Here is a 57,671-nt window from a genome sequence, read left to right as displayed (position 1 = left end):
AAGAGGCACTGAACGGTACGACAGTACTGCATACCATTGCCCTGATGAAGGGAGCCAACATATTGCGTGTACACGATGTGAAAGAAGCGGTAGAGGCAGTACGGCTTACCACTGCCATGAGAGAACAATCATCTGCAAGTTTATAAAAACACGATTCATCTTATGCCTTTCGATATTAATATAATAAGTGTAAAAGATATCATCGACATCTTACTGGTGGCTTTCCTGCTGTATAAGACTTACAAACTGATGAAATCTTCCGGTTCCATCAATGTCTTTATCGGGATTCTGGTATTCATCGTCATTTGGGTCATCGTATCGCAAGTCTTGCAGATGCGTCTGTTAGGGTCTATCTTCGACAAGTTGGTCAGCGTAGGAGTCATTGCACTGATTGTCCTGTTTCAAGACGAGTTGCGTCACTTCCTTCTGACATTAGGTTCACGTCACCGCACCAGCAGCTTTCTTCGCTTCCTGAAAGGCAACCGCAAGGAAAATACACAAAAAGAAGATATCATGCCGATTGTAATGGCATGTCTGAATATGAGCAAAGGAAAAGTAGGTGCTCTGATTGTGATAGAAAAGGAATTTCCACTGGACGACATTGTACGGACAGGAGACCTCATCGATGCCAATATCAACCAACGCCTGATAGAAAATATCTTTTTCAAAAACAGTCCGTTGCATGATGGAGCGATGGTTATCAGCAACAAGCGGATTAAAGCGGCCGGGTGCATTCTTCCCGTATCGCACAATCTGAATATTCCGAAAGAACTGGGATTGCGCCACCGGGCAGCATTAGGTGTCTCTCAGGAGACAGATGCCATGGCTATTATTGTGTCCGAAGAAACCGGAGGTATCTCAATCGCCTACAAAGGAGAATTTTATCTGAAACTGAATGCAGAAGAACTGGAACGCATGCTTACTAATACCGACGAAACATCTGCTTCTTAATTCAGCATCAGACTCATATAAGGAGACTCATTCTTCAGAAGAAAACTTGTCAATTCTGCAATGGTATAGACTGTACAGATTTGAGGAATCTCTGACAAGCGTCGGCATGTTCCTCCTTCAAGCAAATAATACCCTTTGTTCTCCGGAATAGCCTCATCGTTCTCTACATATATACAATGTACTTCATCAGGATGTATTTGTGCATATCGCCTAAGACAAGTTTCAACATGAATCACCCGCGCCATTCCCAAATCCAGTAAAGAAGACGAGGAGGGTTTCACAATTTCGATTGTCTCTTTACCGTATTGCATAGCCAATAAAGCAAGGACTTCATCGGAAGAAACACCGGAATCCAACAGTATTTCTTTTACTTCAAGACTGTGAGAATGGGGTACACAGCAAACCATCCCTACCCATCTGTCTGCATCACGAACCGCCCAGCAGCCTCCTCCGGAAAGGTGTAAATCGGCTAATACTACTTTGAAATCATCTAATGTATGCTGTATACAGCACGAACGCGAAAGCATTCGTTCATTAAAGAATTTATAAACTTCTGCAAAAGAAGAAGATGCAGGGTCTGCCTCACAGACATTCCACAAGGATTTTCCGTTATCAACAGGTTGCATAGACCTGTTAATAACTTTTTTTTCTACTCCGTAACGAAAGCAAACTGCATATCCGGAACGAGCATAATAAGCTTTCAGCCATTCTTCTGCTGGAATCAAAGTACTGAAGCAAATCCCTTCATCGAACATACGACGATGTACCTGCTGCAACAACTTTCGCATACTTCCTTGATTGCGATAATCGGGGTGTGTACAGGCTCCCGAGATATAAGAAACCGGAAGCAATTCTCCACCATATGTCATTGGATAAGGTATTGTCTGCAAGGCAGCTATTACCTTCCCCCCCTCTTCTATCACATGATTGATACGGTCTGTATAACGCATACGGAAATAAAGATCCACAAACTCTTCCGTATCCTCGAAGCAGAGTTTCCAAAGTGCCTTGACTTGTTCCTTGATGCTCATTTTAATTCGGCTATATACTTTTCAAGAAGCGTATCGGGCTGATAAGACAGTTTAGCTTTCCGAAGCCCTTCCAGTCCCAAGTCTTCTTCACGGTTAATATAAATATACTGTTCCGGCAGCCTGCTCACAAACTCATTATTAATCATGGTATACGAACCTTCAATATCAGTATTGGCTTTTTCTACACATACATCGAAGGTTTCATCATTAATTGGAGCTCCGAAGGTAAATGCCACAATATTCCCGTTCACATGTAGTACACCACCGGTCAACTGCAATTCTTCCATAGCAGCCAAAGCAGCCGTCATCGACTTCCTCTCTGCTTGCAGCGCTTCATTCTCTGCACAGTCGTTTGCCTTACACCATTGATTTTCCAGTCGCAGACACTCTGCAACCAACTCAGGAGTCAACGACTTATATTCATAATCCGGATAAGCACTTTTGAATCGGTTGATATGATTACGTTTAGGCTGATATTTTTTCCCTCGCAATGTAGCAAGGTCCGAACGCAGATAAATATAATCAAAATAATCCCGATCGGCAGTAAAGACAAACTTTCCCGGAAAAGCATCTTCCAATTCCGAGCGCATATCAGCACATACCCCTGCCAGCAGGAACCGTTTACCACCGGTCTGCGCATCTTCCATCAAAGCCTCAATAACCGGACGAACATCTCCTTCACCCACCGGCATCATATAAGCACGCTCGTCTTCCATATAAAAACGGAACAGCAGGAAGCCATTCATTTCGGCTATCTGTGTACAATACAGAAAACGCCAGCTATATAAATTGGCAAACGAAAGATCACAGTTCCGGCGCTTGCTTTTCAGTGTATAACGTTGTACTCTTTCTCTGTCTTCGACTTCTATCGGTCTGAACGCAATCATAAAATCTGTTTTAATATAAACCTAACAAATGCAAGATAGTAGGAGTAAGCAAAGCTGTAAGAATTCCGTTCAAGGTCAGTCCCAGACTGGCATAGGCTCCATACTTTCCGCTGACTTCCATGGCACGCGATGTACCCACTGCATGCGAAGCGGTTCCCATCGACAAACCTTGTGCAATAGGACTTCCTACCCGGCCTACCTGTAATACCTTAAATCCGCAAATAGCTCCAAACAGTCCTACTACAATCACCACCGCAGCAGTCAAAGAAGGAATTCCTCCTACTGCATTCGATACCTCCATGGCAATCGGAGTAGTAACCGATTTTGGTGCCAATGACATGATAACCTCAGGCGAAGCTCCCATCACCTTAGCAATGATGGTTACACTAACCAGTCCCACCACACATCCCGCTAATTGAGAAACAATAATCGGGAGCAATTGTTTTTTAATCATACGCAATTGTAAATACAAAGGAACTCCCAATGCCACCACAGCAGGCTTCAGCCAAAACTCAATCAGACCGCCGGCTTCATGATATTTTTCATACGATATATTGCTTACCTTCAAAAAACAAATCAACAAAGCTATCGCTATCAGAATAGGATTCAACAACACCCATCCTGTTTTTTTCTGCAACAATTTGGAAAAGAAGAAGGCTCCAAATGTGATAGCCAGCAGAAAAAACTCATTTTCTAAAAAATCCATACTTACGCACTAACTGATGAACCCAACCTGTAACTACCAACACTAATACGGTACTGACAAAAGTCGCAATGACGATGGGCCAGAACTGTGCTGCAATAATATCGAAATACAACATCAGCGCCACACCGGAAGGAACAAAGAAAAATCCAAGATTAGCGACCAGAAAATCAGACAATCCCTGCACCCAGTGCAGCTTTACCCAGCCCAGTTTGAGGAAAAGAGTCAACAGCAGCATGCCGATAATACTGGACGGCAACTTCACTCCTGTCAGATAAACAATCAATTCGCCCAATGCCAGACATCCGAAAAGAATAAAACATTGACGTATCATACCTTAAAAACTTTATTGAAAACTGATGCAAAGTTATACTTTCATCTACAACCTATTCATAAATGCCCTCATTTTTCCTTTCCAAGTTTTTAAAGAAAGAGATTTAGCATACTTTAATCTCAAATATTTCAGATTTTGCAAACTACATATTGCAAAAATACCTACCTTTGCAAAGTGAAACAAAACTTCATAACGATTTATTCAATAAGCAATAATCTATTTAAAATAAATATTTATGGACTTAATTAGTCAAATCGTAGAACGCGCTAAAGCAAACAAACAGCGCATTGTGCTTCCGGAAGGAACTGAAGAACGTACTTTAAAGGCTGCTAATCAGATTCTGACAGATGGTGTAGCCGACTTGATTCTCTTGGGTAATCCTGATGAAATTATGAACTTGGCCAAAGAATGGGGCTTGGGTAACATTCATAAGGCTACCATTATCGATCCGGAAAATCATCCGAAACAAGAAGAATATGCACAACTGTTGTGCGAGCTTCGCAAGAAAAAAGGAATGACTATCGAAGAAGCACGTAAACTGGTGCTGAACCCATTGTTCCTTGGCTGTTTGATTATCAAAGCAGGCGATGCAGACGGACAGTTGGCCGGTGCACGCAACACTACAGGCGACGTATTACGTCCGGCATTGCAGATTATCAAAACAGCTCCGGGTATCACTTGCGTATCAGGTGCAATGCTGATGCTGACTCACGCTCCTGAATGTGGTGACAACGGTGTATTGGTAATGGGTGACGTAGCCGTGACTCCGGTTCCAGATGCAAGCCAGTTGGCACAGATTGCTGTTTGTACAGCACGTACAGCACAGGCGGTAGCAGGAATTGATCCGCGCGTTGCAATGTTGAGCTTCTCTACAAAAGGTTCTGCAAAACACGAAGTAGTAGACAAAGTAGTGGAAGCATTGAAATTGGCTAAAGAATTAGATCCGGAACTGAAGATCGACGGTGAATTGCAGGCTGATGCTGCTCTCGTTCCAAGAGTTGGCGAAAGCAAAGCACCGGGTTCTCCTATTGCAGGTAAGGCAAACGTATTGGTTGTTCCTTGTCTGGAAGTAGGTAACATCTCTTATAAGCTGGTAGAACGTCTGGGACATGCAACTGCTATCGGTCCTATCTTGCAGGGTATTGCACGTCCGGTAAACGATTTGTCTCGCGGTTGCTCTATCGACGATGTTTACAAAATGATTGCCATTACAGCAAACCAGGCTATCGCTGCCAAAGCTCAGTAACTTATCAATTTTAAAAACCCGTAAAAAACAAATATGAAAGTATTAGTACTCAACTGTGGTAGTTCTTCAATCAAGTACAAACTGTTTGAAATGACCAACAAGGAAGTTCTCGCTCAAGGAGGACTTGAAAAAATCAATCTTCCAGGCTCATTCCTGAAAATTACATTGCCTAACGGAGAGAAGAAAATTCTCGAAAGAGACATCAAGGAACATACAGCCGGTGTACAGTTTATTTTCGAAACACTGACTCACCCTGAATTCGGAGCTGTAAAATCGTTGGAAGAAATTGATGCTGTAGGTCATCGCGTACTGCACGGAGGAACAAAATTCAGTGGTTCCGTACTGATTGATGACGCTGTAATCGCAGCTGTTGAAGAATGCTGTGACCTGGGTCCGCTTCACAACCCAGCCAACTTGAAAGGTATTTATGCTGTAAAAGAGCTGTTGCCTAACATTCCTCAGATTGCCGTATTCGATACTGCATTCCATCAGACTATGCCGGAACATGCTTACATGTACCCGATTCCTTACGAATATTACGAAAAGTACGGTATCCGCCGTTACGGTTTCCACGGAACTTCACACCGCTACGTTGCAAAACGTGTGTGCGAATTCCTGAATATTCCGGTAGAAGGTTCTAAAATCATCACTTGCCACATCGGTAACGGTGGTTCTATCGCAGCTGTAAAAGACGGTAAATGTATTGATACAAGTATGGGACTTACTCCGCTGGAAGGTCTGATGATGGGTACCCGTTGTGGTGACATCGATGGCGGTGCTATCTTATATTTAATGAAAAAAGAAGGTCTGACTCCTGACCAGATGTCTGACATCCTGAACAAGAAAAGTGGTGTATTGGGTATTTTCCGCCGCTCAAGCGACATGCGCGAACTGGAAGATGCTTCAGCAAGAGGTGAAGAACTGGCTAAACGTACAGAAGCAATGTACTTCTACCGCATCACAAAATACATCGGTGCCTATGCAGCAGCAATGGGTGGTGTAGATGTAATTCTGTTCACTGGTGGTGTGGGTGAAAACCAGGCTACTGCCCGCTGGGGAGCTTGCGAAACATTAGGCTTCCTGGGTGTAAAACTGGATCCGGAACGCAACAAAGTACGTAGCAAAGAAGCAATCATTTCTACAGACGACTCTAAGGTAAAAGTTGTAGTTATCCCTACAGACGAAGAGTTGATGATTGCTACAGATACAATGGACATCTTAAACAATCTTAACAAATAAGTAATCTTTTAAGAAAGATTCTTCCTACAAAAATCCGGCTACCCCGTAAGGTATAGCCGGATTTTTTATTTACACTGTGTCTCATCCCTCATTTTCTTTCCCCTGCAAAATAATCAATTAAAATAACTGCATTTGTACTGCCCGCAACAATAAAAATACGTACTTTGCATTATGTTTTAATTTTACTCCAACAACCATCTGTTATGCAAAAACATTTCATTGCCCAATGGGCACTCGGCACAGCCTTACTGTGCAGCCTCATGTCTTGCTCACAAAAAGACATCAGTACCGGAAATCTGAATGTAATTCCTCTCCCACAAGAAGTAACGGAATATACTCAGGATTCTCCTTTCGTCATCGACTCTTCCACCAAAATCTGTTACCCGGCCGATAATGAAAAGCTGCAACGTACAGCACACTTCCTGGCCTCTTACATCAAAGAAATAACCGGAACAGAAGTCGGTCTTACCACACAGAGCGGAAAGAATTGCATTATTTTGTCCGTAGACAGTACAATTCCTCACCAGGACGGATACGAACTTCTTATCAACTCCAGCCAGATACAGGTAAAAGGAGCAACCGAAGCCGGTGTTTTTTACGGCATCCAGACCATCCACAAAGCCCTTCCTATTACTCAGGGAAAAACCTTAGCCTCTCTGCCAGCCGGTATGATAAAAGATTATCCCAACCTGCCTTACCGAGGATTTATGGTAGATGTAGGCAGACATTTTTTCTCTGTCGACTACCTGAAAGAAATCATCGACATGCTGGCATTGCATAATATCAATTATTTTCACTGGCATCTGACCGAAGATCAGGGATGGCGTATTGAAATAAAGAAGTATCCCAAACTTACTGAAGTAGGTTCTGTTCGCAAGGAAACCATCGTAGCACGCAACTCCGACCAATACGACGGCACTCCGGTAAAAGGATTTTATACACAAGAACAGGCACGCGAAATAGTAGCTTACGCAGCCGAACGGTTTATTACCGTCATACCCGAAATTGATATGCCCGGCCATATGCTCGCCGCCCTTGCTTCTTACCCTGAACTGGGATGTACAGGAGGACCATACGAAGTTGCCACCCGCTTTGGAGTATTCGACAAAGTACTGTGCGGAGGAAATGAAAAGACCTTACAGTTTGCCAAAGATGTAATAAACGAAATAATGGATATTTTCCCCGGTCCTTATATCCACATAGGAGGAGATGAATGCCCCAAGAAAGAATGGAAGAAATGCCCGAAGTGCCAGGCAAAAATCAAAGAGTTAGGATTAAAAGACAGTCCCGAACGTACCAAGGAAAACCAGCTCCAGTCCTACTTCATGGCGGAAGTTGAGAAAGAGATCACCGCACGCGGACGTAAGGTACTGGCATGGGACGAAGTACTGGAAGGACACCCTACGGCAAGCACAACTGTCATGGCATGGACAGGAGTCAAAGCCGGCATCCGCTCTGCCCGCGAAGGTCACCAGACAATTGTCTGCCCCATCAGTCACCTCTATTTCAGCAATCCGGGATACAACCAGCTGAAAGGTGTGGAAAGTATCGGAAGAGTATACAACTTCAATCCGTTGTTCGAGGAACTGAATACGGAAGAAAAGGAACGTATTATCGGGGTACAGGCCTGTATCTGGACCGAATGGACCAAAGACAGCACCAAAATGGAATGGCAGATGATGCCGCGCATTGCCGCACTGAGCGAACTGCAATGGAGTAATCCGGACAAGAAGAATTTCGACTTCTTCCTGTCCCGCCTGCCGCATATGCTGGAACTATATACCGCAAAAGGATACCATTACAAAACGGATATTTACGACGTAACACTGGAGGCTTCATCGGCTCAGGAAAACGGAAAATCGACCGTTTCATTAGCCACCTTCGACAAAGTGCCGGTATATTATACAACCGATGGAACTGAGCCTGACAGCACTGCTACCCTGTATACCTCTCCGTTTACTTTAACAGACAGTACTACGGTAGTAAAGGCAAAAGCAATGCGTAAAGGGAAACTGAGTGAAACATTCTCTTTCGATGAAGAAATAAAAGCTGCTTTCAGACAATAAAATTTATTTTCTCAGAAAATCCGGAAAAGATTCTTACTATCTTTTCCGGATTTTTCTTTTTGCTATCATTTAAGACATTAATAATACATTTAGATAGAAATATCCTCTTTTCAATAACACACATTTACAACAAAAATGCTGCTCAAGGAAAATATAAGGTAGGAAAACAAGCCGAAAAACCGCTCTATACATGCTTTATAGCATAAAAACAGGACAAATTCCGGCAATATCTGTGACAAGGATTTTCCCTATACGATACAAGTATCGATAGCTTACGCGACTATTACCGTATGCAAACGCGACTATTCACGCAAGACAACGCTACTAATAATAAGTTTTTGCCCTGTTCGATATACCTATTTTTAGTAATAAATACATTTATTAACTATTTCAATAAATTTCCGAGAGATAAACATTAAAAAACACGTTCTATCATAAAACAACAAATACTATAGAAACGAAAGCATCACATGCATCATTATAACCATTCAGCATACAAAACGAAAGAAAAACAGCTTTACATGCAACATTTCAAGACATACCAACCTTCAATTTTGGCGATATTTCCAAAGACATTTTCCTTTGCTCCCTAAAAACACAGATTTTCCCAGCCTTGATTTGACATTTTGTCAATTTATCAAATGGATATTTTCCCGATTCCTCAAACAGATTCATCATTGAATTCACTACCTTTGTAAAAGAAAAACAGACTAAAGCCGATTCACTGAAAAATACACCTTTCTTATCTTTCAACCCATCCTGCATAATGGAAATAAACAACATCAAGAAGAGCATCAAACGCTATTACCCTGTAAGCGACGAATCCATAGACCTGCTTTGCAGACACTTCAAGCCTCAACATTTTCCTGCAAAACATCTGATTATACAAGGGGGAATCATCGACCGCAATGTATATTTCATAGAAAAAGGATTAACCCGCTCCTATTGTCTGATAGACGGACAGGAACATACTACATGGTTCTCTAAAGAAGGAGACATTACTTTCGGCCTGCTTTGTCTCTATCATAATAAAGCAGGATTCGAATATGTAGAAACCATAGAACCCACTCTCGCCTATTCCATTCCCATACAAGTCTTGAACAAACTGTATCAGACGAACATTGAAATTGCCAATTGGGGAAGAGTAATCCATCAGGAATGCCTGCTTACCATACAGTGCATTCGGATAGACAATCTTACCATGACGGCAAAAGAAAAATATGCTGCACTTCTCCAAACCTTTCCCGACATCTGTTCAAGAGTTAAATTGGGATACATTGCTTCTTTTCTCGGTATATCATTATCCACCTTAAGCAGAATCAGAGCGGAGAAATAAAGTTCTTTCGAATTTTGACTTATGTCAAAATGTATATCTCCCCTTGCTGTTATTTTTGCATCTAAAAAAATGATGAAGGAACAATTGACTACAAAAGACGAGAAGCGCATCATCTGGCTTGATCTCGTAAAATTTATTGCCATCTTTATGATGATAGCAGTCCACTGTACCGACAATGTAACTCCTGCCGAACGTTCGGAGCCTTGGTACAACCTTTGGGGAAGTTTCTACGGTTCATTCATGCGTCCGGCAATTCCTCTGTTTGTAATGGTCACCGGTGCCCTGCTCCTGCCTGTGAAGCAAAACAGCATTACCTTTTACAGCAAACGACTCACCCGAGTGGTGATACCCTTTTTAATCTGGTCAGTCCTTTACAATCTTTTCCCATGGTTTACAGGGCTGCTTGGACTCTCTCCTACTGTCATAAACGACTTCTTCGCTTGGGCAGAGCCGGATCAATCGTTCATGAGATCCCTATACCACATTTTGATGATTCCTTTCAACTTCTCTCCTTTTGCTATCCAGATGTGGTATGTATATCTTCTGATAGGCCTATACCTGTATATGCCTATTTTCTCCGCATGGGTGAAACAGGCGTCTGTAAAAGAGCAAAGATTTTTTCTGATAGTCTGGTTTGTTTCTCTATTTATTCCATATATAAGGGAATATCTCACCAAAGACCTATGGGGAACCTGCTCGTGGAATGAATTTGGACTGCTCTATTATTTTGCCGGTTTCAATGGTTACCTGCTTTTAGGATACTATATCATAAACCATCCGGCCGATTTAAGCTGGAAGAAATTAGCATTTACAGGGATTCCTTCGTTTATCTTAGGATATTGCATCACTTTCTTTGGTTTTAAATCGATAACCGCAACTCCCGGACAACCCGTCGAACTGGTTGAGCTGTTTTTTACATACTGTACCCCTAATGTACTGCTAATGACACTTCCTATCTTCCTGACCGCCAAAAAACTGACAGTCCGGTCACAAAAGGCCAAGCGTTTTTTAATAAACATCTCTACCTGTACATTTGGTATATGGATGTCGCATTATCTGTTTTTAGGTCCGTGCTATATGTTGATAGAATCACTTCCGATACATACCATGCTGAAAATGATTGTCTGTACAATACTGTTATTAACAGTAACATGGGCTTTTGTTCATATTGTCCGGAAATCGGGGAATATAGGAAAATGGATAATGGGATAGCGGAAAAAAAAGAATGGGAAGCAAAGTCGTAATCAGCAAACAAAAACAGGCAACCGGAAGATAAATTCCAATTGCCTGTTTTCGTTTGTTTATAAGAACCGGCTATCGGCGGGGAATATCCACCGATGTTTCTTTACGGCCTTTCAGATGTTCTGAGAAGAAGTCTACCATACGCCAGTAGAAATACTCGTCCATAGTGCCGAATCCATGACGCTGGCCAGGGAGCAGCAACATGTCGAAGCGCTTGTTGGCACGAATCAAGGCATCTACCACACGAATACTGTTGGCAGGGTGTACGTTGTTGTCGATATCACCATGTACCAGCATCAGATGTCCTTTCAACTGTTTTGCAATTTCCGGATTGGTTGCAATCTTATAGACAAAAGTAGTATCTCCTTTTTCACTCACTTGTTCCTTTACACCATGATGTGTTTCACTCCACCAGCGGTTGTAAATACGGTTGTCGTGGTTGCCGGCACACGAAACAGCTGCTTTATAGAAATCGGGATACTGGAAAATAGCTGCAGTAGACATGAATCCTCCTCCCGAATGTCCGTGAATACCTACACGATTAATGTCGATAAACTTATAGCGGGCAGCCAACTGTTCTACCGCAGCCTTGTGGTCTGCCAATGGATAATCGCGCATATTACCGTATCCGTAGTTGTGATACCATTTCGAACGGCTGGGGTGTCCACCACGCTGTCCGACTGAAATTACAATGAAGCCGGCCTGTGCCAGGCGGTCAGTACGTACACTCATACGAGTAAACGGATAGTATACAGCCTCTACCTGCGGCCCCGGATATACATAATCGATAATCGGGTATACCTTGGTAGAATCGAAGTTGAACGGCTTATACATCACTCCATACAAGTCGGTCACTCCATCAGCCGCCTTTACGGTAAACAGTTCGGGGAACTGATAACCTGCTGCTTTCAGTTGCGAGAAGTCGCTTTCCTGAATAGTCATCACCTTTCTTCCGTTACGATCCAGCAAGTCGGCACAAGGCACAGTGTTGACACGTGAATAATTGTCGACGATATAACGTGCTTCATCGTCTACTTCTACTTCATGGAAATAATCGCCTTTGGTAATCTGCTTCAAGCCGGTACCGTCTGCATTTACCCGATACAGATGTTCGTAGTATGGATTTTCCCCTTTCTCACGTCCGTTGGCCAGGAAGTATATTGTGCGCGCCTTTTCGTCTACTTTCACCACCTTTTCTACATGCCACGGACCTTTGGTAATGCGGTTCTTCAAGTTTCCTTTTTCATCGTACAGATACAAGTGCGCCCATCCGTCACGCTCACTCCACTGAATAAACTCTTTTCCCTCATCGAACACATGAATCGGTCGTGTTTCCTGATAGGTATTCATACGTTCCTTTACAATCGGTACAATAGAATCTTGTCCGATAGTATACGTACATACATCAATACGATGCAAATCACGGCTGCCCCGTACCAGATAGAAACGGTTGTTATCGCCCTGCCATACCAGCGATCTAAGCTCCTTGTCGCGCTGCTTCTGTTCGAAAGGTCTGTATTCCATTCCAATGGTCTGGTTCTTCCATGCCGAAACCTTTACCTCCTTACGGGTGTTGTTTGTCATATCGAACACATACAGATGATCTTCGGGAGCTGCCATTTCGCCCGGCATCTGATATTTATAAGTTTCCAGTGTAGGACGTGGAGTAGCAATGGAATTAATCACCCACAATTCTTTTACCGCACGTTCGTCGGTCAGTGTCACTGCAAAGTGTTTGGAATCGGGCGACCAATAGCCTCCCCATATCGCACGACGCTTACCATTGCATAGCGTATCGGTATTCAATGTACTATAGGGAATACCATATCCAAAGTCTTTGACACCGTCTGTAGTAAGCTGGATTTCTACAATGGTACTGTCTTTTTCGTTTTTCTGTGCCTTCCGGTAGTCGGCAATACTCATGCGGTACAAGTTATAGTCTTTGGCATATACCACAGTCTGACCATCAGGAGAAACAGAAGCCCAGTCTTTCTTTTCCGGTTCTTTTTCTTCATCTTTCAGATGTGTCAGCTTACGGGTAGGATAATCGTAAGAGAAATAGAATACCTTTTTCTCTTTCTTTTTATCCTTATTCGTTACCTCTCGGGTAGATACGACATTGAAAGTGAAGGTACGGCCATCTTCTTTAGCTTTCAGATTACGGATAGGAATATGACGTGCTTCAAACGGATCCTGTACGATTTCAGTCAGCTGTGCAGCCAGTTCATCACGGTCGAACAACAATTCTTTACGACCTGCAGCCGGATCTACTACATACCAGAATACACCATCGCTGGTTTTATACTCAAACCAGAAACAATTTCCCTGTTGAAACCAATGAGGATCTACTTTGGTAGAGAAAAGCATGGTTTCAAGTTTGGCTTTGGTAAACTTCTCAGCCTGCAAATATTCAGGAAGACGTTCCTCCCCTACTGCCCCGAATACATTCGGCAGGCAAAAGCCACTGCACAATACAGCAGCCAACAATAACTTCTTCATATTCTCTTATACTTTATTTATGTGATATCATGGCACAAACTTAGATAAAAATATCAGATTATCATGTCCGAAGAACAAGAAAAGCAGTGCAAAACAATACAAAGAAAGAAAAACAATCCCCTTGTGTTTCCCTGTCCGACGAATTCGGGAATACACAAGGGGATTGTCTCTTTTATCTTTCAGAACCAATTATCTTATTCAGAAAAGGAATCTCAATACATCATTGAAATTAGCCCAGATGAGCAAGGCAAACAACAGGAGCATACCTACCATCTGTGCCCGTTCGAGGAATTTATCACTAGGCTTACGACGAGCGATAATCTCGTAAAGCAGGAACAATACATGTCCACCGTCGAGAGCCGGAATAGGCAGAATATTCATAAACGCCAAAATAATGGAAAGGAATGCTGTCATTTCCCAGAAACGCTGCCAATCCCATACTTTCGGGAAGATACTTCCGATGGTTCCAAATCCTCCCACACTCTTTGCCCCTTCGGCTGTGAATACATACTTCATATCATTGACATAGCCTTTCAAAGTATTTACCCCCAAAGCTATACCTGCAGGGAATGAACCGAAGAAACTGTAAGAATGAGTTGTTACTTTATAATCGGCCAATCCGCCTATCGCATCGACCTTGAAATTCTCATTTGTCTGTACTGCAACTGTATCTCTTACACCGGCACGAGAATAAACTAATGAGAAAGAGGCTGTAGTCTGCTGAGCCAACTCTGCTTTCACACGTAAATCCGACATCTCGTTCATGAAATCATTCCAGGAATTCAAAGGAACATCGTTGAACGCAAGCAAAGAGTCTCCTTTCTGAATACCGGCTTTTGCAAAACTTCCTCCTGCAAGCACAGAGTCAACTACATTAGGATGAAGTGTACCCATGAAGAGAGGATCTTCTTTTGCAATATCCAGCAAACTCAGTTCCGGCATTAATATTTTCTTCTCCTGCCCATCGCGTAAAACGGTTACTTCACGTGCTTCTACAATATCACGCAACAAGTCCATGTTGAAACGCTCCAGTTCTTTACCATCGGCACTCTTCAGAATATCCCCATCACGGAAACCAATCTCCTGTGCGTGCTCGTTGAACTTCATTCCATATGTCATATCCTTCAGAGCCACATAAGAGTCTCCCCAAGTATACAAAATCATAGAATAAATGAACAGAGCCAAAAGGAAGTTCATCAACACTCCGCCAATCATCACCAGCAAACGTTGCCATGCCGGCTTAGAACGGAACTCCCACGGCTGGGCGGGTTGTTTCATCTGTTCGGTATCCATAGACTCGTCTATCATACCGGAAATCTTACAGTAACCACCCAAAGGAAGCCATCCTACTCCATATTCTGTATCACTGTTCTTTGGCTTGTACTTGAAAAGTGAAAACCAGGGATCGAAAAAGATATAAAACTTCTCTACCCGTATCTTAAACAGGCGGGCAAAGAAAAAGTGTCCTCCTTCGTGAATGATTACCAACAGCGAAAGGCTGAGAATCAACTGAAGGGCACGAATTAAAAATGTTTCCATTTACTGTTTACTTCTTTTATTTATTGTTATTACTTTATTTATTTCAATCCGTTTATAACCATTTCGGCTGCAATACGACGAGTTTCTGCATCTGTCGATACATAATCCTCATAAGTCGGCTTTTCAATGAATGCAACCTTCGACATGGTTTTTTCAATGACATCGCTCATACCCAGGAAAGAGATCTGGTCTTTCAGGAAAGAGGCTACTACAACTTCATTGGCAGCATTGACAATACAAGGCATGTTTCCTCCCTGATGCAAAGCTTCGTAAGCCAAGGCAAGGTTGCGGAAACGATGCGTATCGGGAGCTTCAAATGTCAATGTATTACATTTCATGAAATCGAGACGTTCGCCGGAAAGACTGACACGACGAGGATAAGAGAATGCATATTGGATAGGCAAACGCATATCGGGGACTCCCAGCTGGGCCTTGATAGCTCCGTCTTCAAACTCAACCATGGAGTGTACAACAGACTGAGGATGCACGACTACTTCAATCTGCTCCGGAGTAACTCCAAACAGCCATTTTGCCTCCATCACCTCAAAACCTTTGTTCATCATAGAAGCAGAGTCGATGGTAATCTTTGCTCCCATGCTCCAGTTAGGATGTTTAAGAGCCTGCTCTTTGGTTACGGTCTGCAACTGTTCCATTGTAAATGTACGGAACGGACCACCTGAAGCAGTCAGAATAATCTTCGATACCGGATTATTCATCTCCAGACACTGGAAGATAGCCGAATGTTCCGAATCGACCGGTAAGATAGGAGTACGATACTGACTGGCCAATGCATTTATTAACTCACCAGCCACTACCATAGTCTCTTTATTGGCTAAAGCAATTATCTTTCCTGCCTTAATGGCATTCATAGTAGGACGTAATCCGGCATATCCTACCATGGCCGTCAAGACAATATCAATCGGTTTCGATTCGACAATCTGACACAATGCATCTGCACCGGCATATACTTTAATAGGAAGGTCCGACAATGCTTCCTTCAATTGCAAATATTTATCCTCATTGGCAATAACTACCGCTTCGGGCTGAAACTTACGCGCCTGCTCAATAAGTAATTCTACTTTGTTATTGGCGGTCAACGCATAGGCCTCATACAAATCCGGATGTTCTTCGATTACTTGCAAAGCCTGAGTACCGATAGAACCGGTAGAACCTAATATAGCAATTTGTTTCTTCATATCTTCATTAAAAAACAACGTATTTCACTGGATTGATTGGATTTCCCTTATGCCATAACTCAAAATGCAACTGGGGATTCTCCTTTTTTTCATTCGCGTTACCCAACAGCGCAATGACTTCTCCACCTTTTACTTTATCTCCTGTTTTCTTCATCAAAGAAGCACAGTGCTTATATACGGTTATAAAGTTCTGTGCATGCTGGATTTGAATTACATAACCGGCATCGGCTGTATAAGTGGCAAGGATAACTGTCCCGTCGAGAGCAGCCAGAACTCCTTCTCTCGGATCGGCTGTTAAGTCAACTCCAAAATGGCCTTCGGAAGGATTAAAGTCTCTCGACATAATACCTCGTGTAGGACGATAGAAAATAAGGCCTGCAGCTTCACGAGTATAAGTCACTTCTGTCAGATTATAGCGTTCCTTCTCTTCGTATTTCTTACGAAACTCTTCTTCCTCTTTCGAACGTTCCATCAGTTGCTCTGCTCTCAGAGTAGTCAGCGAATCAATTGACTGTACTGTATCAGTCTTTACCTGGCCGCTCAGAATATCCTGGATATTCATTACATAACGGCTCTGGCGTTCCAGTACCTGTTCCAATGAATCGGCCCGCAACGCATTGGCTACAATTTGGGAACGAACTTCACTGTTCATATAACCAGGAAGATAGTTACGCAAAGGAGTGAAAGCAATAATCGCAGCAGCAACTAAAAAGATTACTGTACAGGTCGCAAGCAGCACCGACAAACCATTTAATTTAGAGACATGAATGGCTACTACCTCCTCCAAGGTATTTTCATTAAAAATCGTCAGTTTATACTTAAACTTGATATTATGCCAAAATACTTTACGACCTTTCTTTTTCATCTGCAATACTATTCTAATAAGCCTTCGGGAATCTGTGCATACACAATTTTCCCTTTGGCATCTATATTTTTCAGAAACTCTTCATGAGCAGGTAAAAGCACTTCTTCTCCATCTTTCTCGATGACAAACAGTACATTCATCGTACTATCATCGACAGCAACAATCTGTCCCAAATTGCCGTGTATTTCGTCGATTACTGTAAATCCGACAAAGAAATTCCACGACCCCATGGCATCTTCTTCGTCCATGTATTTTGAGGGGAAAAAGACTTCTACATTGGTAAACATACGTGCTTTCTCTGCAGTATCTATCCCCTCGAACTTAACCAATGCAGCATTGTCCGAGCGGAAACGGTATTCCTCAATAAAGAAAGGAACGAAAATTCCGTCCAGCAAAAGAATCAGATAATCACAATCCACACGGTCGAAAATATCGTCTGTAAATGTAAACGACACTTCTCCCTTCACTCCATGAGGTTTGTTTATTACACCTATTTTAAATACTTCCTCTCTTTTTATCATAGCTTTTATTCAATACGGGTAATACGAGCTCCCAACGCAGTCAAACGCTGTTCGATATTCTGATAACCTCTATCAATCTGTTCGATATTGTGAATACGGCTGATACCATCAGCACTCAGTGCTGCAATAAGCAAGGCAATACCGGCACGAATATCAGGAGAAGTCATATTACCTCCACGTAAACGGAAGTTACGGTCATGTCCAATCACTACTGCCCGATGCGGGTCGCACAATATAATCTGAGCTCCCATATCAATCAGTTTGTCGACAAAGAACAAACGGCTTTCGAACATTTTCTGATGAATCAGTACACTTCCTTTAGCTTGGGTAGCAACCACCAGAATCACACTCAGCAAGTCGGGAGTCAGCCCCGGCCAAGGTGCATCGGCAATGGTCATAATAGAACCATCAATAAACGACTCTATTTCATAATGATCCTGACGAGGTACAAAAATATCATCACCACGCTGTTCCAAACGGATACCTAACCGACGGAAGCTATCTGGTATAATACCTAAATTATCGTATGATACATTCTTAATTGTAATTTCACTTCCCGTCATAGCAGCCATACCGATAAAACTTCCCACCTCAATCATATCGGGAAGAATACGATGAGTACAGCCTTTCAGCTCCTTTACTCCTTCAATGGTAAGCAAGTTCGATGCAATCCCTGAAATACGGGCTCCCATACGGTTTAACATACGGCACAATTGCTGTATATAAGGTTCGCAAGCTGCATTATAAATCGTAGTAGTACCTTCGGCAAGTACTGCTGCCATAATGATATTGGCTGTACCTGTTACAGAAGCCTCATCCAACAACATGCTGGCTCCTTTCAAGTGAGTAGCTGAAATCTTAAAGATACTCTCTGCTGCATTATAATCGAAAGCTGCACCCAATTTTTGTAAGCCGAAAAAGTGCGTATCCAAACGACGACGACCAATTTTATCGCCTCCGGGTTTAGCAATCATTGCCTGACCGAAACGAGCTACCATAGGTCCCACAAGCATGACAGAGCCTCTCAGTTTGGAACAACGAGTCAGAAACTCTTCACTTTCCAAATAAGACAGATTCACTTCGTCGGCCTGAAAGGTATAAGTATCTACACCCTGTTTGGCAACTTTCACTCCCATATCTCTCAGCAATTGAATCAGATTGTTCACATCCAGAATATTGGGAATATTACTGATGGTTACTTCGCCATTCGTCAGTAACGTTGCACACAACACCTGAAGAACTTCATTCTTTGCTCCTTGCGGAACAATTTCTCCATGCAGTCTGTGTCCACCTTCGATTACAAATGATGCCATAATACCCGAATTTATAAATTAATACTTTTTCTTTCCCTGATTGTTGTTATTATTCATCTGACGACGCCGAGGAATAAAGGTGCGCTGTTCTGTCAGACGCAAATCTTCTGCAGACAATTTGATTTTACCCCCGGAGAGTTCACATAAATCATCCAAAATCTTCTGATCTTCCACTCCGTCTTTATTCCAATTCAGATAATCCCTTTTCATATGATTGGCAATCATCCGAATCAACTGGTTCCGTTCCTCTCCTTCCTGATAATCGACAGCCAACTTAATCATATCCTGTACAAAACGTCCGTAATGACGGAAACGAATATCATGCTGTGAATACGGTATACGCTGCGGCTTGATTTCAAGACTTTCTTTTTTTACGATTTCCACCGGATAATCGATATCCAATTTAAAATCAGCCATTATAGCCAGATGATCCCAAAGTTTTTGCTTAAAATCGGCTACATCGCGCAAATGTGGAAACATACCTCCCATGATATTCACTATCGTGTTTGCACAACGCTGACGTTCTGCTCTATCCTCAATAGTCAAGGCATGATCTACCATATTTTGTACACTTCGTCCGTATTCGGGAAGCGGTAATCTTCGTTGCTGGGTATTGTATTTCATATTTTACGACAGGTCTGAATTAAATTAACTTCTTTGGAGTAGATGCGACGAACTCTTTCAAATAGAAAGGCTCAAAATATGCCACATCTTTAAAATCCTGTTTTGCCATTGCCTTTTCTGCCAAAGGAAACATCCATTTAGCCAGCGGATGAATGTCTTCAATGAAATGTGCATTAGGATGAACCAATTTCTCACGACATTTTCCAGAGCCGTTGCCAAAGAAATAAACCGGATGCTTTTCCAAGAATTCAGCATACGAATGTTCATCGATGATATCAGCACCAATCGCACGTTTTACATTCAATGCTCTATCGTAAATGGCAGCATATACTTCCATACGACGTGCATCAATCATCGGACACAACAAGGCATCTTCCGGAAGTTCCTCCGACAACAAAACAGGTACCGACATTACTTCTAAGGTAGGAAGTCCTATCAAGGGAATATTACGTCCATAACAAATTCCTTTTGCCATAGATACACCGATACGCAAACCAGTATATGAACCCGGTCCACAACTCACAGCCACAGCATCCAGCGGAATAGCATGATTATCGGCAAACGACAAAGCCTCATCGACAAACACACCTAACGCCACAGCATGCGACGGTCCTTTATAATCTTCTTTAGAAAAAATAGAAGCCCCATCCTGACTGACAGAAACCGAACAAACCTCTGTAGAAGTTTCAATATGTAAAATGCACGACATAATTTATTTTTTATATTATAATGTGTGCAAATATACACTTTTATTTGCACTCGTTTTCCATTCCCATACGTTTTTTAGAAGCTCTTAATACAAATATTATTCCTTTCTGAAAAATTAAATACTCTTCTCTCTCGGCTATTTTTTTCTGCTTAATCGACCAAGGCGAAATATTTTCCACAAAATTCCCCATGAAACAAAATCCGATTTTACCAGTCAATTTTTCATCTCTTCATTCAAAGATTGTATCACCTTTAATCGGATAATACATAGCTACAAAAATTTGCTCCAAAGAAGGACAAACCTTAATAATCTTTCCGATAATTTTTTTTCACATCATTCTATTACGATACCAACTCTAATACGACTTTATCGGATAACTTTTTCATTTCTTCTTTTGAAAAGTCATTTTCCAAAGATAAATTATTATTTTTCACAAAAAGCAAGTTCTATTTATACCTATCTTCAAAAGACAATACATTTTATTTTTTTAGCAAAAACAGCGATTTAATTTCAAAATATTACACATTTTCATTATAATTTTTGTAAATTAAAATAAAATATATAAATTGCATCCATGTCAGTTGTGAAGGGAAACATGAAGCACACTGACAAATAACAGACTCTATGTTTAAGTTTAACAAATCTACGGTTTATGAAGAACAATAATTTTAAAGAGAGAAGAGTAAATCGGGAAACGCATCTTCAAAAAATGAGAAAAGGTCTGTGTCTGGTAGCCTTGGGCTGTGCGTTATGCACAGGAAGCTATGCACAAGAGCAAACGACCTCTCAAAATTCAACTCCCCGGAACTTTACAGGACAAGTATTCGACAGTAAAGACGGATCCTCATTGATTGGGTGCACCGTACGCGTAAAAGGCAAGCAAACAGCTACTATCACCGACGTTAACGGAAATTACAGCATTACAGCCAAACCGGGAGATATTTTAATTATTTCTTATGTAGGTTACGAAACGGTAGAAGTTCCTGTAGGAAGTAAAAAAGCAACACAAGTCTACATGACAGACGACAGTGTACTCATGGACGATGTAGTAGTAACAGGTTATCAGACATTGAAAAAGTTCAATGTAACCGGTTCCGTCAATACTATCAAAAATGATAAAATTTCTTTGAGAAGCAGTGTAGGATTGGCAGGAATCCTTGAAGGCTCCGTACCTGGATTAAATATTTATAACGAACAGTTCCGTATCCGCGGAGGTGCTTCTATGAATGCCGGTAACGACCCTTTGTTTATCGTAGATGATTTCGAAGTGGAAGAACTTCCCGAAAACATGGACATGATAGAAAGTATCACTGTATTGAAAGATGCTTCGGCTACAGCTATCTGGGGTTCACGTGCAGCCAATGGTGTAATTGTCATTACTACCAAAAAAGGCAAAGCCAATGACTTCAAAATATCTTACTCCAACAACTTTAAGGTTTCAGCTAAGCCCAATTTTGATGACTTACACCGTGCAAACAGCGAACAAATCATCGACTACGACAGAGAAGCCCACCTTTACGGATACAATTCAATGATGGGAGGATTCGGCTATGAAGGAAGTGGCTATTCCTTATCTCAAGAAATTCTGAACGATTATTGGGAGGACGTCATTATCGATTGGGAAACTGGTGCCGTTTCACCGATGGATCCTCAAAAGTTGGCAGAAATGGACGCTCGTCTGAATAAGCTGAAAGCCTATTCCAACCGCAAACAGATAGAAGATTACCTGTTACGCAATGCCTTCCGCCAGCAACACATGATTTCCGTTTCCGGAGGCACCGACCGTGTCAATTATTTCCTTTCAGGAAGTTTTATCGGCGGCCATTCAGAATATGTAGGCGACCAAGAACGTTCTTACAATATCAATTCCCGGATATCATACAAGTTGTTGCATAACCTGACTTTGCGCTCAGACCTGTCTGCCACATTCGACAACAACGACAATGGATATACCAATTTGAGTAATGATATTTATAACCTGTTTCCATTTCAAATGCTCGTAGATGAAGCCGGAAACCGTATTGCAGACTATACACAATTCTCACGAATGGATGCCGACAAATATACCCAAGAATATGGTTATCTGAGTTTCGGTAAAAACCTGCTGGATGAAATAGATATGGCCAACAATACAACCAAAAACACCGATTATAAAGCACGGTTTGGCTTAGATTATCGTGTAATAGAAGGCTTGAATCTTTCTGCAGATTATCAGTACGAACGTTATCAGTCGATTAACAAAGACATTCAGTCTATAAACAGTTACGGTGTAAGAGAATTGATTAACCAACATACTGTCATCGGAGAAAACGGATTAAGCTATCGTATTCCTAAAGGAGATATCTTGGACCATTCTCAAACCGATGTCGAAGCATGGACCATGAAAATAGGTGCTACCTTAAACCGCAATTTCGGTGCAGATAAACAGCACTATGTCAATGCCACTGCCGGTTTCGAAGCGCGCAGCAAACATACTACCACAGAATCATACCGTAAATTAGGTTACAACGACCAAACTTTATCATGGTCTCCAATCGATGCGATTGATCTTGCAACCAACGGAACAACTCCACCCTGGTCCAGTAACCCCATGCGTTACTATGCGAGCAGTTACGATAAGTTCAGTGATATCTTAAACAGAGAAATCTCTTATTATTTATCGGCAGTATACACCTACGACAATCGCTATACCGTAAGTGGAAGTTTACGAATAGACAAATCCAACCTGTTTGGAGTAAGCGATAAATACAGAAGAAACCCTATCTGGTCTTTTGGTGCCAACTGGAATATCAAGAATGAAAAATTCTTCAAATGTGATGCAATCAGTGCTTTGATGCTACGTGCATCATTAGGATTAACAGGAAACTTCGACCGTAGCGGAAGAACTTCTCCTATCATGGTGGGACAGTTTATCAGCAGTGATCTGGTAGACGGTGGCGGCTATATGCGTATTACGACTCCTCCCAATCCATTACTCCGTTGGGAACGTACACGTTCTATCAACTTGTCTGTAGACTTGGGATTATTCGACCGCATTAACACCACCCTTACCTACTATCATAACAAAGGATACGATTTGTTAGGCGAAGCCCAGCTCGACCCTACAGTAGGATATAGCGAACAACTTATCAACTCAGCCGATATGAACAACAGTGGAGTAGAAGTCCAGTTGGACGCTGATTTGATCCGCACAAGAGACTTTACATGGAATGTAGGTTGGGTATTCGGTTACAATGAAAATAAGATTATACGAAACAGCGCTCACGATTCCAGCCCTGTACTGAACCGTGTACATGGTACAACCCGCTTTGTAGAAGGATACTCCCGCGAAGGAATCTGGAGCTATCGCTGGGCCGGATTGAACGAAATGGGACTACCTCAAGCATACAAAGCAGACGGTACCAAAGTAACAACTTACGAGGATCTTACTGTAGAAGACCTGGAATACAGTGGTACTTATCAACCTAAATACTCAGGAAGCCTGTCAACCGGATTCAGATATAAGAATCTACAAGCCAACTTCCTGTTCACTTACAATTTCGGACATGTATTCCGTGTAGAATATCCGGATATGAACCCCTTCGGATCTTCTCCGGCATTAAACGAAAGAATTGCCGATCGCTGGCGTCAACCGGGCGATGAAGCCAAGACAGACGTCCCAGCAATTTGTTCCGACATGATGAACTATCTGATGACTTATCAGACAGGAGCTTCCGAACTGGCTCAATATTCATCAAACAGCATCCGAAAAGGAGACATGATTCGCCTGCGTGAAATATTGCTGAATTACGACCTTCCTAAAAAATGGTTACGCAACAGCCCTGTAAAACGCTTGTCTATCACAGCCCAACTCAATAATGTATGGTTATGGACAGCCAATAAAGAAGGATACGACCCCGAAGCTGTATCTCCTGTAAGCGGTACATTCTCATTGACCGATCCGATAGCCTTTACCTGTGGTGTGAAACTTGATTTTTAGTATTAACTTCCTTAATGAACGATATAAGATGAAACGTATAAAGAATTTTTTCTTCTTAATAGGAACAATCGCTTTATTTTCCTCATGCAGTGATTTTTTAGATACACTCCCCAAAGGAAAGGTTATTCCAACAACGGTAGAAGATTACGGAAATTTAATGAAAGACATGACTTTATCTAATGGATATGATGCCTTACCCTATTATTGCTCCGACGATCTGATGATTCCCAACCGTGCCATCAATCTGACCAACGCCTCCAACAAAGCTTATTTTTGGATGGAAGCCTTTTATCTTGACAGCGAGGACGACAGTAATTGGAATCAGACTTATAACCATCTTTTTACCGTAAACGTAGTTCTTGAGAACATCGGTAGTGCTACAGGAGGAACAGAAACCGACAGACGGCGTATCGCAGCAGAAGCAAAAATCTTCCGTGCTTACTATTATTGGTATCTGCAGAGCCTATATGGTCCGGCTTACAATGCCGCCACTGCTGCTACCGACTTAAGCGTTCCTTTGGTTACAGAGCCCAACCTTGAAGCAAAACACTCACGTGCCACAGTAGAACAAGTTACAGCCCAAATATTAAGCGACTTAGAGGGTATCGACCAAGATCTTCCTGTTTTAGGAAGCAATAACTATAAACCCACCCGTGCATCGGCTTATGCCATGCGTGCACGTGTGTTATTTTACATGGGACGATACGATGAAGCAGCCACAGAAGCAAAAAAAGCACTGGAGCTGAACAGCCAACTGGAAGATATGAGAGAATGGTCCTTCCCTACTGAATTTCCATCGGGAAGTATCAACGGAAAACCGACAGACATTTCTTCTCCACAAAAAATATGGTTCCACAATGTAAATGGCAGCAGCGCATTAAGACAAATGGCCATCGGCGAAGATTTGCTTGAATTATACAAACAGAATGAAAAAGATTTACGCTTTAAATTCTGGTTCTCGAATGTAGACAACAAAGGAGAGTATTTCTATGACGAAAATACATACTGCTACATCCAGACAACTCCAAACTACAACATCGGTGTTCCGGAAATGATGCTTATCAAAGCGGAAGCCTTAGCACGCAAAAACGACAGTCAAGCTCTTGACATTCTAAATGAATTGCGCAAGTACCGATTCACTGAAGAAGACTACACCATGCTGACAAAAGATGCAGACAAGAGTCTTCTTGACATTGTTTTGGAAGAGCGACGCAGAGAATTAGTTCTCTCCGGATTACGCTGGTTTGACATGAAGCGTTTAGTAAACGAAGGTATTTATACAAAGACGCTGACCCGAACCACTCCCGACGGAACAGTACATACACTGGCTCCGGGATCAAACCGTTATTTATTCCCTATTCCACAAAGCATCATCAACAAAAATAGTAACATTGTACAAAACCCTCGTTAATATAGAAATATGAAAAAATATCTTTTATTGGGAAGTATTTTACTTACAGGTATAGCCTGTACCCAACAGACAGAAAAAGAGTTTAGCATAGAAGGAACATTGGAAAAACCTTTTACCGGAACTGTTTACTTGGGATATATTGACCAGAAATACCAAAATATAGATTCAATTACTCTATCGGGAGCCAACAGTTTTTCTTTTACTCAAGCCATCGAACACCCCGACAAGTACTATATCCGGTTCCGTCCTTATCAGTCAGGATATGAATTTATAGCAGAAGCCGGAGGAAAATATACGGCTTCTGCCGGAGCCATCGGTGTACAACAAGGCGTGGAACAGAAGCTGATGAATCAGTATCTGGAAACGGTTAAGCCCCTGGAAGAAGAAAGCCAGTCTCTGATGAAACAAAACCCTTCTACTCCGGAAGCTTTAGCCACATTGCAGAAACAAATGAATGACAATTTCTTCAAACGCGAAAAAGCAACCATTGATTTCATCAAAGCACATCCTCAAAGTTATACAGCAGTCGAATTGGCCGGCAACCTGCTACTTAGAGAATATCCGGAATGGAAAGAAGTATACGAAACCATTGACACTCTCAACTATACGTACTCTTATGCATTCAAGACACTAAAAGAAAAAATGGAAGACGCACGTGTAATATGGATTCAAAATACCCAGGCACCCGACTTTACAACAACCGACATTCACGGTAAACAGGTAAAGTTGAGTGATTTCAAAGGGAAATACGTCCTGCTTGATTTTTGGGCTTCCTGGTGTCGTCCGTGCAGAGACAAGGCCAAGGAGATAAAGGCCATCTACCCACAACTCCAGAAAAGAGGTGTTGTAATGTGTGGTATTAATCTGGATGAGAAAAAAGAACAATGGGTAAAAGCGACAGAAGAAGATGGCATTATATGGACCAACACAAGCGAGTTGAAACCATTCAATGACAATGCCATTTCTCAAGCTTATAAAATACGGCAAATACCGGCTTTGTTCCTCGTCAGCCCATCGGGTGAAATCATCAAGCAAAATCCGGAGATTGAATATTTGTTGAACCTTCCGGAGGTAACAAATCCGAACAAATAAGAGACATCGGACAATAGGATATAGTCCTTATCCCCTGCAAAGCCAACTGAAACCAAAAGAAATATCAGTTGGCTTTTCTTTTTTCCCGGCTTTTTCCTACCTTTGCCCGATAAAAAACTGAATATTATGATACAATCGATGACCGGATACGGTAAAGCTACCGCCACATTCGGAGATAAGAAAATAAACGTAGAAATCAAATCGTTAAACAGCAAGGCAATGGACTTGTCTACCCGCATTGCTCCATTGTATCGTGAAAAGGAAATGGAAATCCGCAACCTCATCACCAAAACACTGGAAAGAGGAAAAGTAGATTTCAGTATCTGGATTGAAAAAGAAGCTGCAGAAGCTGCTACTCCCATCAATGCTGCGTTGGTAGAAAACTATTACCAGCAGATTAAAACAATTTCCGAATCTTGTCACATTCCCGCCCCCGAAGACTGGTTCGCTACATTGCTGCGTATGCCGGATGTACTGACACGTGTAGATATCCAGGAACTGTCGGAAGAAGAATGGAAAGTGGCTTACACAGCTATTGAAACAGCACTACAGCATTTGGTAGATTTCCGCAAGCAGGAAGGTGCTGCCCTTGAAAAGAAATTCACTGAAAAGATAGACAACATCGAACGTTTGCTGCATTCCATCGAACCGTACGAAAAAGAACGAGTGGCTAAAATACGCGAACGCATTACCGATGCACTTGAAAAAACAATCAGCGTAGATTACGACAAGAACCGTCTGGAACAAGAGCTGATTTATTACATCGAAAAACTCGATATCAACGAAGAAAAACAGCGTCTGAGCAATCACCTGAAATATTTCCGCGAAACAATGGCCGGAGGACATGGACAAGGTAAGAAATTAGGATTTATTGCTCAGGAAATGGGACGTGAAATCAACACTACAGGAAGTAAATCAAACCATGCGGAAATGCAGAACATTGTAGTGCAGATGAAAGACGAACTGGAACAAATTAAAGAACAGGTATTGAACGTGATGTAAGGACCTCTTCGTCTTCTTCCTTTAAAATTCAACTCTTAACTATAAAAAATATGGGTAAACTCATCATATTCTCTGCTCCTTCCGGTTCAGGGAAATCGACTATTATCAACTACCTGCTTTCGCAGAATCTGAACCTGGCGTTCTCTATTTCGGCAACCAGCCGTCCGCCTCGTGGCACCGAACAGAACGGAGTAGAATATTTCTTCCTTACTCCGGAAGAATTCAAACAGCGTATTGCCAACGACGAATTTCTGGAATACGAAGAAGTCTATCAGGACCGATTCTACGGCACACTGAAAGCTCAGGTTGAAAAACAGCTTGCTGCAGGTCAGAACGTGATATTCGATGTAGATGTAGTAGGCGGATGCAACATCAAAAAATTCTACGGCGAACGTGCGTTGTCGGTTTTCATCCAGCCTCCTTCAGTAGAAGAACTCCGCCGCCGACTGAACGGACGTGGAACTGATACTCCGGAAGTAATAGAAAGCCGTATTGCAAAAGCAGAATTTGAGCTAAGCTTTGCCGACAAATTCGATGTAGTCATTGTGAATGATGATTTAAGCAAGGCACAGGCCGAAGCGCTTCAAGTCATCAGCAACTTTATCAATCAATAATCCGAATTATGGCTAAAAATCCAAAGAAAACATTACAGATACTCATCCTACTCAGCATTCTCATCGGACTGGTAGCAATCGCAGTGGGTATAATAGCTCTTGCCAAACAGGAATATATCATTGCCGTAGCCATGATTCTCGTGGCAGCCTGGCAAGTTGTCAACTACAAGAAATGGAAAAAAATCCTATAAGAACCGGTATATTCGGAGGAACTTTCAACCCCATCCACCTGGGGCATCTGGCACTCGCCAATTATTTGTGCGAGGAGAACTGGGTGGATGAGCTTTGGTTCCTGATTACTCCACAAAATCCGTTTAAACAGGAACAGACCTTGCTCGATAATCATCTTCGCATGAAAATGGTAGAAGCTGCCATTGCCGATTATCCCCGCTTTAAAGCCTCCGACTTTGAATTTACATTACCCCGTCCGTCGTATACCGTCACTACTTTACAAAAGTTATCGGAGACTTATCCGGACAGGGAATTTGTACTCATCATCGGTGCAGACAACTGGGCTGCATTCGACAAATGGAAATCTCCCGAAGAGATTCTCCGGAATCACCGGATACTGGTTTATCCGCGTCCCGGATACGAAATCAATCCTCATGAGCTTCCCGCACAAGTCAAAGCTGTAAACACGCCCTTGCTTGAAATCAGTTCTACTTTTATACGCGAAAGCATTGCTTCCGGTAAAGACATACGCTACTTTCTTCATCCTGAAGTGTACCGGTTCATCAAGCAACACCAGCTATACAACAAATAAAACGATATAACAACAAAACCATCAAAGTATGAAGACATCAAAACTACAAGCCTTTGCACTGGCGACTCTGTTGCTATCCGGAGCAGTAACCGGTGCAGAAGCTAAACTCATCAAGAAAAAAAGTAAGAAAGCCAAGACTGAAAAAGTCATGCCACCCAGACCTCAGAGCATGATGAAGCCCGGTCCGAAACCTTATAACAGTATTATTACTCCCCAAGCTGCTTCTACAAACGGGTTTCTTACCGTGCACAAGGTAAACGACAAATACTATTTCGAAATACCCGACTCTTTGCTTCAAAAGGATGTGCTGATTGTCAACCGAATCAGCAAAGCTCCTGCTTCAAAAAACAAATCGAAAATAGGCTATCCGGGAGATATCTTGAGAAGTAAAGTAATACGTTTCGAGAAGAACGGAGAAAACAGAATCTTCGTCCGTGAAATGTCGTACCGCGAACGTGCTACCGACAAAGAGGGAATGTATACTTCTGTCATGAATTCGAACATACATCCTATTGTCGCCACATTCAACATAGAAAGCATCCGAAAAGATTCTGTGCGCTGCAACTATGTAATAGAAGCCGGAAGTTTTATACAGAAAGAAAATCCGCTGTTCTCTATCGACAGCGATTCAAAAGAGGCTATCGGACTTCTTAACATGATTCCGACGGCCAGCTACATCAACAGTCTGACCGCTTTCCCTCAGAATATCGAAATTAAGACTACTGTCACTTATCTGTGTAAAAAAGAAAAAAGACCTATCAGTCCACTGGAGACCGGAAGCCCCAACACTCCACTGACCTACGAGCTGAACAGCTCGCTGATTCTGCTTCCGGAAAAACCGATGAAGCCTCGTCTGTACGATCCTCGCGTAGGTTTCTTTACTGTGGGATATACCGATTTCGACTCCAATCCACAGGGAATTGAATACAAGTATCTGATTACCCGCTGGAGACTGGAGCCTAAAGACGAAGAAGCTTATCTGCGCGGCGAACTGGTAGAGCCTAAAAAACCGATTGTCATCTATATCGACCCGGCGACTCCCAAGAAATGGGTTCCCTATCTTATTCAGGGTGTAAACGACTGGCAGGTTGCTTTCGAGCAAGCAGGATTCAAGAATGCCATCTATGCCAAGGAAGCTCCGGCAAACGACCCGAGCTGGAGTCTGGAAGATGCACGCCATTCGGCTATCGTCTATAAGCCGTCGGATATTCCTAATGCAAGCGGCCCACATATCAACGACCCCAGAAGTGGAGAAATTATTGAAACCCACATCAACTGGTATCACAATGTGATGAGCCTGCTGCGCGACTGGTATATGATTCAGGCAGGTACACTCGACGAAGCTGCACAAAAAATGCAGTTCGATGATGAACTGATGGGACAACTTATCCGCTTCGTTTCTTCACACGAAGTAGGTCACACTTTAGGTTTACGCCATAACTTCGGAGCTTCTCATACCATACCGGTAGAAAAACTGAGAGACAAGGCATGGGTAGAAGCCAACGGACATACTCCTTCCATCATGGACTATGCCCGCTTCAATTATGTAGCCCAACCGGAAGACAGTATCGGTCGCAGCGGTATTTTCCCACGCATCGGTATGTACGACAAATGGGCCATTGAATGGGGATACAGATGGTTGCCTCAGTTTAAGACTCCCGAAGAGGAAACAGCCTTCTCCAACCAGTCTATTATCGCCAAACTGAAAGAAGATATCCGCTATACATTCGGAACAGAGAGTGACTCGAACGATCCGAGAAATCAGAATGAGGATTTGGGAGACGATGCAATGCTGGCAAGTGCATACGGTATCAAAAATCTTCAGCGCATCGTACCGCAGATATTGAAGTGGTCTTACGAGCCCAACAAATCGTATGCCGGTGCAAGAACGATTTACCAAAACGTTGTCAACCAGTATTCACGATACATGGGACATGTGACCAAAAACGTAGCCGGTATTTACAGCAATCCGATTATGGTAGAACAAACCGACATGGTAGCTCAGGAATTCGTACCTGCTTCTATCCAGAAACGGGCTGTTGCGTTCCTCAATGAACAGTTGTTCACAGCTCCTACCTGGCTGATTAATCAGGAATTGATGGAAAAAGCAGGCATCAACCCTATCAATACCATCTGTACGATACAGGCCAATATCCTGTCGCGTCTGATCAGCAAAGCTACGCTCAACAAGATGATGATGAACGAAGCTGCAAACGGACGTAAAGCCTATACGGCACAGCAAATGTTCAGCGATTTGAGAAAGACTATCTGGACCCGTACTGCACAGACCGACCTCTACAAACGCAATACCCAGCGTGTATATGTAGAATCGCTGATTAAGTTGTTGGATAAATCACAAGCTCCTGCCAAACCCGGAGTACAAAGAAACTACTTCTACTCGGAAGCTCCTGCCATGGCACGTGGCGAACTGATTACCATTAATTCTATCGTCAAGAGCGCAGCTGCTTCTTGCAGTGGCATACAGAAAAGTCACTACCAGAATCTGCAGGCTATGATTGAAGAGGCACTGAGCAACAAATAAAAACCGTTGCTTTTCCTTATACCAAAGACCGTATTTCTATCGTATCTTACCGGTGGAATACGGTCTTTTTTATTTCACCGACTCCTGCTACTCCAGCTCAAATTCCGAATCAGAAAGATACTGAAAAGCCTTTCCGGCTGACACAAATCGAAAAAACAGGCATTACTGCTAACGCAACTTTTTATCAAAACAAGGCTTCACGATGAAAAACAGCGAAAAATCAGGACAAAAAACGTCCATAAAACATGCTGCTCAACATATTTACACGACCGTTCACAGCCGGAAACGATACAGGTAAAAGAGGCTGATGATACAAGTATCGATGGGTTACGCGATTAGTCGCGTTGCATTGCGTGACTATTCGTGTGAAAAACCGCAACAAACGGGAGTTGTTTCTCCCTTTGACAGCTCCTTTTTATACAAAAATTAACAATCAGAATTCTTTTTCGTCCCTCCATCAGCCTCAACTACAACCTGACAAAAACATACGAAATAAGAGTATTCCATTACAAAAGAAATAAATACATTAAATCATCCCTTCATATACACAGAGCAAAGCGTAATATGCTATCTTTTCAAATTCTATCAATTGCGAAAAAAGCGCATTTTTTTCACCAACTATTTACCGGGGTACAAATACAGCCGTGTAGAAGCATCTGATTTGACAGATTGTCATCGGGCAACAAAGCCTTTGGATTACAAGAACCGAAGTAACATTCTGTCACTTCTTATGCAGTACCACCACTACCACCTCACTCGGTGTAAACAGGCGTATATCCTTGCGCGAAGTTCCCAAGCCATTGCTGATAATTACCGGTATCCCTTCCGAATTATGTTTCAATCCGGTAAGAAAACGGTTGCCGTATTTGGAGAAATGAGCCGGAGTATACCGGCGAAACAAGCTGACCTGTCCTCCATGCGTATGACCGGCCAATGCCACATCGGTATTCGAAACATCGACATCTTCCACATAATCGGGCGTATGCACCAGCATCACCACAAAATCGTCGGGACACAAAGCCAAAGTAGGCGATACTCCGTTCTGCTTCAAATCGAAGGGATTCCGTACTCCGCTAAGCAAAATGAACGCATTCCCCCGAAACAGCGTATCGGTCTGATGCTCCAGCAAGCAGATTCCTGTACGTTCCATTTCACGGCGTACCCATTCTCCATTTTCACCTCTGTCGTGATTTCCCATTACTGCATACGTACCATAAGGAGTCTTTACCTCAGACAATGCATCGAAAAGCTCCGTCAGATTACCACCGTTGCGCCCACGGTAGTCTCCTCCCAGCAGCAAGACATCGGCATCTGCAGCCTGTAAGGCACGCACCATCCCTTGCAGACGTTTTGCTGTAAAACGGCTTTCATAATGGAAATCCGTAGCAAAAGCGATACGGAATCCATCGAACGAATCGGGCAACTGTGTGCTATATATGTCATACTGCTTGATACGGCCTACTCCCTTATAACGGGAAAAAGAGGCTGTAGCACAAGAAGAAAGCAGGATAAGCGTCAAAAAGAAGAATAAGACTTTTTTCATGCAGCAAAAGTAGTGAAAAAATCCTACCTTTGTCTTTGTGAAACTATTATAAAAAAACAATGAAACAAAACTCGATAAAGGCATGGCTGCTGGCTTCCCGCCCCAAGACACTGACCGGAGCAGCCATTCCGGTCATGACGGGATGTACACTGGCATACATCTACGGTTTCTTCAATCCGATACCGGCTGTGCTCTGTTTTCTGTTTGCATTCCTTATGCAGATAGATGCCAACTTTATTAACGACTTATACGACTTTCTGAAAGGAACCGACCGTGCCGACCGGTTAGGACCGGAACGTGCCTGTGCACAAGGATGGATTAGCCCCGAAGCCATGAAAAAAGGAATTCTTGTGACCACCATCCTTGCTTCCCTCACCGGCGTTGGATTGCTTTGGTACGGAGGATGGGAAATGATTCCGGTAGGTGTATTGTGTATACTCTTTGCTTTTCTTTATACTGCAGGGCCTTATCCGCTGGCCTACCACGGATGGGGGGATGTACTGGTGCTGATTTTCTTCGGTTTTGTACCGGTAGGATGTACGTTCTATGTCATGGCACACAGTTGGAACCTTTCTGTAACCTTTGCTTCTTTGGCCTGCGGACTCCTTATCGATACCCTGCTGATGGTAAACAACTTCCGCGACAGAGAGCAGGATGCCATCAGCGGAAAAAGAACACTGGTAGTACGGTTCGGTGCCCGTGCAGGATTAATTGCGTACTTCCTGCTTGGAGTCATAGCCTGCTGGTGTTGTTTCTATTTCCTATGGATAGGAAAAATATATGCAGTAATACTCCCTCAGCTTTATCTGCTTCTGCATATTCTGACCACAATGAAAATGGCACGTATCAACCGCGGAAAAGAGCTGAATCTGATTTTGGGGGAAACATCCAGAAACATGTTTCTGTTTGCCTTGCTGCTCACCATCGGGCTGCTATTGTAAACAGACTCTGTCTTCATAAAAAAACTCAGCTTTCATTCCCTCATCGGAGATGAAAGCTGAGTTTTCTATTTTTATTGCAATAACTATCAGTCTTTTTCTATCAGCACAGTAGCATAGGCCGAAATACCTTCTTCACGTCCGGTAAAGCCCAGCTTTTCGGTTGTGGTAGCCTTGATGGAAACATCTTCCACATCAATATTCATCGTTTTGGCAAGTACCTCCTGCATGGTTGGAATATGTGCTTTCAGCTTCGGGCGCTCAGCACACACTGTAGCATCTATATTTCCCACACGATATCCCTTTGTAGCAATCAGCTCCACTGTCTTGGCCAGCAAAATCTTACTGTCTATATTTTTGAATTCACCGGCATTGTCGGGAAAATGATAGCCAATGTCGCGCATATTGGCAGCTCCCAGCAACGCATCGCAAATTGCATGAATCAATACATCGGCATCAGAATGTCCGAGCAATCCCAGTTCATGCTCCAGCTTGATACCTCCCAGCCACAAGTCGCGTCCTTTCACCAGACGGTGAACATCAAAACCAAATCCTACCCGTATTTTCATCGTATATAAAAATCTAATACTTTCTTATCTTCCAAATATCCTTCCAAATGATTTCCTATCTTCACCGGACCGATACCAACCGGAGTTCCGGTAAAAATCAAATCGCCTATCTTCAAGGTCATAAAACGGCTGATATAGGCAATAAGTGTATCGATATGGAAAATCATGTCTTTGGTATTTCCGGCCTGCACGGTCTGTCCGTCGATATCCAGATGGAAGCCCAACTGCTGCACATTATCCAGTTCGGTGACAGGAATAAAATCGCCGATAGCAGCCGAATTGTCGAACGACTTGCACAGCTCCCAAGGCAAAGCTCCGGCACGAAGTTTTTTCTGTAAGTCACGAGCGGTAAAGTCAATACCTACCGTCACCGCATCGTAATAACGGTGGGCAAACCGTTCGGAAATATTCTTTCCCAAGCGGTTGATACGTACAACCAACTCTGTTTCATAATCTACCTGCTGGCAGAAATCCGGAATAAAGAACGGTTTGCTGTCTTTCAGCAAAGCCGAATCGGGCTTCATAAAAACCACCGGTTCCTGAGGTACAGGCTCATCAGCATGCAATTCCTTGCAATGCAATGAATAGTTCATGCCTATCGCTATAATTTTCATGAGAATTATTTCTTTATAGTTTCATTCAAACGATTGAACATCACGGCCAAATGAGCATACAATGATGTATTTTGTACGACAATATGTTCGGGCACCCGGATACGGAATGGGGTAAAGTTCCAGATGGCACAAATACCTCCCTCTACCATCTTGTCTGTGATTTCCTGCGCAATGTTAATGGGGACTGTCAGTATTCCAATATATACTCCGTCCTGCTGTCTTCTGCTCTCGAATTCCGAAGAGTGATAAATAGGAATACCGTTGATTTCCGTTCCTACCAGATTAGGATTTACATCGAAAGCTCCTACAATCTCCAGCCCGAAATGAGACAGACCGGAATCACGCAACAAGGCTCCTCCCAGGCTTCCTACTCCGAACAAGTAGGCCTTGTGAAGATTGGTAAACCCCAGAAAGTCTTCCAGCACCTGAATAAGGCGATCTATTTCATATCCCACTCTTGTGCGGCCGGTAACGGCTACATACGACAAATCCTTCGCGATTTGTGAAGCATCAATATTAATCTGCTTGGATATTTGTGTAGACGAGACATACTTTTCCCCTTTCTCTTTCATCAGTTTTACATTCGAAAGATACCAGGGAAGTCTGCGCAAGGTAGGCTCCGGAATTTTATCCATATTTTTACGTATACGTTCCGCCATATAGATTTGCTGTCTTCATCTGCAAAATTAATCTATTTATTTGTAACGCTACATAGGTTTTCGAAAATATTCTTAAACGAAAACGACCTGTAATATTGAAAATAAATACATCTTACAAATAAAAACGGCCAGCAGATATCAATGCTTCTTGCTTCATGATAAAGAATCAAGTATATTTGAAGCCGTAAAAAACAACATGTATATGAAAAATAACGATTGGAAAGAACGGTTGAATATAGTATATTCTACCAATCCGGACTTCAACTACGAAACAAACGAAGAAGACAGTTGCGAAACCCTCGACAAGAAGCAACAGAAGCTCCGTGTATCTATTGAGAAGAAAGGGCGTGGCGGAAAAACAGTCACACTCATTACCGGCTTCATCGGAAAAGAAGAAGACCTGAAGGAACTGGGAAAACTGCTGAAGACCAAATGCGGTGTGGGTGGTTCTGCCAAAGATGGAGAAATTATTATTCAGGGAGAATTCAAACAACGCATCATCGAGTTATTGAAAGCAGAAGGATACTCACAGACAAAATAGATTGATGTTTCCATAAAAACAGAGCAATAAAAAACTGAGAGCTATTCACATAGCCCTCAGTTTTTTATTGCTTAACCTTATCGTATAAAAGTTGTTTAAAAAATATCAGAACGGACATTTCTGGTTGTCCACCCATTCAATAGCCTTATACGGATGAGCATTGTAACCGTGACCGGTCATATCGAGCACAGTACCGTCATCCTGAGTTTCTCCATTGAAACGCCAGTACGCCACCAGTCCTTCGCTTGTTGGATCTACATAGCAGATACCGTCTTGCAGTTCGGCCGGAGTACGTGCCACATTCCAAACACGGCACTCACTGATATAACCGTCGAAGAAACGCTGATAACCTACAGAACGACCAATAGCAAATGTATCATCCCAAGTATGTCCATCGTATGCCATACTCAAGTTAATGGTACCACCGTTGTTGGTTTCCACAAAGTGAATCTGTTCACCGTCCAGGTATACACGGAGATACTGACCGTCGTACACAGCAGCAAAGTGCAACCAATGTCCGGTTTCAAATTCTTTTTCTACCCATGATTCATAATGGTCTTTCTTGTCAGGATGAGAAGCAGCACCAATAGAACCTTTACACAACTGCAGTTTGTTGGTCGGATTACCGGCACCATCGCCAAAACGGAACAGGAAGTTTTCTTCACATCCACACAAAGAACTGATACCGTTTGCACTACTTGGTGTATTCGGGAAAGATACCGGAAGCACCTTCATTTCCAATGTCATTTGGCTCAAAGCTTTTACCGGACTATCTTCTCCTCCAAAGCCAGGAATATCGAAACAGTTGTTTCTATGCAAGTAAGCAGCTTTCACAGTGATTACTTTAGTCAGCATGACATACGCAGTACGAGAAGTTTCCAACACTTTCAAGTCTTCTCCTTCTACAGAAGTGATAGAGATAGGCAAACAGTAGGATACTCCTTCCTGCAACTGTTCGGAATCGGCACTGATTTTAATCTGAGTAGACTGTGTTTTTCCTGAATTGATTACTACTTCTGTACCCTCGATGGTATAGCTGCCTTCCGGTGGTAAGATACAATTTCTACCAGTAGATGCATTGAAATCGGCAAGTAACTCAGGAGCTTCTTTCAAACCAATCTTTACATCGGCACCTGTTTTATTGGTAGAAGTTACGGTAAGTCCCATACTTGACTGTCCGTCCACCAGGAAACGAATATTAGACGATTGCAAAGTACCTGTCATATAAACCGCATCACCGAAATCGGGTGCCTTTTTACAGCCGGTTACTCCTAGAAGTAATACTAAAAAACAAAAATATATATACTTTTTCATACCTTAATAACCTTTTATTTTACATATACATTAAACTCTCCAACTTTAATTGAAGCTTTTGTTCCACTCCAGTCGGATACCACAGGAATTTCAGCCCGGATATAACGCATCGGAACAGGAGCATACAACACCACATTTTTTCCATTTATATATGGTACAGTTCCCAATTCCTCCCAGTCTGTTCCGTTTTGGCTATATTCCATCTTAGTTCCTTGAGAGAAAGAACAATAATCATACCAGCCATAATAAGAATACCATGCAGTAACAGCAGTTACATTCTGAGTTTTCTGCATATCGAATACAATATGGAATGGCTGACTGGATGATGCAGACCATTCAGAAGAAGAATTTCCGTCAAAAAGCGAGGAAATTTCACCATTAACAGTGACTCCATCTGATTCTTCAACATATGCAGTCCATCCGGTACGTTCTGAAACTAATGCACCTTGTGTATTTTGATCTGAAGCACTATCATCAATCATTCCAGTTTTCACTTCTACCCCTGCAACTAAATAAGAACTATTCATGTTAGTGCTTACAGCAGCATTACCACCTTCCGCACTTACCAGTTTTACAGGAATAAGATATCCCGTTTCACTACGCAACTGTGACACAACCTCTTCATTTATGGCTAAATGTAAAGAATCAGCAGAATAATATGATCCAGCCGGTATTGTAACGGTTTGATTTTCTATAACTAAAGCCTGTTCAGGTAAAGCCTCATAATTGGTTCCATTAGCAGTATTATAGGCATCAATAAGAGAATTATCAATAGCTAAAGTTGCTTTTATAGCTTCCGAATGTCCCCGAGTTACATAAGCCGGAACTTTCAAATCAAATGAACTGGTACTCATTACCGGAGTATGCACAATCAGAAAATCATTACCTGTATACGGCTTGATGTATACACGATTCATAGAATCACCGGGAAAGTCGTAAGACTCATCATCGTTACAGGATGTAGTACCCAATACAGAAAGTACACCTGCAACCATATAAAATAATGTACTAATCTTTTTCATAAGTTCCTTTCAAGCAATAAATTAATAAACTGCAGGATTTTGAATCTGAATACATTCGCGGAAACGTTTGTAAGGATACGGATTGTTTTCGTGTACATTATAGTCTCTATGAATAAAGAAAGCACCGAATCCTCCCTTGCGTCCGTTTGCCGGCTGATAGCGTGCCTGCTCATACATATCGCTCATTGTACCTTGCCAGCCATCTCCCATATTACAGCAGAACACAACCTTTTCAATAGGCCATCCACTGCTGGTACCTCCACCGTAAGCCTGTTTGAAGTAATAATCACAGATATCGTACAATTCGGATGAAGGATCACCCGGAGCATCTACACACAACATTTTGTTAGTATCAGTTACACCTGTACCATATCTTTCCTGAATGAGTTTCAAACGTTCTTCCTTTGTAATATCAGGGTTAGGTCCCATGTATTTAGACAGATACTTCATAAAATGCACGAAGTAATTTCCACTCAAGAAGTCGCCTTCCGGTTCATAGTCAGCATCAAAACCATCCAGATCATTCAAGAAGACCTGGTCAAGGAAATACTCTGCATACATTTCAATCGCTCTCAGAAGAGCTTGTTCTCTTTCTTCACCAGCCGGCATCTGCTTTGCTTCGTTATAAGCTTGTTTAAATGCATGGTCGTCTGTTTCTGCATCAATACGAGTAATGGCAACAACTAGCATTTTAGTACCTTTCACCTTCTGAACGAAACGAAGTTCTTCCCAAATATCCGTTCTCTCTTTAGCAGGAATTCCTCCCCACAATGAACAGATATCCAAGCTATCAGGCAATCCCATAAAACGAACGGCCATAGAGTTCTGCTGTCCATACTGAGAGAACCATCCGAAAGCAATGGAATGATCGCTGGCTTTGTAATCACGTAAATTCTGGTAATATTGATCACCGTATGTATAAGGATTCTGAATTGAAGTAGATTCTATATCTGTATCGCATGAAGATATCAGTCCACATGCCACAGCAGAAAGAAACAAAGTTTTTATCGTTTTCATCATAATTTCATCTAATTAATTGTACATCCATTATTATCTTCTTACATCCCACCAGAGACGAGTACCGGCACTATCACCACCACCGCCTAACAAGGATACAGCATTCTGAGTATTCTGGCTATTATCTGAATATTCGGTTGTAGGGAATTTCAGACGACTGATCAACTCACCTTCTGCTACTTCCGACTGGTATCCGTAAGAAGCAATTCGAACAAATCCCGGATATCCGGTACGACGCATTTCACTCCAAGCTTCCTGACCGTCTGGATAAAGAGCAATCCACTTCTGAATCATGATACGTTCCAGTTTCACTTCATCAGAAGCACTGTCATCCCATGCAACGCATAAATTCGACAAATAACTCTTTACATTAGTAGAGCGGTTGGTTACCGGGTCCATATACGATTCAAGAGGAAGACTTTCATTATCTGCTACATAACTGTCATATCCTGTAGCACCTTTCGACTGGAACGAAGTCTGTATACCCTTTTCGTAATAAGTCTGCACTGTTTCGCTTCCCAATCCAAGTCTCAACTTAGCCTCAGCAAGCAAGAAGTAAGCTTCCGATGCATCCATCCACTGCATAGTACTGTTTTCATTAAAGTTCAATCCGGATGCAGCAGCAATATAGTTATCCTTAGAAATGTTAGTCATTCCATTTCTCACTCCATGATATTTACCATCATTGGATGCAGAACGGAAATAACTGGAAACACGCGGGTCGTTATAGCCATTCAAATAACAGTCCATTGTAGCTCCCATGCGAATATCCTGGAAACTTTCACTGATTTCCCACAATGGATTGACAAAAGAGAATGATGTAGTCTGATGCAAAATAGCAGAATCATCCGCAGAAGTCATCAATCCAGAAGCATGATTAATAGCTTTCTCTGCTTCCTGACGTGCTTTAGCCTCATCCACAAAAGATACACGCATAGCCAAGCGCAAACGTAGTGTATTAGCAAACTTAATCCACTTGCCTACATTTCCACTATAGATATAATCATATTGCTCCATGTATGCCGATGAATTACTATTATTATAATCAGTCAATATAGTAATGGCATCATCCAACTCATCGAAGAACTGATAATATATATCTTTCTGACTGTCGTAAGGAACCTGAGTAGTTGTACCGAACTTACTGTAAGGAATCGGTCCATACATATCAGTTATTCGGCTCATACCCAAAACTTTCACAATATTAGCCAGTGCTCTGGTCGGAGATGTTTCCTCTGTGACATCAGCAATCGACTTCCAGGGCTGCATGATATAAGTATATGCATCTTTAAAAGCTGCATTATACCAGTCTTTATAAAGAGCATAATGGTCGTTGTGATAAGTGGTATAACTAAATGTATTGATATTGGCTACAAAACCAGAAAAGATATCTCCAGTCATCACTTCTGTGATCTGATACTCACCTCCCAATCCTGTTCCGTCTGCACTTTTACCAACAATAAATACTCCTCTCAACATTTGGGTGAAATAAGCTCCAGTGTTCAGATTATCCTGCTGCATTTGATCCGGAGTTACTTCATTGGGATTTATATTCCAGTTTTTGAACTGATCGGTACAAGAAGACAAAGAAAGTATACCAGCCAACATTATACTGCTCACAGTTCTTGTGTGTTTTGATATATGTTTCATTTTCATAATACTAAAAATTAAGTCTAACAGAAAAACCTAGATTACGCAAACTCGGCAACATAAAATAATCCATACCTGCAAAATGAGTAGCTGTACTTGCTGTCAGTTCTGGGTCGTAAGGAGCTTTGCAATAGAACATGAAGAGATTATGACCAGTTAAAGCCACATTCAAGCCTTTAATCCAAGGAACAACCTTAGAAACAGGTACATCATATCCCAAAGAAAGTTCGGCAAGACGTACGTTAGTTGCACTATATACATACATGGAGCCAGCTCCTGTACCTACTGTCTGATAATATTTCTGAGCTGCAGGAACCAACGATCCGTTAATGATTACACCACCCGCATCACGTGCATCAGCAGATGCCTGAGAGGTTCCATAAGCATCCATCAAGGCTTGTGTCATAGAAACACCGATACCACCTACACGTGCATTAATCAAGAAGCCCAGATTCAAACCTTTCCAACTAAATGAGTTACGCCATCCCAAGGTATATTTAGGTTGTGCATTTCCTGCATAGACCCATCCGTCTTTACGTTCTCCGGCATTCTTGTCGATTGATACAGTATTATTTACATAATCTACATCGATATATCCATGCTCATCGGTACGCAAAGCTGTAACATACAAGTCACCGATAGAACCACCTTCTGTAAGACGTGTCATCACATTACCAACACCTCCCAAATCCAAAACATCCTGCTGAATAGTGAGTCCGGAAGCCAAAGTGGTAGGTTTCAACAGTTTTTTAATTTCATTTCGGTTAAGAGTATAAGTAAAATTAGAATTCCATTTTACCGGTCCTAAATCCTGATTCAACGACAATCCTAATTCAATACCTTTATTATCTACCTGTCCACCATTGATATAAATAGAGGTATAACCAGAAGATGCAGACAAAGACGGATTAAACAACTGATTGTAAGTTGATGTCTTATATAAAGATACACTCAAACTCAATTTATCTCCCCAGAAATTAGACTGCAAACCCACTTCCCACGCTTTTGTTCTTTCCGGCTTGATATCGGAGTTAGGATAAGTAGATGCTGTAGTAGGTGTACCAGATTGATATGGGAAAGTCTGATAAGCAATATAGCGAGTCGGAGCATTACCCACTTCACTATAAGAAGCACGAACTTTCAAGAATGTCAGGACATCGTTTTTAATAGGGAACAAATCTGTTAAAATTGCCGATAGACCCACAGAAGGATAAGCCACATTCTTCGAGTTAGTCCACGCCAATGCAGAAGACCAGTCGATACGTCCTGTCACATCCAGGTATAATTTACTCTGCCATCCCAACTGTGCAGTAGCAAACAATGATTGTGTCTGGTCGTGATAGCCATCCTGATCATGTTCTGCATTTGCCAAATTAAGGTTCTTCAATGTAAAGCTATTGGCAACTGAGTTCAAGTCACCACCCACACTATAATAAGCATAGTTTACATCCTGGATACTTGCACCCAAAGTAGCAGTCAACGAGAAATCGCCGAAATACTTATCGATATTCAACATCAAATCCCCATAAAGCTGACGAGTAGAAGCATCTGCTTTATAATAAGCTCCATAACGCTGAGCAAAAATAGCGTCTGTAGATGCAGAATACTTCTTTTCATTAATGGCTGCAGTATAATCAACTTTTGCACGCCCTCCCAATGTGATACCTTTTGCAATATCCCAGTTCAAGCCTCCGCTTACAAGGAAACGGTTCTTGGTATTGATAAAGTTATCACGATTGGTAATCCAGTAAGGGTTCTGCATGGCAAGTCCCATATTTCCCCAAGGCCAATACTGTGTTTTAAAGCCACGGCTCTCATCGTACATTTCAAACAACTGATATGTTTCAAGACTATAGCTCGGAGACATCAGATAAACCGGAACAATAGGGTTAAAATATTGTCCCTGTGATATCATATTCTGTTCACGAATATTTACATAACTGGCACTCAAGTCAAGACGAAGTTTATCGTTCAGCATACTTGTCGTATTGCGAATAGTAAAATTATAACGATCGTAAGTATTATTCTGAACAATACCTTCTGCATTTGTGGCAGCCATAGAAAGGAATGTCTGATTCTTCTCTGTACCATTACTCAACGTAATAGAGTTTGTTTCATTCCATCCTGTCTGGAAGAAATCCAAAGGATCATAATCACTCGGCTGAGCTAATTTTTGTCCCCAACTTTGGAAGCTTCCTGTTGCAGCTCCATAAGTATTCTGGAAATCAGGTGTCACAAAAGGACTATAGAAAGAAGTATTGTTGGCATAGCTTACATGTAACTTATCGGCTGTTCCTTTTTTGGTAGTAATCATAATTACACCATTGGCAGCCTCACTACCGTACAAAGCAGAAGCGGCAGCACCACTCAGTACAGACATGCTTTCAATATCTTCCGGATTAATCATAGAAGCTCCGTCACCAGACTGCCCCATACCAGTGAACTGGTCATCCGGTTGTGCTGTATCCAACACGGGCATTGGAATACCGTCGATAACATACAGTGCATTGTTATTTCCCGAAATAGATTTGGCACCACGCATTACCACTTTCGCGCCACCACCAATACCGGAAGAGCTTGTATTAATAGACACACCGGCAATCTTACCCGAAAGACTATTTACAAAGTTTGCGTCTTTTACTCCAATAATTTCACTTGCCGATACTTCCTGCACATTATAAGACAAAGCTTTTGCTTCTTTCTTTATACCTAAAGCTGTAACCACAACTTCATCCAGCATTTCATTGTCCTGTGCTAAGGCAATATCATAATGATTTTTAGCAGACAACTTGACTATCTGCGTTTTATATCCAATATAAGAAACTTTCAATTTAGCATCAGAAGCAACGTCTAAAGTAAAGTTTCCGTCAAAATCGGTAATTGTACCTATAGTAGTTCCGTCTACCGAAACATTAACTCCAACCAAGGATTCACCCAATTCATCGACAACACGTCCACTAATCTTTTTAACTGGAGCTTTTCCCTTTTGACCGACAGGTACGATCATAATGCAATTATTCTTAATCTGATAAGTGAATCCACTTTCTTTTAAGATTTCATTCAAAGCTACATTCAAAGGTTGGTCATTGATATTCAATGAAATAGTCTTATCAGATAATAAAGATTCATTGTAAGCAACCGACAGTTTAGACTGGTTTTCTATTTCAGTAAGAGCCTTTTTTAAGGTTATATTATTACTTTTGATTGTAATGCGCTCATTATTTTGAGCAAAAAGAGCTGTACCAATAAATGCAAGACAGCTAATTAATACATATTTTCTGGCTTTTATCAGATATAAATTCATATCTTTATAGCGTTTTTAGTGTTAAACTCATAATATTATTACTTTAAGACAATTGTGCTTTTACAGCACGAATACTAAAGACATTTCACACCCGAATCTGGAAGGCGCCCGATTCGGGTATTTTTTTTCATAGGCACAAAGGTTTAAACTCAATAATATTTATCTTCTAGACTTAATATAACATATATGTTCACCAACCTGATAATCGAAATTTCCAATTACAATCTGCAAGACCTCAAGTATATCTTCCATGCTGGCATTACGCTTAAATTTAAAGTTATACTTGTCTTCATTAAACAGATTGGGGTTATATCGGAAAGTGATACCATAATATCTTTCTAACTGCTGAAAGACTTCTCCCGCAGTACATCCGCGAAAAATAATCTCTCCACGCTGCCATGCGGTAACATCAGACAAACGCGCCATGACGAGTTGGCTTTGAGCTGTTTTCTTATTATATACTACCTGTTCCCCCGGAGAAAGGACATAAGAAGTAGTATCCATAGTTGTTTCAACTTTTATTTTTCCATTCAGCAAAGTAGCTACAATTTCATCTTCTTCCGGGTAGGCTTCTACATCAAACTCTGTTCCCAAAGCCGTTACCGAAACATCAGCCGATTTAACAATAAAAGGTTTATTCGGATTTTTCACAACTTTAAAGTTGGCCTCTCCTATTAAATGAACCACACGCGTATTGCCTTCAAAGTTGTCTGGATAAAGAATATAAGAACCGGAATTAAGATGTGCCACACTTCCGTCCGGCAAATTTATAACTCCTGTTTCTCCATATCGGATGTATTTTTCCACCATCGAAACACTAGGCTGTTCCACATAATGTTTAGTCAGCCAAAAAGTAGAGACTATCGAAACACAAAGAACTGCCACAGCTGCTGCATATCGCCATACAGACATTTCATAAGTACGAGAAACAGGAGAAACCTGTAAACGATGTAATACTTGCTGGAGCGATTCCTCTGTACGGGAATCAGACTTCGCTTTCGTTTCATTCCAAACTTTTCTCAAAGCTTCCTCTTTCAAATCCTCATGACGATTCTGAAGCAACCAACGATGGATTTCATTCGTCAGGGAGTCTGAATAATTAAAACGTGTAAAGCGATCTATTAATTTTTGTATGTAATTTTTCATAAGTTATCTATGTTGCTTTTAATAATAGACAGCTTACTCAAAACAATTACTCAACGCAAACACAAAAAAAATAAAAATAAAATGATTTTTTTTAAATCTTGCAAAGCCAAATATAAATGACGTTCTACTGTACGCACAGAAAGTTGCAGTTTATCAGCTATTTCCTGATTGGAGAGTCCACGGTATCGACTTAAGACAAATATTTTCCGACGCTGCTCCGGCATCTGTTCTACAGCCATTTTCAGCAAAAGATTTATTTCTTTTGCATACAACTCCTCTGTCATATCATTTTCAACATCCAATTCGGAAAGACGTATTTTCTCTGCAGTGTCTTCTATATAATGTAGTTCGACCGATTTATGGGCTAAGAAATTATAGATGTAGTTTTTTAGCATAGAAAACAGATAGCTATCCCATCGGTCACGGTCAATCCATAATTCCGGCTTATCCCACAACTTCACAAATATATCCTGAGCTATATCTTCGGCATCGTCTTCCGATTTCAGAATCTTCCACGCAAAAGCCTTCACCTTGGGAAAATTCTCAAGGAAAAACTTTCTGAAACGCAATGTTTTTTCATTATCTGTAATCATTCTACCGTTTCCGTTTTCTAAAAGATTCTATGTGCCATGGATTTTAAACGACTAACAAAAGTATTACTTAATTTCAAAAGAAGCCTAATTTTACCCACTTTTTCCTTCTCTCATCAATACTTTGGAAATTCCTGAAATAAAAAAAGCCCAACTAATAGTTGAGCTTTTGTCGGAATGAGGCGACTCGAACGCCCGACCCCTACGTCCCGAACGTAGTGCGCTACCAACTGCGCTACATTCCGATTGCAACACTTATCTTTCGTTTGCGAGTGCAAAGGTAGATATATTTTTTGATACCATCAAAAGAAATGATTGTTTTTTTCAAAAAAGTTTCTTTTTCTCAAAATTTAATGATTTTCATAAAGATTCTTGAAGCAAAAATTTGCAGAATAAAAAAAAATACGTACCTTTGCATCACCAAAATAAAACGGTGCCATAGCTCAGTTGGTAGAGCAAAGGACTGAAAATCCTTGTGTCCCCGGTTCGATTCCTGGTGGCACCACAAAAAACAATCGCTAATAGATTATTAAACAATCTGTTAGCGATTTTTCTTTTTATCATATCTACTTTTTTATTTCATTTCACCCTTTCCTTATTTCCTTATATCAATAAGTCATATTTGAAAAGTTCATAAATATAATTTATTTCAAAAAAACAGTTCCAATAAAGAAATCTGATACCTATACCCAAAAAAAGACTTTCAAAATCATCCCGATGTAAAAGAAATACCTATCTTTGCCGCACTAAGAATTATCCATATAAATAACTATACACTATGACGAATCTGAATAAATGGATTGTGGGAGCATATACATGCTGTGCTTTGGCTGTATTTCCAACTTCAACCACAGCCCAATCTTTATCGCCTTCTACAGAATGGCACTGGGAAAAAGGAACAATCGTTATAAATACTCCAGAACGCCCGGCCGGTCAGGAAAACGTAATCGGACTGACTGTACCTAAAATGAAAGTGGTACGTGTAGCATTTGTCGGTCTTGGAATGAGAGGACCGGGAGCTGTAGAACGTTTTACCCATATTCCGGGAGTAGAAATCGTTGCCCTTTGTGATTACGAAAAAGAACGTGCAGAAGCCTGTCAAAAATATCTGGAAAAAGCATGTCTTCCCCAAGCAGCAATCTATTCTGGAGCTAAAGGATACGAAGAACTCTGCCAACGTGATGATATTGACCTCGTTTATATAGCTACAGACTGGGATCATCATTTTCCCGTTGCAAAATGTGCCATGGAGCATGGCAAGCACACTGCCATTGAAGTTCCATCGGCTATGAATCTGGAACAGTGCTGGGAATTGATTAATCTCAGTGAAAGAACCCGCAAGCACTGCATGATTCTGGAAAACTGCTGCTACGACTGGTTTGAAATGAATACACTCAACATGGCTCAACATGGAGTTTTTGGAGAGGTATTGCGTGCTCAAGGAGCTTACATCCACAATTTGGACGATTTCTGGAATTATTATTGGAAAAATGGAAAAGAAGACAAATTGGGATGGCGCCTACGCTATAATAAAGAAAACCGAGGAGATGTGTACGCTACACATGGATTAGGCCCGGTAGCACAGGCTATGGATATTCACCGCGGCGACCGCATCACAACTCTGGTGGCAATGGATACTAAATCGGTGCACGGACGTGCTCTGGTAGAAAAAGCAACCGGTGAGAAATGTGAATCATTCCGCAATGGAGATCATACTACTACATTGCTGCGCACCGAAAATGGAAAGGTAATCGAAATCCAACATAATGTAATGAGCCCACAGCCGTACAATCGTTTGTATCAGTTGACAGGTACAAAAGGATTTGCCAATAAATATCCGATAGAAGGATATGCCGTGGATGCCAGCCAGATGAAAGCTTCAGGAGTACAACCGCAAGTAGACAACTTGAGTACTCACACTTTCCTTCCTAAAGCGGAAATGGACGCCTTGATTAACAAATACCAGCATCCTATCCTCAAGAAATACGGTGAAATGGCAAAAGAAGTAGGCGGACATGGGGGTATGGACTTTATTATGGACAGCCGTCTGGTATACTGTCTGCAAAACGGATTGCCTTTGGACATGGATGTATACGACTTGGCAGAATGGTGTTCATTGGCCGAATTAGGAGCTTTGTCTATGGACAATGGCTGTGCAGCAGTAGCCTTCCCCGATTTTACACGCGGACACTGGAATGAGGTAAAAGGCTTCCACCATGCTTTTGCCACTCCGGAAGAAGAGTTGTATTCTCAATTGGCTGCCGAAAGCGGTACACTGCAACAAAAAATTAAAGGACTGAAAGAATGGCTGGCCAATGTAAAAAAAGGTACAATCAAAGCCAATGCAGAACAAATCAACAAACAGAATAATTTGCTTATCAAACAGATGCAGCGCACTGTAGACCAGCTGCAAAAATTATCTGCTTCAGATTCAAAAACAGAATCGCTGATGAAAGAAGTAGAGGCTGTGATTAAACAGGCAGATAAAGCTATTGCACAAGGAGACAAGGCTTTCCGACGTGCAGAAAAAGCAGAGAAATAACACAAAAAGAGAAAGTTTATTTAAAGACAATCAGACTCCTCTCGCAATAACAAGTTGCGAGGGGAGTCTTTATTTTTCTTTTCCGTATTCTCTTGGACTAACCCCTAAGTGCTTACGAAATAGCTTAGAAAACTGAGACAAATTAGACACCCCTACTTCTTCTGCTATTTCCTTCACACTCATGTCAGACAATAACATCAAGGTCTGAGCTCTTTCTATTCGCTTCAACTGAATATATTGATTAGGCGTCATTCCGTTTACCAATTTAAAAATTCGGGTGAAATGATCCACACTCATACACATAATATCAGCCAGATCTTTCACGTGAATTCCTCCAGCTAAATGAACATCAATATAGCTAAATACCTTATTCATACTTTTGTATTGGTTCTCCCTGTACGAGGCTTCAGGATTTTCACTTGTGATAAATCGGGAAAATAACTGCAACAAGATCCCATTGCTTTCCAAAGTAGATTGAAGATGAAGAACAGACTGTTTTTTATTGAGAGAAAACAACTCTGCCTTATTGTCGTATTTCTTAGGATCTGGATTTGAAATCTGATATCCCGGATTCAACTTCACAAATCTCTCTATCAAATATCTGTCGAAACTACTGGCTTTTACTTTATTGCAAAGATGTACATATTCAAATAAACTCCTTCCTCCCACCATTTGGTCGAGAAAACAGATATAATAATGACTCATATAGTCTTCGCATTCATAAGTATGGTACGTAAATTTAGGTATAATAAACAGATCTCCAGCCTCCAGTTTATACTTCTTTTTATTCATATAAATCCATGCTTCTCCCTTATCAATAAGATATAAACGAGAAAATGGACTCAATACATTCCTGTAGCACCATTCTTTCCCAACTTCATAATATCCGGCATAAATCATATGCAAGGACAGTGTATTCTGTATATCCACACATTTCATAGTAACTCTAATTCTTTCTTACTTAAATGAAGCATATATCGGTTTTTGCAAAGTTTTCCCTCAAAATAAATATTTTATCTCAACATTTTAAATTTTACTTTTGCAAAAAAGTAAAGCTATGAAAAATTTTATTTATACATTCATGTTAACCGCATGTCTTTCTTCCTGTACTACTCAACAAACAAGCCGCACGATTGGTCCCACAGAAGGACAACAAGCTATGATAGACAGAAAGTACGGCATGTTTCTCCATTTTGGAATGAACACCTATTTAAATACAGAATGGAGTGATGGTAGTGCACCGGCCTCAACTTATAACCCTCCCATTGATATAGCTCAACAAGCAGCCGAATGGGTAAAAAATGCAAAGACTGCTGGTATGCGATCTATTGTACTCACAACGAAACATCATGATGGTTTTTGTCTATGGGATAGTAAATATACCGATTACGACATTGCAAATCCTTCTATCACTCATAAGTATGATATCGTAAAAGCTGTTTCAGAAGCTTGCAAGAAAGAAAACATTGCATTTTCCATTTATTATTCCCTTTGGGACAGACATGAACCTGTTTACAAGGATGCCGATCCATATAAATATATTCTCTTCATGAAAAACCAGTTGAAAGAATTAATGACTCAATATGGCACCGTTTCCGAATTATGGTTCGATGGAGCTTGGGACAGAAAGGTTGAGAACTGGTATCTTCAAGAGATTTATGACTATGTAAAGCAGTTACAACCATCTTGCCAGATTTCTACAAACTGGACAATAGGGAAACGCCCTGTAGATATGCAGGAAGGAGACTCTATCGTATATTTCCCGTCCGACTTCAGATTATGGGATCCTTTCTTACCGGTAAAAGATGATCCGAAAATCTATACATATAAAGGGAAAAAGTATTATTTACCTTACGAATGTACACAAACTATTTCTGTATTGGGAAACTGGTTTGCACATCCGGAAGATTCAACAGTAAGAGATCTTGAAGAGTTGGAAGAAATCTTCCGCATATCCACAGCTAACGACAATTGTCTTTTATTGAATATACCTCCCGGAACCGATGGCAGACAAAACCCACAGGCTATTCGAAGAATCAACGAATTGGCATCTTTCCTAGGAATAGAAAACGGGGCACCTTTTCCAGAAAATCCTCCTCGTATGATGTCACTGACCGAACAAGCTGTAGCACAAGCCAATGGTATCCTCAATAATGACACACTGCACCACGGACCTCAATACGCAATAGACAGTGATGTTTCTACCGCATGGACAGGAGACTCTCTCTCGACATTGGATATACATCTTAAACCTGACACTCCATTCAAAGAAGTCGCGATTATTATAGGCAAAGGAAGTATTACAAAATATACGCTACAATACTCAACAAATAACGAATGGAAAGATTTATACCATGAAACAATTGATCCCCAAAAGCAGCCACACAGCTTTATGGGATACGGCTTCATTACTATCAGCCTGAAGGAACAGATACAAGCGAATCTGCTCAGACTTAAAATAGAAGAATCGAATGGAAAGCCTTCGGTATATTCTATCAGACTTAAATAATATTTGAATAGAAACATATTAAAGTCCACAAATATGAAAAAACTATTATTTCTTTTAGGCATATTATGCTTCAGCCAATTTTCAAGAGCGCAACAAATTGTCCTTCCACAACCTTCTACCACTCCAAGCGAGGCTCAAAAGGAACAAATAAAAAGGAAGTACGGTATGTTTATACACTTTGGAATAAACACCTTTCATGACGAAGAATGGACAGACGGTTCCAAGCCGGCATCTACTTATGCTCCTACCGGTATTGATGCAGAACAGTGGATCCGTACTGCCAAAGAAGCCGGAATGAAATATGTAATTCTAATCACCAAACATCATGATGGTTTTTGCTTGTGGGACAGCCAGTACACTGAATATGATGTAGCAAGTTCTGCCAATAAAACAAATGTAGTAGAGGAAGTGGCAAAGGCCTGCAAAAAATACCAGATTGGTTTAGGGCTATACTATTCGTTATGGGATAGAAAAGTCAATAGCGAAGTAGAGGATTGGACAAAAGATGAAGCTTACAATCAATATATGATCAAGCAACTGAAAGAATTAATCAATATTGTATCACCCTATACTTCGATTGTGGAATTTTGGTTCGATGGCGGATGGGTAAAGCCCAATTACCGATGGCCTATCATGGACATTTACCAAACAATAAAAACACAGATTCCCAACTGTCAAGTTGGAATAAACTGGAGTATCGGATCTCCTAAAAATGTAGATGAACATCCCATTTTACCGGAAAACCAGCAGAATGGTTATCCCATACGATATTTTCCCAGTGATTTCCGCTTAGGGGATCCTTATTTACCATCCCCCAATGACCCTAAGATATTCGTACACGACGGAAAAAAATACTATATGCCATGGGAGTCAACTGTATGCATTAGTAAAAGATGGTTCTATAATACTCAAGATCATGAATATAAATCAATAGATGAACTTGAAAAGCTTTTTAATACAGCTACCAGCAATGATAATATCCTTATCCTTAATTGCCCTCCTAACAGAGAAGGGAAATTACGTAACGAAGATATTACTATTCTAAAAGCATTATATCCTCGTATTAAAGACAAACTCGAATAAATAAAGAGAGAAAGACTAAATGGTAATTTATTGACAGACATATTGTGTAGCTAAAATATAAAGGCAATGAGGAATGTCGAAAGTTTCAATCGCCGTCGTTGGCTGTAAAATTGCCGCTGTTGGCTATGCAGCCAACGACGGCGATTGTGCAGCCGACGTCGTCGTTTTCAATCAGCAAATAGGATTATGGATTTATAGCAATAACGCCGAATGGCTTTCTTGCGGATAAGTCGAACAGAAATAGTCTTCTTTTTACAAAAGGCTCAAGATAAAAAGGAAAGCGGCTGTCTTAAGATAACTTAAGACAGCCGCTTTTGTGTTTTATTTCTGACGTATAAATATGTTTATCGGAGTACCTGACAAATTCCAACGCTCACGGATTTTATTTTCCAGGAAACGTCTGTATGGCTCTTTTACATACTGTGGCAAGTTTGCAAAAAATACAAACGAAGGTACCTGAGTATTAGGTAGCTGAGTGACATACTTAATCTTGATGTACTTACCCTTATTTGAAGGAGGTGGATATGCCTCAATCAAAGGAAGCATTTCTTCGTTCAGACGGGCAGTCGGAATTTTGGAAGTACGTGCCTGATATACCTCTTTGGCAGCTTCCAACACCTTGAATATACGCTGCTTGGTCAATGCCGAAGCAAAAATGATCGGGAAATCTGTAAACGGAGCAAAACGATTACGAATAGCCTCTTCATAGTTTTTCATGACTTTCGCAGTTTTCTCTTCTACCAAATCCCATTTGTTCACAACCACAACCAAACCTTTCTGGTTGCGCTGTATCAATGAAAATATATTCAAGTCCTGACCTTCAATACCACGGGTAGCATCAAGCATCAAAATACAGACGTCCGAACTTTCAATAGAACGAATAGAACGTACTACAGAATAATATTCCAAGTCTTCGCTTACCTTATTTTTCTTACGGATACCTGCTGTATCAACCAAATAGAAGTCGAATCCGAACTTATCGTAACGGGTATAGATGGAATCACGAGTTGTACCGGCAATGTCCGTCACTATATTACGTTCCTCTCCAATAAAAGCATTGACGATAGAGGATTTTCCTGCATTCGGACGACCAACAACAGCAAAACGTGGAATATCTTCATCAAGAATTTCGTCGGTTTCTTTCTTGAACTTCGAAAGAATCAAATCCAACAGATCACCGGTTCCACTTCCGCTTAAAGCAGAGATACAGTAAGGATCGCCCAATCCTAACGAATAAAATTCAGCTGCATTATATTGCAAATCGTTATTATCCGTCTTATTGGCAACCATAATCACAGGTGTTTTCGAACGACGCAAGATGGAAGCAACTTCCATATCCAAGTCTGTCACTCCATTCATCACATCAACTACGAACAGAATAACATCCGCTTCATCCATAGCCAATACTACTTGCTTACGGATTTCTTCTTCGAAAACATCATCCGAGTTAACTACCCATCCACCTGTATCCACTACAGAGAACTCCTTTCCAAGCCATTCCGATTTACCATACTGGCGATCGCGGGTTGTACCGGCCTGTTCATTCACAATAGCCTGACGTGTTTTGGTCAAGCGATTAAACAGTGTCGACTTTCCCACATTGGGACGTCCTACAATTGCTACTAAATTTCCCATATATTTTATACATTTACGGCTGTCACAGCCGAAGATTTAATCTAATTGATAACCAAAATTCTTAAGTTCCTTGTCTGAACTTCTCCAATCCTTGTCTACCTTCACAAAGGTTTCCAAATAAATGGACTTCTGGAAAAAATGCTCCAACGTTTTCCGAGCTTCTGTAGCGACCTTTTTCAACGCTTTTCCCTGATGCCCAATGATGATACCTTTTTGTGACTCGCGTTCTACATAAATCACAGCATTGATATGAATACTTTTAGCATCTTCCTTGAATTGTTCTACTGCAACTTCTACTGCATAAGGAATTTCCTTATCGTAATACAACAGAATTTTTTCCCGGATAATCTCTGTTACGAAAAAACGTGCCGGCTTATCGGTCAACTGATCTTTCCCAAAATAAGGAGGAGAATCTGGTATAAGCTCTTTGATACGTTTCATCACCACATCGGCATTAAATTTAGCCTTAGCCGAAATGGGGATAATCTCCGCATCAGGAAGTTTTTCATGCCATTCTTCAACCAGTTTTACCAAATCTTCCTGATTGGTTAAATCGATCTTATTAATCAGCAACAAAACCGGAACATTCAGCTTACGAACTTTTTCCAAAAATTCCGCATTCTTGTCTGTCTTCTCTACAGTATCTGTTACATACAATAACACATCAGCATCGACTAAAGCCGATTCCGAGAAGTTCAACATAGACTCCTGAAGTTTATAATTAGGCTTCAATACTCCCGGAGTATCAGAGAATACAATCTGCATGTCATCAGTATTCAAGATTCCCATAATACGATGACGCGTCGTTTGCGCCTTGAATGTGGCAATAGAGATACGCTCTCCTACCAACAAATTCATCAATGTAGATTTTCCGACATTCGGATTACCTACAATATTAACAAATCCGGCTTTGTGCATAGTGTTTATAGGTTGATATACGAAAAAACGCATCGGGTTGGGATGCGTTTTTTCGTATGTGTGAATATTCTCAATTATTTATTACCATCGTATCCCCACTTCACATAAGTAGCTCCCCAGGTAAATCCGGCACCAAATGCAGTAAAGATAATATTATCACCTTTCTTCAGTTGTTTTTCAAAATCCCACAAACAAAGAGGTAATGTTCCGGCACTAGTGTTACCGTAACGCTGAATATTAATCATTACCTTGTCCAAAGGTACTTCCAGACGAGAAGCTACAGCATCGATAATACGCATATTGGCCTGGTGAGGCACAATCCAGTCAATATTATCCTTATTCAATCCGTTGCGTTCTGCAATCTGAGCGGTTACATCAGACATGTTTGATACCGCATATTTAAATACGGTTCTACCTTCCTGATACAGATAGTGCATCTTATTGTCTACAGTGAAATAAGACGGAGGACAAACAGAACCACCTGCTTTCATGTGCAGGAAAGGAAGTCCTTTACCATCTGTTCTTAAAATAGAATCCATAATACCATAATCTTCAGTAGTAGCTTCTACCATACATGCAGCAGCGCCATCACCAAAAATAGGACAAGTTGCACGGTCTGAATAGTTTACCATAGAAGACATTTTATCTGCTCCTACGATAATAATCTTCTTGTGACGACCAGACTGAATCATCGAAGCAGCTGTTTCCATTGCATAAAGGAATCCGCTACATGCAGCCTGCAAGTCGAAAGCATATGCATTTCTCAGTCCTAACTTATCGCACAAGATTGAAGCTGTGGAAGGGAAATGATAGTCCGGAGTAGTAGTAGCAACAATAACACAGTCAATAGAATCGGGATCCGAATTTGTTTTCTGCATCAATTGCTTTGCAGCCTTACGTGCCAAATAAGAGGTACCTAAACCTTCTTCATTCAGAATACGTCTTTCCTTTACTCCAATACGAGTCATAATCCACTCGTCGTTGGTATCTACCATTCTTGACAATTCATCATTTGTCAATACATAATCTGGTACATATCCACCAACACCAGTAATTACAGCATTAATTTTTTCCATCATTTCAAAATTTGGTTTGTATGTAAAAAAGAAGCCGGCAGAGCCGAAAGGCTCTCCGGCTTTATTCTTTAAAAACACACAAACATGTTCAATGAAGTGCTAAATTAAAGAGCAGCTTCTTTTTCAATTGCTAATTTACCTCTATAATAACCGCAAGCTCCACATACTGTGTGATATACATGCCATTCGCCGCAGTTAGGGCAGATAGCTAAAGTAGGAGCAACTGCTTTATCGTGAGTTCTTCTCTTAGCAGTTCTTGTTTTTGATTGTCTTCTTTTAGGATGTGCCATTTTTCTAAAACTTTATTTAATTATTATTTAATATTTTCTTTAATTCATTCCATCTCGGATCTATTTCACGGTTATCATCATCCAAACTCTCGTCTTCCTCAACATAACCATCTTCCAGTCCATCCTCATCATCCGAAGTACGTAAATGTTTACTCAGAGCTCCCATCATACCCTTGTTACATTTGCCTGGGGCATGCACATGTTTCATTGGCAAACTCAATGCAATAAACTCATAAATAAACCAAGCTACGTTTATATAACCATCTTCTTCGGGTACTACTACAATATCATCCTCCTCAGAGAATGTCAAACCTAATTTTACCTTCAAGCTATCGTCTGTTTCAACTTCCAATTCCATATCATCCAAACAGCGATCGCAAGGCACAATTACCATTCCTTCCGTATGAAAGTTAAGGACATATACTCCTAAACTCTTTTTTACTGATAAATCCACCTTCAATTTTCCCTTCTGAATTTCCGGAGCATCTATATCAGCAAAAAATTGATTATCAAGCGTGTATTCATACTTAGCTGAATCCTCACGCATATTTTTCAATTCTACTTTATATATATCTAACTTTCCCAATGCAATAGTATATAAATCGGGCAACAAAGATACAAATAATAATTGAGAATCCCTACAATCAAAATACATTTTTTAATCAGAACGACTTATGGTTTATTTTTATCCCAGTCAGAAATCGTTAAAACGCTTTTTCAATTAAAAGCATATTTCAAATTGAATAAAGTATAGACGAATCTTATTGAATCTACATCAGAGACCTAATCATACCTCTTTAAAGATTTATGAATTTCTTTTTAGGAAAAACCTCTAAAGAATTCACAGACCTCCATAGCACATAACATAAATCGCATATTAAAAAATATAGATCTATCAATAAGAACAAAATTCAAACCTTGCAGATACGTTGTATACAATAGGTGAAATAAAGACACACGTCAAGCAGGGAACAAGTCTCCAGAAGCAGAGAATGCATAACATATCC

General features: G+C 41.2%; 50 protein-coding genes and 2 tRNA genes (1 of these 52 running past the window's edge). 22 read left to right on the top strand and 30 right to left on the bottom strand.

What is annotated here, in order from left to right:
- On the top strand, positions 1 to 146 hold the end of the coding sequence (gene folP / locus O6P32_RS02900) for a dihydropteroate synthase (protein ID WP_269876704.1). It extends 718 nt beyond the left edge of the window; only the last 146 of its 864 coding nucleotides appear in the window; its start codon lies beyond the left edge, outside the window; the stop codon is at positions 144 to 146.
- Positions 147 to 162: 16 nt separating this feature from the next.
- Positions 163 to 951, top strand: a complete 789-nt coding sequence (gene cdaA, locus O6P32_RS02895; protein WP_269876703.1) for a diadenylate cyclase CdaA — start codon at positions 163 to 165, stop codon at positions 949 to 951.
- Here cdaA and O6P32_RS02890 read toward each other — a convergent pair.
- The 4 genes from O6P32_RS02890 to O6P32_RS02875 are packed head-to-tail and all read right to left on the bottom strand — an operon-like array spanning position 948 to position 3,906.
- Complete coding sequence (locus O6P32_RS02890; protein ID WP_269876702.1) at positions 948 to 1,982, bottom strand: GNAT family N-acetyltransferase; 1,035 nt, start codon at positions 1,980 to 1,982, stop codon at positions 948 to 950. The two genes, cdaA and O6P32_RS02890, sit on opposite strands and share 4 nt — an antisense overlap.
- On the bottom strand, positions 1,979 to 2,869 hold the full coding sequence (locus O6P32_RS02885; protein WP_269876701.1) for a DUF2156 domain-containing protein: 891 nt from the start codon (positions 2,867 to 2,869) through the stop codon (positions 1,979 to 1,981). The genes O6P32_RS02890 and O6P32_RS02885 overlap by 4 nt, the downstream gene beginning before the upstream one ends.
- A 10-nt stretch (positions 2,870 to 2,879) precedes the next feature.
- On the bottom strand, positions 2,880 to 3,575 hold the full coding sequence (locus tag O6P32_RS02880; protein WP_269876700.1) for an LrgB family protein: 696 nt from the start codon (positions 3,573 to 3,575) through the stop codon (positions 2,880 to 2,882).
- Complete coding sequence (locus O6P32_RS02875) at positions 3,556 to 3,906, bottom strand: CidA/LrgA family protein (protein ID WP_269876698.1); 351 nt, start codon at positions 3,904 to 3,906, stop codon at positions 3,556 to 3,558. Before O6P32_RS02875 ends, O6P32_RS02880 begins: the two co-directional genes overlap by 20 nt.
- Positions 3,907 to 4,141: 235 nt before the next feature.
- Here O6P32_RS02875 and pta point away from each other — a divergent pair, with 235 nt between their 5' ends.
- The 5 genes from pta to O6P32_RS02850 all read left to right on the top strand — a co-directional run bounded on the left by pta (position 4,142) and on the right by O6P32_RS02850 (position 11,005).
- A complete protein-coding gene (pta, locus tag O6P32_RS02870) occupies positions 4,142 to 5,152 on the top strand; it encodes a phosphate acetyltransferase (RefSeq protein ID WP_269876697.1) in 1,011 nt (336 codons plus the stop codon).
- A gap of 33 nt (positions 5,153 to 5,185) precedes the next feature.
- Positions 5,186 to 6,391 (top strand): acetate kinase, encoded by a 1,206-nt coding sequence (locus O6P32_RS02865; RefSeq protein ID WP_269876696.1) that lies wholly within the window; start codon positions 5,186 to 5,188, stop codon positions 6,389 to 6,391.
- A 203-nt stretch (positions 6,392 to 6,594) separates the two neighbouring features.
- Positions 6,595 to 8,457, top strand: coding sequence for a beta-N-acetylhexosaminidase (locus O6P32_RS02860; protein ID WP_269876695.1), 1,863 nt, complete (start codon positions 6,595 to 6,597; stop codon positions 8,455 to 8,457).
- A 766-nt stretch (positions 8,458 to 9,223) separates the two neighbouring features.
- Positions 9,224 to 9,793 carry a Crp/Fnr family transcriptional regulator gene (locus O6P32_RS02855; protein ID WP_269876694.1) on the top strand — a complete coding sequence of 190 codons (570 nt, stop codon included), beginning with the start codon at positions 9,224 to 9,226 and terminating at the stop codon, positions 9,791 to 9,793.
- A gap of 69 nt (positions 9,794 to 9,862) precedes the next feature.
- Positions 9,863 to 11,005, top strand: a complete 1,143-nt coding sequence (locus tag O6P32_RS02850; RefSeq protein ID WP_269876693.1) for an acyltransferase — start codon at positions 9,863 to 9,865, stop codon at positions 11,003 to 11,005.
- A gap of 102 nt (positions 11,006 to 11,107) precedes the next feature.
- On the opposite strand, the gene O6P32_RS02845 is transcribed toward O6P32_RS02850, so the two are convergent.
- The 8 genes from O6P32_RS02845 to tsaB form a co-directional block, all read right to left on the bottom strand.
- Complete coding sequence (locus O6P32_RS02845; RefSeq protein ID WP_269876692.1) at positions 11,108 to 13,534, bottom strand: S9 family peptidase; 2,427 nt, start codon at positions 13,532 to 13,534, stop codon at positions 11,108 to 11,110.
- Between the two features lie 198 nt (positions 13,535 to 13,732).
- Positions 13,733 to 15,073, bottom strand: coding sequence for an RIP metalloprotease RseP (gene rseP / locus O6P32_RS02840; RefSeq protein ID WP_269876690.1), 1,341 nt, complete (start codon positions 15,071 to 15,073; stop codon positions 13,733 to 13,735).
- Between the two features lie 38 nt (positions 15,074 to 15,111).
- Positions 15,112 to 16,269 carry a 1-deoxy-D-xylulose-5-phosphate reductoisomerase gene (dxr, locus tag O6P32_RS02835; protein WP_269876689.1) on the bottom strand — a complete coding sequence of 386 codons (1,158 nt, stop codon included), beginning with the start codon at positions 16,267 to 16,269 and terminating at the stop codon, positions 15,112 to 15,114.
- A 7-nt stretch (positions 16,270 to 16,276) separates the two neighbouring features.
- Positions 16,277 to 17,134 (bottom strand): M23 family metallopeptidase, encoded by an 858-nt coding sequence (locus O6P32_RS02830; RefSeq protein ID WP_269876688.1) that lies wholly within the window; start codon positions 17,132 to 17,134, stop codon positions 16,277 to 16,279.
- Between the two features lie 8 nt (positions 17,135 to 17,142).
- A complete protein-coding gene (gene rimM, locus O6P32_RS02825; protein ID WP_269876687.1) occupies positions 17,143 to 17,655 on the bottom strand; it encodes a ribosome maturation factor RimM in 513 nt (170 codons plus the stop codon).
- A gap of 5 nt (positions 17,656 to 17,660) precedes the next feature.
- On the bottom strand, positions 17,661 to 18,968 hold the full coding sequence (gene murA, locus O6P32_RS02820; RefSeq protein WP_269876685.1) for a UDP-N-acetylglucosamine 1-carboxyvinyltransferase: 1,308 nt from the start codon (positions 18,966 to 18,968) through the stop codon (positions 17,661 to 17,663).
- An 18-nt stretch (positions 18,969 to 18,986) separates the two neighbouring features.
- Positions 18,987 to 19,592 carry a DUF4290 domain-containing protein gene (locus O6P32_RS02815; RefSeq protein ID WP_269876684.1) on the bottom strand — a complete coding sequence of 202 codons (606 nt, stop codon included), beginning with the start codon at positions 19,590 to 19,592 and terminating at the stop codon, positions 18,987 to 18,989.
- A gap of 19 nt (positions 19,593 to 19,611) precedes the next feature.
- Positions 19,612 to 20,301, bottom strand: a complete 690-nt coding sequence (gene tsaB / locus O6P32_RS02810; protein ID WP_269876683.1) for a tRNA (adenosine(37)-N6)-threonylcarbamoyltransferase complex dimerization subunit type 1 TsaB — start codon at positions 20,299 to 20,301, stop codon at positions 19,612 to 19,614.
- Positions 20,302 to 20,953: 652 nt separating this feature from the next.
- Between tsaB and O6P32_RS02805 the strand changes: the two genes are divergently transcribed.
- The 8 genes from O6P32_RS02805 (at position 20,954) to O6P32_RS02770 (ending at position 31,704) form a co-directional block, all read left to right on the top strand.
- Positions 20,954 to 24,280, top strand: coding sequence for a SusC/RagA family TonB-linked outer membrane protein (locus tag O6P32_RS02805; protein ID WP_269876682.1), 3,327 nt, complete (start codon positions 20,954 to 20,956; stop codon positions 24,278 to 24,280).
- A 28-nt stretch (positions 24,281 to 24,308) separates the two neighbouring features.
- Positions 24,309 to 25,691: a RagB/SusD family nutrient uptake outer membrane protein gene (locus tag O6P32_RS02800; protein WP_269876681.1), complete on the top strand. Its 1,383-nt coding sequence runs from the start codon at positions 24,309 to 24,311 to the stop codon at positions 25,689 to 25,691.
- Positions 25,692 to 25,700: 9 nt separating this feature from the next.
- Positions 25,701 to 26,783, top strand: coding sequence for a TlpA disulfide reductase family protein (locus O6P32_RS02795; RefSeq protein ID WP_269876680.1), 1,083 nt, complete (start codon positions 25,701 to 25,703; stop codon positions 26,781 to 26,783).
- A gap of 126 nt (positions 26,784 to 26,909) precedes the next feature.
- On the top strand, positions 26,910 to 27,785 hold the full coding sequence (locus O6P32_RS02790; protein WP_269876679.1) for a YicC/YloC family endoribonuclease: 876 nt from the start codon (positions 26,910 to 26,912) through the stop codon (positions 27,783 to 27,785).
- Between the two features lie 50 nt (positions 27,786 to 27,835).
- A complete protein-coding gene (gene gmk / locus O6P32_RS02785) occupies positions 27,836 to 28,399 on the top strand; it encodes a guanylate kinase (protein WP_269876677.1) in 564 nt (187 codons plus the stop codon).
- An 8-nt stretch (positions 28,400 to 28,407) separates the two neighbouring features.
- The gene (locus O6P32_RS02780) at positions 28,408 to 28,590 is read left to right on the top strand and encodes a hypothetical protein (protein ID WP_269876675.1); all 183 of its coding nucleotides are present in this window, start codon (positions 28,408 to 28,410) and stop codon (positions 28,588 to 28,590) included.
- Positions 28,572 to 29,162: a nicotinate (nicotinamide) nucleotide adenylyltransferase gene (gene nadD / locus O6P32_RS02775; protein ID WP_269876674.1), complete on the top strand. Its 591-nt coding sequence runs from the start codon at positions 28,572 to 28,574 to the stop codon at positions 29,160 to 29,162. The genes O6P32_RS02780 and nadD overlap by 19 nt, the downstream gene beginning before the upstream one ends.
- Before the next feature lie 28 nt (positions 29,163 to 29,190).
- Positions 29,191 to 31,704 (top strand): zinc-dependent metalloprotease, encoded by a 2,514-nt coding sequence (locus O6P32_RS02770; RefSeq protein WP_269876673.1) that lies wholly within the window; start codon positions 29,191 to 29,193, stop codon positions 31,702 to 31,704.
- Positions 31,705 to 32,425: 721 nt separating this feature from the next.
- On the opposite strand, the gene O6P32_RS02765 is transcribed toward O6P32_RS02770, so the two are convergent.
- A complete protein-coding gene (locus O6P32_RS02765; protein WP_269876671.1) occupies positions 32,426 to 33,247 on the bottom strand; it encodes a metallophosphoesterase in 822 nt (273 codons plus the stop codon).
- Positions 33,248 to 33,306: 59 nt separating this feature from the next.
- Here O6P32_RS02765 and O6P32_RS02760 point away from each other — a divergent pair, with 59 nt between their 5' ends.
- Positions 33,307 to 34,188, top strand: coding sequence for a 1,4-dihydroxy-2-naphthoate polyprenyltransferase (locus tag O6P32_RS02760; protein ID WP_269876670.1), 882 nt, complete (start codon positions 33,307 to 33,309; stop codon positions 34,186 to 34,188).
- 86 nt (positions 34,189 to 34,274) lie between these two features.
- Here the strand turns inward: O6P32_RS02760 and ispF are convergent, their stop codons facing one another.
- Genes ispF through O6P32_RS02745 form a run of 3 tightly spaced genes read right to left on the bottom strand, consistent with a single transcriptional unit; the run spans position 34,275 to position 36,027 of the window.
- The gene (gene ispF / locus O6P32_RS02755; RefSeq protein WP_269876669.1) at positions 34,275 to 34,754 is read right to left on the bottom strand and encodes a 2-C-methyl-D-erythritol 2,4-cyclodiphosphate synthase; all 480 of its coding nucleotides are present in this window, start codon (positions 34,752 to 34,754) and stop codon (positions 34,275 to 34,277) included.
- Positions 34,751 to 35,368 (bottom strand): fumarylacetoacetate hydrolase family protein, encoded by a 618-nt coding sequence (locus O6P32_RS02750; protein ID WP_269876668.1) that lies wholly within the window; start codon positions 35,366 to 35,368, stop codon positions 34,751 to 34,753. Before O6P32_RS02750 ends, ispF begins: the two co-directional genes overlap by 4 nt.
- 5 nt (positions 35,369 to 35,373) lie before the next feature.
- Complete coding sequence (locus O6P32_RS02745) at positions 35,374 to 36,027, bottom strand: redox-sensing transcriptional repressor Rex (protein WP_408636038.1); 654 nt, start codon at positions 36,025 to 36,027, stop codon at positions 35,374 to 35,376.
- 202 nt (positions 36,028 to 36,229) lie between these two features.
- Here O6P32_RS02745 and O6P32_RS02740 point away from each other — a divergent pair, with 202 nt between their 5' ends.
- A complete protein-coding gene (locus O6P32_RS02740; protein WP_178265806.1) occupies positions 36,230 to 36,568 on the top strand; it encodes a translation initiation factor in 339 nt (112 codons plus the stop codon).
- Between the two features lie 105 nt (positions 36,569 to 36,673).
- Here the strand turns inward: O6P32_RS02740 and O6P32_RS02735 are convergent, their stop codons facing one another.
- The 8 genes from O6P32_RS02735 to O6P32_RS02700 all read right to left on the bottom strand — a co-directional run bounded on the left by O6P32_RS02735 (position 36,674) and on the right by O6P32_RS02700 (position 46,856).
- Entirely contained in the window at positions 36,674 to 37,882 is a 1,209-nt protein-coding gene (locus O6P32_RS02735) for a DUF1735 and LamG domain-containing protein (RefSeq protein ID WP_269876667.1), read from the bottom strand.
- 14 nt (positions 37,883 to 37,896) lie between these two features.
- Positions 37,897 to 38,904 carry a BT_3987 domain-containing protein gene (locus O6P32_RS02730; RefSeq protein ID WP_269876666.1) on the bottom strand — a complete coding sequence of 336 codons (1,008 nt, stop codon included), beginning with the start codon at positions 38,902 to 38,904 and terminating at the stop codon, positions 37,897 to 37,899.
- Between the two features lie 21 nt (positions 38,905 to 38,925).
- Entirely contained in the window at positions 38,926 to 39,921 is a 996-nt protein-coding gene (locus O6P32_RS02725; RefSeq protein WP_408636042.1) for a glycoside hydrolase family 18, read from the bottom strand.
- A 33-nt stretch (positions 39,922 to 39,954) separates the two neighbouring features.
- The gene (locus O6P32_RS02720) at positions 39,955 to 41,541 is read right to left on the bottom strand and encodes a SusD/RagB family nutrient-binding outer membrane lipoprotein (protein WP_269876664.1); all 1,587 of its coding nucleotides are present in this window, start codon (positions 41,539 to 41,541) and stop codon (positions 39,955 to 39,957) included.
- Positions 41,542 to 41,581: 40 nt separating this feature from the next.
- The gene (locus tag O6P32_RS02715) at positions 41,582 to 44,875 is read right to left on the bottom strand and encodes a SusC/RagA family TonB-linked outer membrane protein (RefSeq protein ID WP_269876663.1); all 3,294 of its coding nucleotides are present in this window, start codon (positions 44,873 to 44,875) and stop codon (positions 41,582 to 41,584) included.
- 159 nt (positions 44,876 to 45,034) lie between these two features.
- A complete protein-coding gene (locus tag O6P32_RS02710; protein WP_269876662.1) occupies positions 45,035 to 46,021 on the bottom strand; it encodes a FecR family protein in 987 nt (328 codons plus the stop codon).
- A 50-nt stretch (positions 46,022 to 46,071) separates the two neighbouring features.
- Entirely contained in the window at positions 46,072 to 46,614 is a 543-nt protein-coding gene (locus tag O6P32_RS02705; protein ID WP_178265811.1) for an RNA polymerase sigma-70 factor, read from the bottom strand.
- Between the two features lie 169 nt (positions 46,615 to 46,783).
- Positions 46,784 to 46,856 (bottom strand) — tRNA-Pro (locus tag O6P32_RS02700).
- 187 nt (positions 46,857 to 47,043) lie between these two features.
- On the opposite strand from O6P32_RS02700, the gene O6P32_RS02695 reads away from it, so the two are divergent.
- A tRNA-Phe gene (locus O6P32_RS02695) sits at positions 47,044 to 47,116 on the top strand.
- Between the two features lie 273 nt (positions 47,117 to 47,389).
- Positions 47,390 to 49,153, top strand: a complete 1,764-nt coding sequence (locus O6P32_RS02690; RefSeq protein WP_269876661.1) for a Gfo/Idh/MocA family protein — start codon at positions 47,390 to 47,392, stop codon at positions 49,151 to 49,153.
- Between the two features lie 69 nt (positions 49,154 to 49,222).
- Here the strand turns inward: O6P32_RS02690 and O6P32_RS02685 are convergent, their stop codons facing one another.
- Positions 49,223 to 50,092 carry an AraC family transcriptional regulator gene (locus O6P32_RS02685; RefSeq protein WP_269876660.1) on the bottom strand — a complete coding sequence of 290 codons (870 nt, stop codon included), beginning with the start codon at positions 50,090 to 50,092 and terminating at the stop codon, positions 49,223 to 49,225.
- Positions 50,093 to 50,210: 118 nt separating this feature from the next.
- Here O6P32_RS02685 and O6P32_RS02680 point away from each other — a divergent pair, with 118 nt between their 5' ends.
- The 3 genes from O6P32_RS02680 (at position 50,211) to O6P32_RS02670 (ending at position 52,974) form a co-directional block, all read left to right on the top strand.
- Complete coding sequence (locus O6P32_RS02680; protein ID WP_269876658.1) at positions 50,211 to 51,662, top strand: alpha-L-fucosidase; 1,452 nt, start codon at positions 50,211 to 50,213, stop codon at positions 51,660 to 51,662.
- Between the two features lie 33 nt (positions 51,663 to 51,695).
- On the top strand, positions 51,696 to 52,745 hold the full coding sequence (locus O6P32_RS02675) for an alpha-L-fucosidase (RefSeq protein ID WP_269876657.1): 1,050 nt from the start codon (positions 51,696 to 51,698) through the stop codon (positions 52,743 to 52,745).
- Between the two features lie 73 nt (positions 52,746 to 52,818).
- Complete coding sequence (locus tag O6P32_RS02670; RefSeq protein ID WP_269876656.1) at positions 52,819 to 52,974, top strand: hypothetical protein; 156 nt, start codon at positions 52,819 to 52,821, stop codon at positions 52,972 to 52,974.
- 92 nt (positions 52,975 to 53,066) lie between these two features.
- On the opposite strand, the gene der is transcribed toward O6P32_RS02670, so the two are convergent.
- The 5 genes from der to O6P32_RS02645 all read right to left on the bottom strand — a co-directional run bounded on the left by der (position 53,067) and on the right by O6P32_RS02645 (position 57,211).
- On the bottom strand, positions 53,067 to 54,380 hold the full coding sequence (gene der, locus O6P32_RS02665) for a ribosome biogenesis GTPase Der (RefSeq protein WP_178265815.1): 1,314 nt from the start codon (positions 54,378 to 54,380) through the stop codon (positions 53,067 to 53,069).
- Between the two features lie 36 nt (positions 54,381 to 54,416).
- On the bottom strand, positions 54,417 to 55,298 hold the full coding sequence (era, locus tag O6P32_RS02660; RefSeq protein ID WP_178265816.1) for a GTPase Era: 882 nt from the start codon (positions 55,296 to 55,298) through the stop codon (positions 54,417 to 54,419).
- Positions 55,299 to 55,372: 74 nt separating this feature from the next.
- A complete protein-coding gene (locus O6P32_RS02655) occupies positions 55,373 to 56,374 on the bottom strand; it encodes a beta-ketoacyl-ACP synthase III (RefSeq protein WP_178265820.1) in 1,002 nt (333 codons plus the stop codon).
- Positions 56,375 to 56,478: 104 nt separating this feature from the next.
- A complete protein-coding gene (rpmF, locus tag O6P32_RS02650) occupies positions 56,479 to 56,664 on the bottom strand; it encodes a 50S ribosomal protein L32 (protein ID WP_007559879.1) in 186 nt (61 codons plus the stop codon).
- 16 nt (positions 56,665 to 56,680) lie between these two features.
- Positions 56,681 to 57,211, bottom strand: a complete 531-nt coding sequence (locus O6P32_RS02645) for a YceD family protein (protein WP_178265821.1) — start codon at positions 57,209 to 57,211, stop codon at positions 56,681 to 56,683.
- Between the last annotated feature and the right edge of the window lie 460 nt (positions 57,212 to 57,671).

The sequence above is a fragment of the Phocaeicola acetigenes genome (assembly GCF_027529745.1).
Taxonomy (GTDB): domain Bacteria; phylum Bacteroidota; class Bacteroidia; order Bacteroidales; family Bacteroidaceae; genus Phocaeicola; species Phocaeicola acetigenes.
The sequence above is the reverse complement of the archived record's forward strand: the minus strand, read 5'-3'. Positions and strand labels throughout refer to the sequence as shown.

Bases quoted from the DNA above. Each gene is read 5' to 3' on its own strand.
- cdaA (WP_269876703.1), top strand. From the start codon at position 163: ATGCCTTTCGATATTAATATAATAAGTGTAAAAGATATCATCGACATC.
- O6P32_RS02890 (WP_269876702.1), bottom strand. From the start codon at position 1,982: ATGAGCATCAAGGAACAAGTCAAGGCACTTTGGAAACTCTGCTTCGAG.
- O6P32_RS02885 (WP_269876701.1), bottom strand. From the start codon at position 2,869: ATGATTGCGTTCAGACCGATAGAAGTCGAAGACAGAGAAAGAGTACAA.
- O6P32_RS02880 (WP_269876700.1), bottom strand. From the start codon at position 3,575: ATGGATTTTTTAGAAAATGAGTTTTTTCTGCTGGCTATCACATTTGGA.
- O6P32_RS02875 (WP_269876698.1), bottom strand. From the start codon at position 3,906: ATGATACGTCAATGTTTTATTCTTTTCGGATGTCTGGCATTGGGCGAA.
- pta (WP_269876697.1), top strand. From the start codon at position 4,142: ATGGACTTAATTAGTCAAATCGTAGAACGCGCTAAAGCAAACAAACAG.
- O6P32_RS02865 (WP_269876696.1), top strand. From the start codon at position 5,186: ATGAAAGTATTAGTACTCAACTGTGGTAGTTCTTCAATCAAGTACAAA.
- O6P32_RS02860 (WP_269876695.1), top strand. From the start codon at position 6,595: ATGCAAAAACATTTCATTGCCCAATGGGCACTCGGCACAGCCTTACTG.
- O6P32_RS02855 (WP_269876694.1), top strand. From the start codon at position 9,224: ATGGAAATAAACAACATCAAGAAGAGCATCAAACGCTATTACCCTGTA.
- O6P32_RS02850 (WP_269876693.1), top strand. From the start codon at position 9,863: ATGATGAAGGAACAATTGACTACAAAAGACGAGAAGCGCATCATCTGG.
- O6P32_RS02845 (WP_269876692.1), bottom strand. From the start codon at position 13,534: ATGAAGAAGTTATTGTTGGCTGCTGTATTGTGCAGTGGCTTTTGCCTG.
- rseP (WP_269876690.1), bottom strand. From the start codon at position 15,073: ATGGAAACATTTTTAATTCGTGCCCTTCAGTTGATTCTCAGCCTTTCG.
- dxr (WP_269876689.1), bottom strand. From the start codon at position 16,269: ATGAAGAAACAAATTGCTATATTAGGTTCTACCGGTTCTATCGGTACT.
- O6P32_RS02830 (WP_269876688.1), bottom strand. From the start codon at position 17,134: ATGAAAAAGAAAGGTCGTAAAGTATTTTGGCATAATATCAAGTTTAAG.
- rimM (WP_269876687.1), bottom strand. From the start codon at position 17,655: ATGATAAAAAGAGAGGAAGTATTTAAAATAGGTGTAATAAACAAACCT.
- murA (WP_269876685.1), bottom strand. From the start codon at position 18,968: ATGGCATCATTTGTAATCGAAGGTGGACACAGACTGCATGGAGAAATT.
- O6P32_RS02815 (WP_269876684.1), bottom strand. From the start codon at position 19,592: ATGAAATACAATACCCAGCAACGAAGATTACCGCTTCCCGAATACGGA.
- tsaB (WP_269876683.1), bottom strand. From the start codon at position 20,301: ATGTCGTGCATTTTACATATTGAAACTTCTACAGAGGTTTGTTCGGTT.
- O6P32_RS02805 (WP_269876682.1), top strand. From the start codon at position 20,954: ATGAAGAACAATAATTTTAAAGAGAGAAGAGTAAATCGGGAAACGCAT.
- O6P32_RS02800 (WP_269876681.1), top strand. From the start codon at position 24,309: ATGAAACGTATAAAGAATTTTTTCTTCTTAATAGGAACAATCGCTTTA.
- O6P32_RS02795 (WP_269876680.1), top strand. From the start codon at position 25,701: ATGAAAAAATATCTTTTATTGGGAAGTATTTTACTTACAGGTATAGCC.
- O6P32_RS02790 (WP_269876679.1), top strand. From the start codon at position 26,910: ATGATACAATCGATGACCGGATACGGTAAAGCTACCGCCACATTCGGA.
- gmk (WP_269876677.1), top strand. From the start codon at position 27,836: ATGGGTAAACTCATCATATTCTCTGCTCCTTCCGGTTCAGGGAAATCG.
- O6P32_RS02780 (WP_269876675.1), top strand. From the start codon at position 28,408: ATGGCTAAAAATCCAAAGAAAACATTACAGATACTCATCCTACTCAGC.
- nadD (WP_269876674.1), top strand. From the start codon at position 28,572: ATGGAAAAAAATCCTATAAGAACCGGTATATTCGGAGGAACTTTCAAC.
- O6P32_RS02770 (WP_269876673.1), top strand. From the start codon at position 29,191: ATGAAGACATCAAAACTACAAGCCTTTGCACTGGCGACTCTGTTGCTA.
- O6P32_RS02765 (WP_269876671.1), bottom strand. From the start codon at position 33,247: ATGAAAAAAGTCTTATTCTTCTTTTTGACGCTTATCCTGCTTTCTTCT.
- O6P32_RS02760 (WP_269876670.1), top strand. From the start codon at position 33,307: ATGAAACAAAACTCGATAAAGGCATGGCTGCTGGCTTCCCGCCCCAAG.
- ispF (WP_269876669.1), bottom strand. From the start codon at position 34,754: ATGAAAATACGGGTAGGATTTGGTTTTGATGTTCACCGTCTGGTGAAA.
- O6P32_RS02750 (WP_269876668.1), bottom strand. From the start codon at position 35,368: ATGAAAATTATAGCGATAGGCATGAACTATTCATTGCATTGCAAGGAA.
- O6P32_RS02745 (WP_408636038.1), bottom strand. From the start codon at position 36,027: ATGGCGGAACGTATACGTAAAAATATGGATAAAATTCCGGAGCCTACC.
- O6P32_RS02740 (WP_178265806.1), top strand. From the start codon at position 36,230: ATGAAAAATAACGATTGGAAAGAACGGTTGAATATAGTATATTCTACC.
- O6P32_RS02735 (WP_269876667.1), bottom strand. From the start codon at position 37,882: ATGAAAAAGTATATATATTTTTGTTTTTTAGTATTACTTCTAGGAGTA.
- O6P32_RS02730 (WP_269876666.1), bottom strand. From the start codon at position 38,904: ATGAAAAAGATTAGTACATTATTTTATATGGTTGCAGGTGTACTTTCT.
- O6P32_RS02725 (WP_408636042.1), bottom strand. From the start codon at position 39,921: ATGAAAACGATAAAAACTTTGTTTCTTTCTGCTGTGGCATGTGGACTG.
- O6P32_RS02715 (WP_269876663.1), bottom strand. From the start codon at position 44,875: ATGAATTTATATCTGATAAAAGCCAGAAAATATGTATTAATTAGCTGT.
- O6P32_RS02710 (WP_269876662.1), bottom strand. From the start codon at position 46,021: ATGAAAAATTACATACAAAAATTAATAGATCGCTTTACACGTTTTAAT.
- O6P32_RS02705 (WP_178265811.1), bottom strand. From the start codon at position 46,614: ATGATTACAGATAATGAAAAAACATTGCGTTTCAGAAAGTTTTTCCTT.
- O6P32_RS02690 (WP_269876661.1), top strand. From the start codon at position 47,390: ATGACGAATCTGAATAAATGGATTGTGGGAGCATATACATGCTGTGCT.
- O6P32_RS02685 (WP_269876660.1), bottom strand. From the start codon at position 50,092: ATGAAATGTGTGGATATACAGAATACACTGTCCTTGCATATGATTTAT.
- O6P32_RS02680 (WP_269876658.1), top strand. From the start codon at position 50,211: ATGAAAAATTTTATTTATACATTCATGTTAACCGCATGTCTTTCTTCC.
- O6P32_RS02675 (WP_269876657.1), top strand. From the start codon at position 51,696: ATGAAAAAACTATTATTTCTTTTAGGCATATTATGCTTCAGCCAATTT.
- O6P32_RS02670 (WP_269876656.1), top strand. From the start codon at position 52,819: ATGTCGAAAGTTTCAATCGCCGTCGTTGGCTGTAAAATTGCCGCTGTT.
- der (WP_178265815.1), bottom strand. From the start codon at position 54,380: ATGGGAAATTTAGTAGCAATTGTAGGACGTCCCAATGTGGGAAAGTCG.
- era (WP_178265816.1), bottom strand. From the start codon at position 55,298: ATGCACAAAGCCGGATTTGTTAATATTGTAGGTAATCCGAATGTCGGA.
- O6P32_RS02655 (WP_178265820.1), bottom strand. From the start codon at position 56,374: ATGGAAAAAATTAATGCTGTAATTACTGGTGTTGGTGGATATGTACCA.
- rpmF (WP_007559879.1), bottom strand. From the start codon at position 56,664: ATGGCACATCCTAAAAGAAGACAATCAAAAACAAGAACTGCTAAGAGA.
- O6P32_RS02645 (WP_178265821.1), bottom strand. From the start codon at position 57,211: ATGCGTGAGGATTCAGCTAAGTATGAATACACGCTTGATAATCAATTT.